This window comes from Sporosarcina sp. G11-34 (assembly GCF_026931025.1).
Map to the genome: position 1 here is coordinate 1 of NZ_JAHNZW010000006.1, position 57,671 is coordinate 57,671.

A 57,671-nucleotide genomic window follows, 5' to 3' on the forward strand; every position below is an offset into this window, starting at 1 on the left:
TTGTGTTGATAATGCCAACCTTGATCTGAATGGATTGTGGTGCGATATTTTGCGTTTCTTACGATGTCGAGTGCTTCTTCTAAAGGCTTCATCACAAAATCAAGAGTAGGATGCATATTCATACCGTGGGAGAGAATCTCTCCATTATACATATCCATCATCGGACTGAGATAAAGTTTACGTTCATCTAAACATTTAAACTCCGTTATGTCCGTTGTTAGTTTTTGGTACGGGATAGGTGTGTTAAAGCGACGGTTCACCAGGTTCTTTGCCACTGTACCTACGGTACCATTGTAGGAACTATAGCGACGTGATTTCCGAGTAAACTTTGTCCCCTTCAATCCGAGCTTGTGCATGATTCGTTGTACTTTTTTGTGGTTCACTAGAATATCGCGATTTCGTAATTCTAATTGAATCCTTCGGTAACCATAATTCCCATCATGTTCAGTGAAAATAGATTGGATGGTTTCTTCGAGCTCTTGATTTGGATTGTCTTTTTTCAATCGTTTTAAATGATAGTGGTAAGACGACTCTGGAATATCTACAATCTCCAAGACATCCTTCAGTCGGAATTTATCCTTGAGTTCGAATGATAGCGCTGTTTGTGCCTTTCGAGATAGCCGTCCGGATCCATCTGAAAAGCTTTTAACTTTTTTAAGTACGCTACCTCCAGACGCAAGAGTTCATTCTCTCGTTCTAATTTCTGTTCACGTGTCATCTCGTCCTTTGAAGTAAGCTGTGTGCTTTTGACGTTCTTCGCTTTATCAAACATGGCTGGCCTTCCTCTCGGTTGGTCCAGGGCTTCCGCGCCACCTTCAAGAAACTTCTTATTCCATGAAGAAATCATAGGTGGATTCGTTAGGCCGAAGTGAAGTGCCGTTTCTGTCAGCGAAGCGCCTGTCCTTTTTATAAAGCTTAGTACATCGAGCTTGAATTGAACAGAATAAACTTCGTTACTTTCCTTTCTAAATAATCCTTCTACACCATACTCCTTGTATACTAGTACCCAATTTTTGATCTGTGTAGTGGATTTTATTTTATATTTTTCAGCTAACCGTTTATATCCAAGTAGTCCCGCCAGATATTCACGCACAATCATTACTTTAAATTCGTCACTATATTTAGCCATAATAAAACACCCCAAAAGTTAGTTTTCAACTCTAACTTTTGGGGTGCACTACAAATCTGATTTTCGGAACAGCTTTTTATTAGTTTAGTAACGCTTTTACTTTAGAGATTACGTTCTCTTCACTGAAACCGTACTTTTCGATAACAGTATTTCCTGGAGCACTTGCACCGAATGTATCGATTGTAATAAGTTCTCCCTCGTCGCCAACATACTTATGCCAGCCAAGTGATGCACCCATTTCAATACCTACGCGTTTTTTCACGTCTTTCGGTAGAACACTTTGTTTATATTCCACGTCTTGCTTCTCAAATAGATCCCATGAAGGCATGGAAACGACAGATACATCGATACCTTCTGCTTTTAACTTCTCTTGTGATGCTACAGCCAAGCTCACTTCAGATCCCGTCGCAATAAGAATTGCATCTGGTTTTTCTTTAGTTGCCGGAGAAACAATATAAGCACCTTTTTTAACGCCTTCCATTGCTTGTTCCGCTGATTTCGGTAGAACTGGCAAGTTTTGACGTGACAGTATAAGAGCTGTCGGTGTGTTTTTAGATGACACAGCAATATTCCATGCAGCAGCTGTTTCGTTTGCATCTGCAGGACGAATGACAGATAAGCCCGGCATTGCACGAAGTGATGCTAACTGTTCAACTGGTTCATGTGTTGCTCCATCTTCTCCAACTGCAACGCTATCATGTGTAAATACATATGTCACAGGAACGCCCATAATTGCAGACAACCTGATGGCAGGACGGACGTAGTCACTGAACACGAAGAATGTTCCACCGAATACATGCAATCCACCGTGAAGTGCCATTCCGTTAAGTGCAGTTCCCATTGCAAATTCCCTAACTCCGAACCATATATTACGGCCAGAGTAATCGGATGGCAAGAAGTCACCAGACTCTTTAATTGTCGTATTATTCGAACCTGCTAAATCGGCACTTCCGCCAAACAACGATGGAACTTGCGTGGCAATTGCATTAATCGCCTGTCCGGATGCAACGCGAGTTGCAAGGGAGTTTCCTACTTCGTACGTTGGAAGAGATTGTTCGAATTGTTCCGGTAACTTGCCGTCAATCGCGTCTTTCAATTGGTTTGCAAGTTCCGCATGTTCTGCTTCATACTTTTCGAATAGGTCATTCCATGCTTGCTCTTTTTGAACACCTAATACTTCTGCCGCGTCTTGGAATGCTTCGTATACGCCATCTGGCACATGGAAATCTTCCTCAAACGTCCACTTGTAATAGTCTTTTGTCAGTTTCATTTCATCTTCACCAAGCGGTGCACCGTGTGCCGCGGATTTACCTGACTTGTTAGGTGAACCGTATCCGATGACTGTTTTTACTTCAATCATCGTTGGACCGCCGACATTCCCTTTTGCTTTTTCAATCGCTTCAGAGACAATAGCAATATCATTGCCATCTTCGACACGGATATAATTCCATCCGTATGATTCGAAGCGTTTTTGAATGTTTTCAGAAAATGACATATCGAGTTCGCCGTCTAGAGAAATATCGTTACTGTCATATAAAACAATTAGTTTGTTTAGTTGTAAATGACCCGCTAGTGAAATGGCTTCAGCAGCAACGCCTTCCATTAAATCACCATCCCCACAAAGTGCGAATGTGTGGTGATCCACAATGTTAAAATCGGCTTTGTTATATGTAGCAGCAAGGTGTTTTTCAGCCATTGCCATACCAACAGCCATACCAATACCTTGTCCAAGTGGACCTGTTGTCGCTTCAACACCAACAGTATGTCCGTATTCCGGATGTCCTGGAGTTAAAGAGCCCCATTGTCTAAAGTTTTTAATTTCCTCCATTGGAAGGCCATAACCTCCAAGGTGAAGTAGGCTATAAAGAAGCATTGAGCCATGCCCCGCTGATAAAACAAAACGGTCGCGGTTAAACCACTGCGGATTTGATGGGTTGTGATGCATATGTTTTGTCCAAAGCGTATAAGCCATCGGTGCAGCGCCCATAGGTAGTCCAGGGTGTCCAGAATTTGCTTTTTCAATTGCATCAATTGAAAGTGTACGTATCGTGTTAATTGCAAGTTGATCGATTTGTTTAGTCATTTAAGTACTTCCCTTCCCAGCTATATCTTTTCTACATCTCTTAGTTTAGTCAAACGGCAGAGTAAATACAATATGCAAGGCCAATCTGACACTTAGTTGAGATACTTTCCATCACGCGCACGTTTCACTTTTTCCGGTGTTACATCGTTTCCTTCAGGATCCACCACTTTTACATGTTCAATCGTTTCACGCATCGAAGAACGGAATGTCTCAAGATATTCTTTGCGAAGATTCGTTTGTTCTTTCGCTTCTTCAATTGAAAGACCTGTCGTTTTCGATTTTTTTGAAAGCTCATTAATTCGATTTATTTTTTCTTTAGAAAGCATTTTTTATTCCTCCATCTTTATAGTACAGAATGATTTAAAGAGTATACAAAAAGAGCAGGAAGTGCAACAAATCAGCCTTCTTGCTCCATTTCATATTCTTTAAACCTGCGATGGACGGTTGCCTTACTTACATCGTGGCCGAGCCCTTTAAGAACCCCCGTAATCTCTTCGTAAGTTAACCCTTTATCACGAAGTGCCACTATTTCACTGACAGGAACCTCCAACCGCTCACGACCTTCAGCGTTCCCTTTATTCTTCAAATTCTTTTCAGGACGATATCCTTCTCGTACTGCTCTTTTCATACCGCGTCTAATTTTCGCATTGTGCAATTTCCGCTGATACTCTTCTACAATAGACAATATTTCTAGAAGCATTGTATCCATTTCATTCAATGCGATTGGGCCGCTTTCACTATATGTATAGATTTCCGTCTCTGTTTTTGCAAGGAGATGCAGCACGGCCATTCGGGCATTGCCTCGTCCAAGTCTTGTCTCATCTTGAATAAGCACCGTCTGAATTTTCTCTTCACGAACAAATTCTAACAGATCAAGTAAACCTTCCCGGTCCATATCGAACCCACTATGTTTGTCTCTAAATGTTTCGACATGTGTAAGCCCTAACTCATCGGCTAGTTGCTCTAGCTCCTCTTCTTGCCTTGACAATGACATTTCCTGTTCTTCTTTCTCTGTACTCACCCTACAATAGATTACACACTTCTTAACTCGTTCGCTCAATCCTTATCACCTGCTAAATTAGTTGCAATGTCATTTCTATCCATGGCATTGACTCTCGGTATTTTCAAATCATGTCCTATTTGTATATTAACAGATGTAAGGTTATTTAATTTCATCACTTGTTCAATCCATTTTTCAGAAGATATATTATCGCCGTATTGTACCGAAAGACCCCATAACGTGTCCCCTTCTGATATCGTTACTTCTTCCACCGCAAAATCAGCACCTATTTTTTTCGTTCCAATAAATGAAAAAGTAATACATAAGACCAAAATAAGAAGTAAGTAACTGTTGTTTTTAATAAAAGTCATCATTTCTCCCCCTAAGAATGTTTGTTCGGAATACATGTTCTTATATTAATTTAAATATTATTGTTTGTCAACACCTTTTCCAGAACTAACGTTTGCCATTTTTATATAGCGCTGATATACTAATGTTAATGAATTGTTTCTTTTCGGTAGTGGAAAACTACTAGACACAAAGAAACGAACAAACTACTATTTGAGGGGTGAATTTCATGAAAAAAATTTCAAAACGCCAAGAAGACATTATGACTTTTATCAAAGATGAAGTGAAAACAAAGGGATATCCACCATCCGTAAGAGAAATTGGAACTGCGGTAGGCCTTGCCTCGAGTTCAACCGTCCACGGGCATCTTGCAAGACTTGAAAGTAAGGGCTACATAAGAAGAGACCCAACAAAACCAAGAGCAATTGAAATTTTAGATCCTGAAGGACTTAACGCGTTTACACCTGGCGTACTAAATGTGCCGCTCGTTGGTAAAGTGACTGCTGGTCTACCAATCACCGCGATTGAAAACATTGAGGAATATTTTCCACTACCAGAATCGTTTGGTACGATGGAAGATAAGTTGTTCATGCTTGAAATTGTAGGAAATAGTATGATTGAGGCTGGAATTCTTAATGGGGACTATGTCGTCGTTAAACAACAGCAATCTGCACAAAATGGAGAAATTGTTGTTGCTATGACAGATGAGGACGAAGCAACTGTCAAACGTTTCTTTAAAGAAAAAGATTACTTCAGACTTCAACCGGAAAACTCTTCAATGGATCCAATCATTGTAGATAACGTATCCATACTTGGTAAAGTTGTCGGCGTCTATCGAATGATTCATTAATATAAAAAGAACTGTTCAGTTCACTCCGCTACAATAGGGTGAAAGAACAGTTCTTTTTTATTTTGTATCAATAAGCTTTTCATCCACAAGCTTGCCAATTGAAGATAACACTGCCGCCTTCACATGCTCATAAGTAAGGCCACCTTGGACATAGGCAGTATATGGCGGCCTGATTGGGCCATCTGCTGTCAACTCGATGCTAGAGCCTTGGATAAATGTTCCCGCGGCCATTATGACATCGTCTGTGTATCCCGGCATATAGGAAGGTTCTGGCGCATAGTGAGCATTGATTGGTGAGTTTTCTTGGATTGTTTGGCAAAACGCAATCATTTGCTCCGCATTACGGAAAGATACAGCTTGAATCAAGTCTGTTCGCTTGTCTGTATAATGCGGTGTCGTATCTAAACCAAAATCCTCGAGAAGGGCTGCCGTAAAGAGGGCGCCTTTAACCGCTTGACTTACCACATGAGGCGCAAGGAAAAATCCTTGATACATTTCAAGTAGTGTATCTAGTGATGCACCTGCTTCTGCACCTAGACCCGGTGATGTCATTCGATATCCGCATTGTTCAACGAGATCTTCACGACCCGCGATGTAACCACCCGTTCTGACAAGTCCGCCACCTGGGTTTTTAATAAGGGAACCTGCCATTAAGTCGACCCCAACTTCCGTCGGTTCTTTCTCTTCGACAAACTCTCCGTAGCAGTTATCGACAAAGACAATTAGTTCAGGATTGACTTCTTTTACTTTACGAACCATTTCACCAATTTCTTCAACCATGAAAGAAGGACGATCTGAATACCCTTTTGAACGTTGGATACCAATCACTTTTGTTTTGCTATGAATATTTTTTATAACTTCTTCAAAGTTAACAGAGCCGTCTTCATTCAAATCAATATGTTTATATGTAATTCCATAATCATTAAGAGAACCCGTGTCTTTACCATTTCCCGAAACGATGGAATCCAATGTGTCGTATGGCTTACCAGTGATATATAATAATTCATCTCCCGGGCGTAAAACCCCAAATAAACTAATCGAAATTGCATGTGTGCCAGATATAATCTGATTTCGTACTAGACAAGATGCAGCGCCAAAAACATCTGCATATACACGCTCTAAAACGTCACGACCTTCGTCGTCATAGCCATAACCAGTCGAACCATTTAAATGGAAATCACTAACTTTGTTCTTTCTAAAAGCAGAAAGTACTTTTCGTTGGTTGTAAAAAGCTATTTTTTCCACGCTAGAGAAAAATGGAACGAGTTTCTGTTCAATTTCTTCTGCTTTTTTAATTAACACATTATTTTCATCATCAAACATATTATTTAATCCTCTTTCTTGTCACATATTCCATACATAATCTTATCAGCTTGTCCGTACAGGTCAATATTTATCATTTTTAAGATTGACAGTTCCCTTAAACTGAGTAAAGTATTTAGTAGTAGTTGGAATTGGGGGAAGTTGCTTGGCTTGGGATGTTTTTAGTTTAATTGGCACAATTGCATTTGCCGTTTCTGGCGCAATTATTGCGATGGAAGAAAAATATGATTTGTTCGGTGTCTATATATTGGGGGTCGTAACTGCATTCGGCGGGGGTGCATTACGCAATCTGCTTATTGGCGCCCCTACGGCCACGCTGTGGGATCAAGGATTTTTGTTTCAAATGGCCCTTATTTCGATCACTGTTGTATTTTTACTCCCTAGTAAATTAATGTCTCACTGGGAGCGCTGGGGTACTTATTTTGACGCGATTGGGCTTGCCGCATTTGCCATACAAGGTGCGCTGTTGGCTGTTCAGTTAGGATTACCCGTCGGTGCTGTTATCGTCGCGGCCGTTTTAACGGGGTCTGGCGGAGGGATTATAAGAGACCTTCTTGCGGGTAGAAAACCTTTAGTCTTTAAGAAAGAAATATACGCCGTTTGGGGTGCCTTAGCTGGGCTTCTAATCGGAGTCGGTCTATTCAAAGAAGGTTTCTCACTTTATGTACTGCTTGTTCTTACAACCGCACTGAGAATATTATCAATCGTTTTCCATTGGAGACTTCCAACTAAAAAAATCGTTAAAAACTAAACAGAGACTCTGACGCAGTCATCACAAAGATGACCTATTCGCAATTGCGCATAGGCCATCTTTTCTTCGTCTTGATATATTGAAATAAAGCAATTTTTTTGTCACTCTTCAGGATTCATTATTACTGTCTTAGATGGTGCAAACGTTGAGATAGCATGTTTATAAATAAGTTGTTGCTTTCCCTCGGACTCCAATAGAATTGTATAATTATCGTAGGATTTAATAAGTCCTTTTAGTTGGAATCCGTTTATTAAAAATATTGTTACAAACGTATTGTCCTTTCGTAACGTGTTTAAGAAAAACTCCTGCATATTGACCTGTTTCATACGCTAACTCCCCCTGTTAGATAACCAAATTTTAAATGCTCTCTTAAGTTGTATTCGCTTTCAACGGTCAAAATCCTTCAATTTATTCAAAATACTCTTTGTTATCACTTCAGCACCCAATTGCGCATCGAACCAAGTAATATCTAGTTTGTTTCGGAAATAAGTCATTTGTCTTTTTGCGTAGTTTCTCGTGTTTTTCTTAATGAGCTCCACTGCCTCATCTACTGATAGGACACCTTCGATGTATTGGTAAAGTTCTTTATAACCAATTGCTTGGACAGACTGAACGCCCCGAATACCTTCTTCCCATAAACCTTTCGCTTCTTCAAGCAAACCTTGCTCCATCATTAAATCAACGCGTTGACCAATTCGTTCATATAATAGTTCACGTTCTACTTGCAGACCGATAATTTGATGGCTATAAAGGGCACTTTTCCCTACATCTTTTTCATGACTCCCTTTTGTTTCGCCTGTTATTTCAATAATTTCAAGCGCACGGATAAGACGTCGATGATTGTTTGGATGTATTTTCTCAGCGGCTACGGGATCTTTTTGAAGTAGTTGTTCATACATTGGGTCGGGGCCTTTTTCTAGTAATTCTTTTTCCAGTCGATCCCTCACTTCTGGATCTGACGCTTCTTCGGTAAAACGAAAATCATACAATACCGCTTGTACATATAGACCCGACCCACCTACGATAATCGGTATTTTCCCTCGCTGTTGAATGTCTTTTATCCACCTGCGGACTTCTGTTTGATATTCAGCAACAGAAAACGAGTCTGTCGGTTCTTTTATGTCGAACATATGATGTGGGATTCCATCCATCTCTTCAGATGTTATTTTCGCCGTCCCAATATCCAATCCCTTATATACTTGCAACGCATCTCCGTTAATAACTTCCCCACCGATTTTTTTTGCGAGTTCAACACTTAAAGCTGTCTTACCTGAAGCTGTAGGACCAACGATTGCGAGGACATCTGGTAAATTCATCATCGATTTGCCATCCAATCCAGAACCTTTTGGGTAGCTTCTTCTTGCTCCGTGTCGTTCAGTATTTCATGTCTTCCCTCGTCATAAAGCAGTACCGTTACATCTTCAATCCCCGCCCGATTGTACGCTTTCGCTACTTTCCAAACTGCTTTTCCAAAATCGCCAACCGGATCTTTTAAGCCCGAAAAAAGCAATATGGGTAATGTCTTACGGATTTTCTTAATTTCTTTTTTCTTATGAATCATTCCAAGACCGTCAAACAAGTCAGAGAAAAACTGCGTCGTTGGTATGAACCCACAATACTTATCTCTTACATATGATTCAACTATGTCCCGATCTTTTGAAATCCAGTCAAACTTTGTTACTGGTTTGTCAATTCCTTTATTGAAGCCTCCAAAAACGAGCGAATCCAAAAACTCATTTGGCTGATTGAATCCTTTCCTTTTCCCCGACAAATAAGAAACGGCTTTTCCAGCATAACGAGCAACTCCCGGATTACCGCCTGTACCAGAAAAAATGGCAAGATCAACAACATCCCCGTGCGTTTGAATAAATCTACGCCCTATAAAAGAGCCCATACTATGCCCGAAAAGAATGAACCGAGGAGCTGAATTCGATTCACGGAAAAACGTCACGGCTTCAAATGCATCCTCTACGACACGGTCAAATCCAGCTTCGTCCGTAAAATGTCCTCTCATCCCATTTAATGCGACGGTTCTTCCGTGTCCTCGATGGTCATGACTGGACACGATATACCCATTAGCCGCAAGATTTTGCGCAAATTCGCGGTATCTTCCACTATGCTCAGCCATGCCATGAAGAATATGGACATGTCCCACTGGTTTCCCTTCAGGTTTTAAGATGAACGCATAAAGTGAAAAACCATCCGTCATTTCAATTGATAATTCGTTCAATAGTTTGCACCATCCTTCACTTTTGCTGCTATATAAGTTGAACTTATGATTCTTTCTACTCTCTAGTTGATTGTAGTGAAGAGCGGCGACTCCAGCGGGAAAAGCGCGTCCAGGTGAGACCCCGCAGGTGCTTGCACCGAGGAGGCTCACGGACCGCCCGCGGAAAGCGTCCGCTCGGAACGGAAATCAACGGTTAGTAGGATTCTTTAGTTCAACATATATATTTACATTATTCTTTTGAACATCTTTTCAATTTCATATGTTGTAAAATGCACGAGCACAGGTCTCCCATGCGGACATGTAAATGGATTTTCTGCCGCGGAAAGGTCTCCTATTAACTTTTCCATATCCGTAATTGTTAAATAGTGATTCGCTTTTATCGATTTTTTGCAACTCATCATAATTGCAGCTTCTTCCCGTAGTTTACCGATATCGATTTTACGCGAAGTTAGCACTTGCTCAATAATCTCTTCAATAATTTCTTGCTCTTCTCCAGCAGGAAACCATGCTGGAAATTCTTTCACTACATAGGCAGTTGGTCCAAACTCTTCTAAATAAATACCAACGTCTTTAAACAAAGACATACTTTCTTCTATTTTCGCTTTTTCATCTGCTGAATAATGAAACAAAAGTGGAATGAGTAGTTGTTGTCTTTCTTCGTCGTTCGTTTCTTTTAACTTGTCTCTAAAAAATTCGTATTTAATACGTTCTTGTGCAGCATGCTGATCAATCATGAAAAATCCGTCCTCATTTTGCGCGACAATATATGTACCATGTACTTGTCCTACAGGAAAAATCATAGGGAATCTTTTTTCAGGTTTCACTGGTAATTCTTCCGGAGCAATAGGCGGTTCATTGACTACCCATGGGCGCTCCTCTTCAGTTTCCACGCCTTGGGTATATACTTCCTCGATCGACTCCTGTACAGGCTTCTGGCGCACTACAGACTTACTATCCCAGATACTTACTTGCTCAGAGGGAATGCGGACTAGATTCTCCTTTTTTGTAACTGTAGGAACGATGATGTTTTTCTGTATTGCACGGCTAATTGCCTCTTTTATAAGTGTCAGCAGTTCGCCTTCTTTACTCATTCGGATTTGTTGCTTCGAAGGATGCACGTTGACATCGGTTAAGATTGGGTCGCCTTCGATATTCACAACTGCGATTGGAAAACGTCCGATTGGCAAAAATGTATGAAACGCATCGATTACCGTTTTGTCGATGGCATAACTTTTTACCCATCTGCCGTTTACCATCAACGTTATATAGTTTCTTGAAGCACGCGTCATTTCTGGAAGCGAAACGTAACCGCTCACTTTGTAATCCGCATTTTCTCCTTCGAACGCAATCATTTTCTTCGCCATAGCCATTCCGTATATATCCGAAAATACGCGAAGCTGATCGCCACTTCCATATGTTTGCAAAAGAATTTGACTATAGTGAGAAAGCTTGAAAGCAATCTTAGGGTGACTTAGTGCAAGACGATTGACTAGACCAATTGTATGCCCAAGTTCTGTTTGAATGGTCTTCATATATTTGAGTCGTGCAGGTGTATTGTAAAATAGCTGGGAAACTGTAATATCCGTTCCTTTACGCAAAGCCGCGCTATTATGCTTAATAAGCTGGCCTCCTTCGATACGGACTTCTGTTCCAGCTGTTTGTCCATCGGACGACCATAAATCAATTTTTGAAACGGATGCAATACTCGCCAGTGCCTCGCCCCGAAAACCGAGAGTCCGGATTCGAAACAAGTCGTGTTCATTCATAATTTTACTCGTTGCATGACGTTCAAACGCACGAATCGCATCGTCCGGACTCATTCCTTTCCCATTGTCCGTGACACGGATTTTCATCAAACCTGCTTCCTCAAGTGAGATTTCGATCAATGTACTGTCCGCATCAATGGCGTTTTCCACAAGTTCTTTGACGATGGAAGACGGGCGTTCAACAACTTCCCCAGCTGCAATTTTATTTGATAATGTATCATCCATTACTTTGATGATATTCACTGTAGTCACCCTTTCCTTGAACTCAGCTTTTCTTTCAATTCAAAAACGTACTGCAAAGCTGATAGAGGTGTCATGTTTAGAACGTCCTTGTCTTGAAGGTTCGTCAAAACTTCTGTTTCTTCTTTGGAAACCGTAACTTGTTGTTCACTGTTTAAATCAAAGAATGCAAGTTGCTCCGGTTCGTTCGATTCGATGGGTGCTGTCTTAGCACTTTCAAATTGTTCGAGCAATTCTTTCGCACGATTGAGTAAAGGCGTAGGTAGTCCAGCGAGATCAGCAACGTAGATTCCATAGCTTTTATCTGCCGCCCCTTTCATCACTTTATGGAGAAAGACGACTTTCCCATCTTGTTCCATTGCAGCTACGTGAACATTTTCGAGTCGGACAAGTTCTTGGTCCAAGTTTGTTAGTTCATGATAATGCGTAGAAAACAATGTATTCGCGCCGATTTCGTTGTGGATATGCTCCATCATCGCTTGTGCTAGTGACATACCATCATATGTCGATGTGCCCCGTCCAATTTCATCGAACAAAAGCAAGCTTTTCTCGGTTGCATTGGCAATTGCATGTTGTGATTCCATCATTTCCATCATGAATGTACTTTGACCAGATGCTAAATCATCCGCCGCTCCAATTCTCGTAAAGATTTGATCTGTAACCGGTAGCGACGCACTTTCACAAGGAACGTAACAACCTATTTGTGCCATCACTACGATAAGAGCAACTTGGCGCATGTATGTACTTTTCCCGGACATATTCGGTCCCGTGATTAACAACATATTGGCTTCGTCTGTCAATTTACAGCTATTCGCAACGTAAAGTGCATGATCCATCATTTTTTCAACGACAGGATGTCGACCATTTTTAATTTCAAGTGCCTTCCCCTTATGGAATGATGGTTTTACATAGTTTTGATTTTCAGAGACAGTTGCAAAAGATAAGAGAACATCAAGCTCACTTAAAACAGACGCGAGCTGCTGAATTTTTCGTATATGTGCTTTCATTTCCTCCCGGATCTGTGTAAATAGGACGTATTCGAGCTCCAATCCTTCCGCTTCCGCATTAAGTATTAAATCTTCTTTCTCTTTCAATTCAGGTGTTATATACCTTTCAGCATTTGCAAGAGTTTGCTTTCGTTCATAGCGCTCGAGATCAGCCAAATGAATATTCGATTTCGTAATTTCAATATAGTATCCGAATACTCGGTTATACCCTATTTTAAGGTTTTTAATGCCCGTTTTCACACGTTCTTGTTGTTCCAGTTCCGCGAGCCACACTTTTCCGTTCTTTGCTGCATCTCGATATGTATCTAGTTTCGCATCAAATCCATCTTTTATAACGCCGCCTTCTTTAATCGTTATCGAAGGATTTTCCGTGATTCCAGTTTCCAAAACCGACCTTGTTTCACTGCATGTGTCAATTCTTTCCGCAAATTCCTGAAGTAAAGGCCTGTTGGAATTTGACAGCAAGTTTTTAATTTCCGGGACCCTTCGAAGCGAGTTTCGTAATTGGGCGAGATCTCTTCCTCCTGCGCTTCCCATTGAAATCCGTCCTGCAAGACGTTCTAAATCATACACTTCTTTCAAGCTCGTTTTTAACTCGTCTTTCAAGAAAAATTCTTCAATTAGTTCAGTTACAGCTTCTTGTCTTTTTTTAATTTCAATCATGTCTGCTAATGGTTGGTGTATCCACATCTTCAATTTCCTTGCACCCATCGCAGTTACTGTTTCATCTAGCAACCAGTATAAAGATCCTTCTTTTGTGCTGTTTCGAATGGATTGCACAAGCTCTAAATTCCGCATTGAATTCGCGTCGATTGATAATTTCGCTTGCTTATGAATAAATTTGAATGGCTGTATATGTTCTAGCGCTGTTTTCTGTGTTCTTTTTACGTAAGAAACAAGTTTACTACATGCTTCCATAACATCTTGTGGAACATTTTCAGTTGTTTCCAGATTTTCGGCACCCGATTCAATCGATAGCACAATATTGCGCTTTGCCATATTGTCACTAAGTGCAATATGAAGACTTTCGCCGACAACAACTTCTTTCATCCCAAGTGTTTCAATTTCAGCTATAAGCGTTCGCTCGTCACCTTCAACGTATTGTACTTTTCCTTCCCCCGTAGACAAATCAAGGTAGGCAAGCGCGTAATTTGCTTCATCGATAATATCAGCAGCACCGATGAAATGATTCATGTTCGTATCAATGCTTTTTCCTTCTGTAATGGTACCGGGCGTTATTACCCTTACCACTTCTCTTTTTACAATGCCTTTAGCTGTTCTTGGATCTTCTGTTTGTTCGCAAATTGCCACTTTATGGCCTTTGTGAACTAACGTTTCGATATAGCCCGCGGCTGCATGATAGGGTACGCCACACATCGGAATCCGATTTCCACTTGCGGCATCCCGACTTGTTAGAGTGATTTCAAGAATCTGAGACGCTTCTGTTGCATCTTTGAAAAAAAGTTCGTAAAAGTCCCCGAGTCTAAAAAATAAAAATGCATCTTCGTATTCCGATTTTACTTTTAAATATTGTTGCATCATTGGTGTGTGATTCGTCATTTGTCAACCTCGCTACAATTTATGTTTTCTTTATTATAACAAAAAAAAGTTAAAAAAGCGCAAGCGGTCCGCTAACCCCAAGAAGCGCTAGAAGTTCACACAATTGAAAAAAGCCGGATAAATTTTCCGGCCTTTTAAAACGGTGGTGTATCTTTTCCTCTATTATGATCATGCCCATGGTCTTGGTCATGACCTTTACTTGGTCCCTTGCCATGATCGTGGTGGCTTGATGATTCTTCACTAAACGACCATTCCTCTTCAAAGCTATGAGGATGCACAGTAATACAGATTTTTGTTTCCCCTACAACTTCAGCAAGCAATTCGCGCTCGATACAGATTACGAATTTCTCTCCGCAATCAGCAATAATTGCTTCCGTACAATTTGGGTGCTGAATGACGTTGACGATAATTTCCTCGTGGCCTGATGTAGGTTCATCGCGGTAGTGCAGGCGTATTCGGTCTTTGTAAGGGATTGTTTCCGTGAAAACAGACGTCTTTGAATGATCGTGATGGGAATACCAAACGTTCACATCGAATTTGCCGGTAACCTCAATAAACTTACCGGTTTTCTTTGCTGAATGAGTATGGTTAATGACCCAGCAGCCAAGTATACTCGTCGGACAGTTTGGCGGTTTTAACGTTTCTTTTGACTCAGTCCGTTTTCTTCCTTTGGCAATAACTGCCTTCGTCACAATCTGACGCAAATTTTTCAGCTCAATTCCTCCTTCAGTCGGTTCAATTCATCTTATGCAGTAGGAGCCCAGAGAGTGAAAAAATCGGCAGGATTTATTTCCCGCCGATTCGTCATATATTTTTATAGTTTTTCATATGTCGTATTTTTTACGTAAGAACCTGTTTCGCCACGCAACAAGTCACCATCTGTTGCTTTAATGATTTCGTCGGTAACACCATTCGAAATTGTAGTCGACACAAGTTGTAACAGATCATTGACTTCCATTTGAGATTGTTTGAATTCCTGAACAATTGGAACCGCGTCAATGTCGCCTTGAACTTTATCAATTTTACCTTCGATAATAGAAAGCGCTTTTTCTTTTCCATACTGTTGGAAGTTAACTGCTTGTTTTTGCAATGATTTCAAGCTCGCAATGCTTTCACGAACTTTTTGATTTTCGTTAATTTGTTCTTCTGCACGTTTGAAAAATTCAACTTGCTCCGTATTCGCAATCATTAGCGCAATTTCTTCTGCTTTTGCAATAATTTCATCTTTTGTATACTTTTTTTCCATTACGACATCACCTCTTCTTTTTCTACAACACCTAAAAATTCACCATCAAGCGACCATGTTTTCGCCGCTGTAATTTTCACATTCACAAGCTTTCCAATAACTGACTGTGGAGCTTTGAAGTTCACAAGCTTACTTTTTCGTGTATAGCCCGCAAGTACTTCGTCATTTCTTTTGCTTGCCCCTTCAACGAGCACTTCAACAATTTCACCTTCGTAAGGCTTCATCGCCTTGGCGGAATAGTCATTGACAAGCTGATTGAGTCTTTGAAGACGCGCTTTTTTTACTTCCATCGGGATATTATCTTTCATTTTCGCGGCTGGAGTACCATCCCTTGGAGAATAAATATATGTGAAAGCCGTTTCAAAACCAACTTCCTCATATAAAGTCATCGTTTCTTCGAACTGTTCATCTGTTTCATTCGGGAACCCGACAATAATATCAGTTGTTAAAGCGACACCGGGAATGGCTTCCTTTATTTTACGAACGAGAAGCAGAAACTCTTCTCTCGTATAAATTCTACCCATAATTTTCAATATAGCGCTTGAACCCGATTGAACCGGTAGGTGAATATGCTCAACAAGATTGCCGCCTTTCGCAAGTACTTCAATGAGATCATCATCGAAATCGCGCGGATGACTTGTCGTAAAACGGACCCTAGCAATGTCTATTTTTCGTAAATCGTCCATTAAATCACCCAAACCGTAAACAACGTCGTCGAAATCTTTCCCGTATGCATTCACGTTTTGACCGAGCAACGTTATTTCTTGATAACCTTGCGCAGCTAATTGCCTTATTTCTTGAATGATATCTGCTGGTCTTCTGCTTCGTTCCTTGCCCCGTGTATAAGGAACGATACAATATGTACAAAACTTATCGCAACCATACATAATATTGACCCATGCTTTAATATTACCATGACGTACTTTGGGAAGGTTTTCAATAATATCGCCTTCATTGGACCAAACTTCTATAACCATTTCTTTCGACATATATGCCTCGTGTAAAATATGAGGAAGTCTGTGGATATTATGGGTTCCGAAAATCATATCCACTTGGTCATATGTCTTCAAGATTTTATTGACTACGGATTCCTCTTGCGACATGCAACCACAAACCCCGATTAACACATCTGGGTTTCTTTGTTTAAGCGGTTTTAAATGACCTAGTTCACCGAACACTTTGTTTTCCGCGTTTTCACGAATTGCACATGTGTTCAACAGAATAATGTTTGCATCTTCAACTGTGTCCGTCGGCTCATAGCCAAGACCCATGAAAATACCAGCCATCACTTCTGTGTCATGTTCGTTCATTTGACAACCGTATGTCCGAATAAGAAACTTTCGGCCTTTTCCCATGCCAATAAACCGCTCATCAATTTTAAAATCATCATGATACTTGATTTCTTCTTGACCGCGTTTTCTCGCATCTTTCAATGAAGGCGGCGTATAGACACTTTCAAAATAATGACTGTAATCCTTTTCTTCTGCTGATTTAGATAGACCTGGTTTTAAAAGCCCGGAATTCAGGCGTTGTTCTTCATTCATTACAACGTTCCCCTTTCCTACACTCTTTCGGGAATACTAACATACATGAACATATTATACTTAACTATAGGTCAACTGTACAAGAAGAGGCTTGTTTTGTCGGTTGTTTGTCACAAATTTCGCCTAACAAATAAAGGCCATTGGAGTTTCCCCCATGACCTTTATTTGTTAGTATGCAATTGATCGTTTTACTTTCGTTCTTTTTTCTCAACTAATAACTTTAATGCAGTCCGTCCCTCACCGTTAATTGTTATATCTGTGAATGCGGGTGCACATGTAAGATCCGCTCCGCTCGGTGCAACAAACCCCCGTGCAATAGCAATCGCTTTTACTGCCTGGTTCAGCGCTCCAGCCCCTACCGCTTGCATTTCAGCATATCCTTGCTCTCTAATAACTGCGACGAGTGCCCCTGCAACTGAGTTAGGATTCGAGCGTGATGATACTTTCAATGGATTCACCATTTTTCCCCCTTATTTTCCGATGTCTATGGAACGGAACTGTCCATAAACTATCCTATGAGAGAGAAGAATGGTTTAGACGCAAGTCACCCTTGAAACGGACGATCGTCATTGATAGAAACACGTTCTACGAAAAGTGCTTTTCCTGTTTGATCGTCAATTTCAGTAAATAAGCCATTCAATTGTGTGCGACCTTGTTTTGGTACTTCAAAACGAACGGGCATATTTGTTTTAAAACGATAAAGAACGTCTTCTTTTTTCATACCTAAAATTTCATCGTAAGGGCCCGTCATACCCGCATCTGTTAAATAAGCAGTTCCCCCTGGCAAAATACGGTCATCGGCCGTCTGAACATGTGTGTGCGTTCCTACGACCACTGAAGCTCGTCCGTCCAAATGCCACCCCATAGCTATCTTCTCACTTGTCGCTTCTGCATGAAAATCAACAAAAATAAGCGGCGATATTTCTTTTGCTTCCGCGATTAGTTCTTCTGCTTTGGCAAATGGATCCCCGTGTGGTGGAAGGAACGTCCTTCCGTGGAGATTAATAACGGATAATGTTACACCATTACGCGAAATTGTTGTCATTCCTTTACCTGGCGCTTCATCTGAAAAGTTCGCAGGGCGAATAAGATAATCTGTTTCATCGATGAAGTCGTAAATTTCTTTTTGATCCCACGTATGGTTTCCCATTGTAATGACATCCACTCCGGCCCGTAACAAGTCATCGAAGATTGCTTTTGTAATGCCTCGTCCAGAAGCAGCATTTTCACCATTTGCAATGACAACGTCTGGATTGTATTTTCTTTTTAACCGTGGTAAATAACGATAAATCATATCTCGTCCCGGGGAACCAACAATATCACCAATAAATAATACTTTCATAAAAAAACCCTCTCCATAATAGAAAAAGGGCTTCCGAGTACTTCAGTCCGGAAGCCCTTTTTCTTATTTTGCGTATTCAACCGCCCTTGTTTCACGGATGACTGTAACTTTTATGTGACCTGGGTAATCCAGTTCTTCTTCAATTCTTTTTCGAATGTCCCGTGCAAGACGATGGGCCGTTATATCATCAATTTGGTCAGGTCGAACGATAATGCGCACTTCGCGCCCCGCCTGAATTGCAAATGATTTCTCGACGCCTTCGTATGATTCCGAAATTTCTTCAAGCTTTTGAAGTCTTCTAATATAGTTTTCAAGTGTTTCGCTTCGAGCACCTGGTCTAGCTGCCGATAATGCATCCGCCGCTGCGACAAGCACCGCAATAACCGATGTCGGTTCTGTATCTCCGTGGTGAGATGCAATACTATTAATGACGACCGGATGTTCTTTGTACTTCGTTGCTAATTCCACACCAATTTCGACATGACTACCTTCAACTTCATGATCGATTGCTTTTCCGATGTCATGAAGAAGTCCTGCGCGTCTTGCAAGCGTAACGTCTTCTCCAAGCTCTGCCGCCAAAAGCCCTGTAAGGTATGCAACTTCCGTTGAATGCTTCAGAACGTTTTGTCCGTAGCTCGTACGGAAACGCAATCTTCCAAGAATTTTTATTAAATCCGGATGTAGATTGTGAATACCAATATCGAATGTTGTCTGCTCACCCGTTTCACGGATAAGCTCGTCCACTTCGCGTCTTGACTTATCGACCATTTCTTCAATTCGCGCTGGGTGAATACGACCATCTTGTACAAGTTTTTCAAGTGCAAGACGTGCAGTTTCACGGCGAATTGGATCAAATCCTGACAAAATAACTGCTTCCGGTGTATCATCAATAATTAAATCGATTCCCGTTAACGTTTCAAGTGTACGAATATTACGACCTTCACGACCGATAATTCGACCTTTCATTTCATCATTCGGTAAGTTGACTACCGACACCGTTGTTTCAGCAACATGATCTGCTGCAAAACGTTGCAGTGCGATAGAAAGTATTTCACGCGCTTTTTTGTCTGACTCTTCTTTTGCTTGCAGTTCTGATTCTTTCGTCATGACGGCGATATCTGTTGCAAGTTCTTTTTCCACTTCGCTTAGGATGAGTTGCTTTCCCTCTTCCCTAGTGAGTGAAGATATCCTTTCAAGTTCCGTCTGTTGGACGGTAACGAGCTCTTCCGCCTTGCGTTCCATCTGTTCAATCTGCTGTTGTCTTCCGGTAAGCGCCTCATCTTTGCGCTCCAGACCCGCTTCTCTTTTGTTGAGAGCATTTTCTTTGCGGTCAAGATTTTCTTCCCGTTGTAAATGGCGATTTTCCTGTTTTTGCAGTTCTGATCGCCTATCACGGATCTCTGATTCCGCTTCAATTCTCAGTTTGTGAGTTTCATCCTTCGCTTCCAGGAGTGCCTCTCTTTTCACAGACTCCGCTTCTCGCTTCGCCTCTTCGACGATTGTTTCAGCCGAGTGTTTAGCACCTGTCACTTTTGAATCGTTCACTTTCTTATTAACAAAATAGATAACAAAAGCACCGACGATGAAGCCGAGCAAAACGGAGATGATTATTTCCAACATCCAAGTCACCTCCTACTTTTATTCTTTTCATTTTCAGTCGGCCCGTATATCAACATTCAACATACTGCCAAAATCATATTATAATGGATGTACAATTATACAACCTAATTGTATATGTGTAAAAATGACCTGTCAAGGATTCACGGGTCTCTATTCAAGAAAATAAACATCCGGACTCCGGGTTTTAAAGAGTGGAAACCCGCGAGAAGAGCGAGCATTACGGCGATTTAGGCGGACATCTGCGAAAAGAGAGTACATCCCATCCGATTGAGTGGACATTATCATGGATAAAGTGGGCATTACAACGATTTGAGCGGACATCTGCGAAAGCTTAGTGCTAAGCGATGCCTTCGCTAGATTGGTATTCACATTCAAAAGGTCAGCATATACAGCAAAAAAACCATTCCAACCGCTTTAGGAGTTGGAATGGTTTTGGACATTCATATGTTCAGCATATATGGGTGACTTATTTTTTTTCTTCCTCAAGAAGGAGTGCAAGTTCTTCTTCATCATCCACATCGTGGCCGTCAACTACGACGGGTTCCCCATCAAGACCGAAAGATGCTCTAATTTTTTTGTCGATTTCCTCGCGAATGGCGGGGTTCTCCATAAGAAATTGTTTTGCATTTTCGCGTCCTTGTCCAAGGCGTTCGCCCTCATAAGAATACCATGATCCACTGCGCTGGACGACTTCGGCATCCGTACCAAGATCGACGATTTCCCCTTCTTTCGAAATCCCAAGTCCATACATAATATCGACCTCGGCCAAACGGAATGGAGGTGCAACTTTGTTTTTCACAACTCGAATTCGAGTTTTGTTTCCAACGATATCGTTTCCGTCTTTTATAGCTTCGCCTCGACGGACATCGATACGGACAGATGCGTAGAATTTAAGCGCGCGTCCACCAGGAGTTACTTCTGGACTTCCGAACATAACCCCAACTTTTTCACGAATTTGGTTGATGAATATTGCATTTGTTTGGGACTTGTTAATGGCACCAGACAATTTACGTAGTGCTTGTGACATCAGTCGAGCTTGTAGACCGACGTGGGAAGCACCCATCTCTCCTTCAATTTCCGCTTTTGGTACGAGCGCAGCTACGGAGTCAATAACAACGATGTCAACTGCTCCACTTCGAACAAGCGCTTCACAAATTTCAAGTGCCTGCTCTCCTGTATCAGGTTGTGACAATAGAAGTTCATCAATGTTTACACCAAGTCTTTTTGCATACTCTGGGTCGAGCGCATGTTCAGCATCGATAAACGCCGCTTGGCCACCTGCCGCCTGCGCCGCCGCGATTGCGTGAAGTGAAACTGTCGTTTTCCCCGAACTTTCAGGTCCATAGATTTCAACTACACGGCCACGTGGATATCCACCTACGCCAAGTGCTATATCAAGTGCAAGTGAGCCACTTGAAGTTGTAGAAATACCACGATTAGTCTTTTCTCCAAGCTTCATAATTGACCCTTTGCCGAATTGTTTTTCAATTTGTTTCAACGCCATATCGAGTGCGGCTTTACGATCCTTCAAATTTATTTCCTCCTTCAAAATAATGTTCTGTTTTTCTTACTATCCCTACTATACTCTTTTAATGAGAAATACTCAACTAAAAAACGAACACTTATTCGATTAAGTTCTTACAATTGCATTTTCATTTGAATATATAGGTCGAAGTTAAGCTTTTATCTCATATTCATGTGGAAAGTTAATTTTTCGACTCATTTTCTGTCAAATACTTAATTAAGTAATAAAGTGCAAATCGAGCCGAACGCAACCGATTTGTATTTCTCGATCCTGAAAGGGCCAATTTATGCGTTTTCGGTTTAGCGTTTGGCATGGCAATACTAATCCACACAGTTCCGACTGGCTCTCCGTCGTGCGGGTCGGGACCTGCTGCGCCCGTTATTCCTACCCCTATACTTGTACCAAATTTATGCTTCACGTTCACTGCTAATACTTCCGCACACTCTGCACTGACAGCACCATGCTCTGCAAGCAAGCCCGGATCAACACTAAGTTGGCTAACTTTCATGTCATTATTGTAGACGACGATTCCGCCTGACAAAGACGAACTAATCCCAGGCTCATCTGCTAACTCCGCCATAAAAAGTCCAGCTGTTAAACTTTCGGCGGCGGCAAGTGTAAAATTATTTTGTTGAAGTAAGTCAGCCGCCTTGGATGATAGTGTATCCTCATCCATTCCATAAATAAATTCACCAACGAGTGATTTTATTTCTTTTTCCACAGGATCAATCAGTTGATTTGCTACTTCCACTGAACTTGCTTTAGCAGTAATTCTCAACGTAACTGCTCCAGCAGTTGCAAGAGGTGCAATCGATGGATTCGTCTGTTTTTCCAATAAATCTTGTATGCGGAACTCAAGCTCTGCCTCACCGATTCCGTAAAACTTCAGAACGCGGGACGTAATTACTTCCTGTGTGCCAAGAGCTTCGAATAAATACGGAGTTGCCTCATTCGTAAACATCGGTTCCATCTCATGCGGCGGCCCTGGTAAAAGTATGTAATGTATACCTTCTTTTTCGACGGCCATACCCGGAGCCATACCCGTTCGGTTTGGCAGTACTTTTGCACCTTCAAAAACAAGTGCTTGTTTTTTGTTGTTCTCCGTCATATCTCTCCCAGTACGTTTGAAATACTGAGTAATATAAAGCAGCGCTTCGTCGTCACTAACAAGTGTTGAACCAATTTGGCGAGCAATCGTTTCTTTTGTCAAATCGTCTTTCGTCGGTCCTAACCCGCCAGTGAAAATAAGGATGTTAGCACGTTTTTTTGCAATCGAAATAACTTCTTCCAACCGAGCCGGATTGTCACCAACAACTGTATGATAATAAACATCAATTCCAACTTCTGCAAGACGCGAAGAAATAAACTTTGCGTTCGTATTCATAATTTGACCAAGCAACAATTCTGAACCTACTGCAATAATTTCCGCCCTCATCTAACGAATCCCCCCTTTTACATCGATTCGACTAATATACGTCTGTTTTTATAAAAGTAATCTGCACCCGACCAAACCGTAAATATAAGCGCAATGTAAAGCATAATCATGCCAAAAGGCACACCCATCGATTCGAAAAATATATTATTCAAAAGCAATGATGAAATGGCAACAATCTGTGCGGCAGTTTTAATTTTACCGAGTTGGTTAGCAGCTACAACTTCTCCGCCTCCAGCAAGAATAAGTCGTAGACCTGTCACTGCGAACTCACGACTAATAATTACAATAACTATCCAAGAAGGTGCCGTCCCGAGTTCAACCAAAATAATTAGTGCAGCGGAAACGAGTAATTTGTCCGCAAGCGGATCAAGAAATTTCCCCATATTCGTTACTAGATCATACTTTCTTGCAATATAACCATCTAGCCAATCAGTTAATGAAGCGAATATGAATATAAGCCCCCCAATTAGATGACCTAACTCCATTTCTGTTCCTGCAACAACTACATGTCCAAAACCGAAATCGACAAGCATAAATAACATAAAAATTGGAATGAGCAGTATACGTGATACTGTTATTTTATTTGGTAAATTCACTTGGAAGCACTTTCCTTTCAAAGAAAATAGTCATCTACGTAGATGACTATTATTCTTTCTTATATTCAATAAGTATATTTTGTGTAACACGATCTGATGTATATTCAAGAAGCTCGCCATTTACATATATTTCAGCCGATGGCGTCTGACCAACACGAATTCGAACAGATTCTGAATCTGCTACTTCTAACACTACTTTTTCTCCAGCCGCCATTTCGCGAGCGGGAGTCATCCGTTCTTTTTTGGAACTATCTAATACACTGATCCATGAAGCACCCTTCGTACGTATTTCAAGTGAAAACGTATCTGTTCCCGTTAAAGAATACGTTGACGTTTCACCAGCCACTTGTACATGCTCAAGCGTTTGCTTGGCAACTACGGTGTCCTTTTCTGCATTTTCGTCGTCTTTTTTATCTTCGCCATCCGTTTTTACAGCTGGTTTTCCAGGATCCGTTTTGTTACTATCTTGCATTGTTATTGGATCTTGTGTTCCTACGTCTTCTATCGGCTTCGTAGTTTCAGTATGTTTATACAAGAAATAAACAACTACAATTATGACAATAATAAAAAGTGCAACCGTAATTTTAGGCATTATTTCGCTGAATCGATTATTCCTACTTCTTGACATACTACTTCTGTTTAGTGTTGGTGTCGCATGCTGATTTCGATTTTGTTCCTCTTCAGATTTTACGGACGGTGCGCTGTCCTTGTATAACAAAAGCATTTCGTCCGCATTAAGCCCTACCGCATCTGCATATTGCTTAATAAAAGCACGTACATAGAAAGACCCCGGCATTATGCTGTAATCTTCATTTTCGATACCTAAAAGATATCTTTTTTGTATTTTAGTTATTAACTGTAAATCGTCTAACGTAAAACCTTTTGCTGTTCTCGCCTCTCTAAGACGATCACCTAATCCAGACACCAAAAACACCTACCTATCAAAAATTAAATATGTTGAATCCTCCCGCTGATCCCCGGTCAGACATCATATGATTTTGTTCCAAAACTTCATATGTAATTTCTTCGTCCGGAGTCGTTCGCAATTCAATAATGTAATCAAAATCCTCAATATTATACTCGGAATGTTGGACAAATATGTCCGGATGTTCAACTACTTTTATAGAAGGAATGCGCATCATTTCTCGAACGAGCTGTAAATGTCGCTCATCCGATGCTTTTCGTGACACAATACCATCCAGTATAAATATATTATTTTTAGAAAACTCATCCCCTGCTAGAGTGTTCCTCACAGTTTGCTTAATCATTGTCGATGAAAGAAATATCCATTTCTTATTTGCACAAACACTAGCCGCGACAATCGATTCCGTTTTCCCAACACGAGGCATGCCCCTAATTCCAATCAATTTATGGCCGTCTTGTTTGAACAGTTCCGCCATAAAGTCCACTAGAACTCCAAGTTCATTTCGAAGAAACCGGAATGTTTTTTTGTCGTCTATATCCCGTTGAATATAACGCCCGTGACGCACGGCAAGAATATCCCTTAATTTCGGCTCGCGAATTTTCTTCACTTTAATTGTTTCCATTGTAGATGCAATCAGTTCGAAACGTTCAATCTGGTCATCGTCTTCGGTCTTAAGCAACATTCCCCGACGTCCGCTATCAACCCCATTAATCGTTACAATGTTCACTCGCAACATCCCAAGTAGTGATGCAATATCACCTAGAAGACCGGGACGGTTTACTTGGATTTCATATTCGCAATACCATTCACCCATTTGAGACACATCCCTTCCAGTATAAACAATTAAAATTAACTTACTCTTAATAATAGCCGATTAAAGGCATTAAGAAAAGGAAAAAAGAAAAAGGGTAACCCTTCACCCTTTTCCCACTACATATACCAACCGCCATTTACCTTCAGTATTTCACCTGTTATATAATCTGCTTTGCCACTAAGAAGAAAACTTACCGCATGTGCTACATCCTCCGGTTTTCCTTGTGACATCAATGGTATTTCGTCGATAATCATTTGCTTTTCGTCCAGTGGAATGTCTTCATTCATACGCGTTTCAATCCAGCCAGGTGCAACCGCATTTACTCGTATGCAAGAATAGGCAGCTTCTTTCGCATACGCTTTTACAAATGCATGTTGCGCTCCTTTTACGGCAGAATACATCACTTCCCCAGCTGCACCCGTATTCCCCCATATTGAACCAATAAAGACGACATATGACTTTTCAAACGTGCGAAGCTGTGGCGAAACAAGTCCTATAAACCGCGCTGGATTTTGCACGTGATTTTTCCAAAGGGCATCCATGTCGTCCGCTGTTGTCTCAGACAATAATTTATACATCTCTTGCCCATTCGCAACGACAACGGCACCTATATTAGTCACACTTTTCGCCAGAATGTCGGCACCGTCCACTTTTGACAAATCACTGTGAATCATTTTAAAATCCGATTTAGGATAATTCAAATGCAATTCCGTTTGAAGCTTTAGTGCTTGTTCCAAGTTGGTATTGAAATGAATATAAAGCGACCACCCATCAGCGGCGAGATCCCGGCAGATTTCCTGCCCAATCCCACCCGAAGCACCGAGGACAACACAGTAACCGCGACGCGTCATGCTTCTTGTTTAGCTGGAACTACTTTGAATACTGTATGTCCACTGTCGTCGCTAAATGTCTCAAACGCATCCTTTAAGTTCACAAGCGTCATTTTTTCAAGGACCGAAACAACGTCGAATAAATTCATGCGATTAAAAGTGTAACGAGTAAATTGATTGGCTATAAATTCAGGGGAATTTAATGACCGCATGAATTGCCCAATCTTCTTCTTCCTCATTCGGTCTACATCTGTATCTGTAATTGGCCAAGTTGCCGTTGCTTCTTGAATCGTCTTTCTTATTGACTTTTCGAGGCCTTCTGGATTGTCTGTATCCGATACAATCATTGCAAATCCATAACCCTTTTCCATTGAGAAGTCATACGAATAAGATTCGTCTATGAGTCCATCTCTGTATGCAGCCGTGTAAAAATTGGATGATCGTCCAAACAAAATATCGAGGACGAGACCCGCTGACAACTCTTGCATCAGCATCTCTTCTCCTTCAATATCCGTATTCGTACACTTCATTGCAAAACTCATTTTTGGCTTCGTGACATCCATCGTAATGGAACGATCACTTATTGCAGCCGTATTTGGTTCTTCAGGATATTCACGTACAATTTCAGCTGGTTCATTGAACGTTTTACTGTTTTGATCTTTTTTAATAAAGGCCATCATTTCTTCTGGATTTACCGCGCCAACGACGAATAACACCATGTTTGACGGATGATAGAACGTTTCGTAACATTCATATAAATAATCTGCTGTTATATCTTGAATCGATTCAACCGTTCCGGCGATATCAATCTTCACTGGATGCTCATGGAACATATTTTCAATTGCTCCAAAATATAACCGCCAATCAGGCAGATCATCATACATCGTTATTTCTTGGGCAATAATGCCTTTTTCTTTTTCTACAGTTTGTTCAGTAAAGTAAGGTTCTTGAACAAAATCAAGAAGTGTTTGTGTGTTCTCATATAGTTGATCGGTTGCCGAGAAAAGATAAGCTGTTCTTGTAGATGAAGTAAATGCGTTCGCAGATGCTCCTTGAACACTAAATTTCTGGAACACATCGCCATCTTCTTTTTCAAACATTTTATGTTCAAGAAAATGCGCAATTCCGTCTGGAACAGTAACAGCTTCTTCTTTACCATTTGGTATAAACGTTCGGTCAATCGATCCGTATTTCGTCGTAAAAGTAACGAACGTTTTGGAGTAACCACGTTTCGGTAATATATAGACGTCTAGCCCGTTAGGAAGTTTCTCGTTATACAATGTTTCCTGCAAGCTTTCAAATTCAATTTTCTTCAACGTCGGCAGCCTCCTTCCCTGATAGCAAATAGACAATCTCTAAGTCGATTTCCGATGCCATCTTTTGAACATCTTCTTTTGTGACCGATTCCCATGTAGAAATGAGTTGATCGGCGGTGAAGTTTTCATCAAGCTCTTTAAACTGATCAAATACTTCAATCTGCCCTTTTGCAGAATCGAATGTACTTTTAATTCCATTTTTCAATAATGCCGTCGTCTGTTCGAGCTCAAGATCTGTAATTTCTCCATTTTGCAACGCCGTTAGCTGTTCAGTAATCAATTTCACAGCCTTGTCTTCTAGTTCTGCATCAATACCTGCCATTACATAAACAAGACCATAATGGGATGAATACGAACTAGATGAATAATACGCCATGCTTTCTTTTTCACGCACATTCATAAATAATTTACTATGCGCAAATCCACCGAAAATGCCATTTGTCACTTGCATTTTAGGATAATCTGGATGATGGAATGTGACTGGGGTACTGAATCCCATATGAAGCTTTCCTTGCTTCATATCTTGTTGTTCACGAACATGTTGAATTTCAGTCGATTCACTTACCGACTGTTCAACAGTTACATTTTGTTGACGTACGGGACGTCCCTCAAAACGCAACACACTTTGCAACTTTGCAATAATATTCTCTTCATCGATATCCCCGACAACGTAAATGTCGATTTCATCTTCGTTCAACATTTGATGATAAGCCGACAAAATCCCTTCGAGCGTCAGCTTATTTACGTCTTCCTCCGTACCGTAAGAAGAAGCAGAAGTTGAACTATTAGGTCTTAAAATTTCAAGCATTCTTTTTTGCGCATATCTTGCCTTATCATCATATTGCGAACGAATCCGTTCAACGACAGACCTTTTTTCTCGGTTGACGATCGTGGAATCGAAATTTCCGTCAACCATGTTCGGTTCAAAAATCACCGTTTGAATTAACGAAATGACGTCTTCAAGCACACCGTCACTTTGTAAATACTCATCATTTACACATTCCACACTTAGCGACATGATATGTGTATTTCCACGTTTTCCAACGTCCGTGTAAAGCACTGTTCCATACAGCTCATCTAACGCGTTACCAAGTTCGCTTTGTGTGCGGTACAAGCTATTGGAATCTTGTAGTACGTTGGCAAGTACTGAACGGGCAGAAGCAGACTTTTCGTCAAGATTGCCTTTCCATTTAATCGAAAAGTTAACTGTTTTAAATTGGTCAGACTTTCGAGTGTATAATGTAACGCCTTCTTGAACTTTTGTTTTTCTGAACATTTTAACACCCCTGTTTTTGTTAATATGCGGAATCCTCACTTCACTATACATTCCGATTGTAGAAGTAGGCAAATAATCCGACGAAAATAATCAATTGTATCATAAGTAGAAGATAATAAAAGCCGATTCGATACACTAAAAAAACTGCCCGAAGTCAGAAGTAACCGACTTACATGGCAGCTTTTTATTATTAGCGATTGCCTTTAATATATGGTTGTCCATTTGCTTTTGGAGCATTCGCCCTACCGATGAATCCAGCAAGTGCAAGAATCGTCAGTACATAAGGTAAAATGTGAAGATATACCGTCGGAACATTTTTCAAAAATTCAATGCTCGGAGCACTAATTGCAAGGGCTTGCGCAAACCCAAAGAACAAGGCCGCGCCCATCGCACCTATTGGATGCCACTTACCGAAAATCATCGCGGCAAGTGCCATAAAACCTTGACCATTAATTGTTGCGTGACCAAAATCATTTGTCATTGTTTGAGAATAAATTGCACCACCAATACCCGCAAGACCACCCGAAATGATAACGGCAATGTACCGAATACGTGTGACGTTAATCCCCATCGTATCAGCAGCCATTGGATGTTCACCAACCGAGCGAAGACGAAGGCCAAATGGCATTTTATAAATAATGAACCAAGCAAGAATCGCAACACCTATCGCTAAAATAGAAGAGCCGTATATTCCTTTGAAAAACATCGGTCCAATAAAAGGAATGTCTTGTAAAAACGGAACATTAAAGCGCGGGATACTACGTTGGATAAAATCCGTTTGTCCTTTACCGAAAACCATTTTCACCGTAAATAATGCGATAGCAATCCCAAGCATGTTAATAGCTACGCCTGAAACAACTTGATCGGCACGAAATGTAATCGATGCGACCGCATGCAATATAGAAAATATTGCCGAAACAATCATTGCTACAAATAACGCAAGCCATGGTGTCCACGCGCCAAATGTATCTGCATAAAACAAGTTGAACATAATACCTGTAAAAGCACCCATTACCATAAGCCCTTCAAGGCCTATATTGACAACACCAGAGCGTTCGGAAAATACCCCACCGATAGCGGTAAAAATTAGAGGCGCGGCATATGAAATTGTTATTGGTATGATAAAATAAAGTAAATCTAGAAAGCCCAATTTACTTCGCCTCCTTTTTCTTATTCATCCGGTTAAGAACGACACGTATGATATATCCGGATGCTACGAAGAAAATGATGAGCGCAATAATAATAGAAACAATTTCTAGCGGAATGTCTGCTTCATTCGGCATATTACCCGCACCGTATTTTAAAGAACCAAATAATGATGCACCGAAAATAACTCCGAGTGGTGTATTAGCACCTAACAGCGCAACTGCAATGCCATCGAATCCAATGCCCGTAAAGCCGCCTGAGATTGCCATGAAACCAAATGTTCCAAGAGCTTCCATTGCACCTCCAAGACCTGCAAACGCACCGGAAATAACCATTGAAAGAACGATATTTTTATTAACATTCATCCCTGCATATTGCGATGCATGATCGTTAAAACCTACCGATTTAAGCTCATAACCTGTTTTCGTTTTTTCAAGAATAAACCACATGAAACCAACCATTGCAAGTGCAACAAGGATCCCATAATGAAGTGTTGAAAAATCGGTGAGATTAGATAAAAATTCAGAACGTAAGGACGCTGTTTCTTTAACTTTACCTGTTTTAAAATCCCCACCCGACACCGTTTTTATAAGTGCATTTACTGTATGAAGTGCAATATAGTTCATCATTATTGTTACAATAACTTCGTGAACCCGAAATTTTGCTTTCAAAATTCCTGGTACAAACCCCCAAAGAGCTCCTGCCAAAGCCGCAGCTAAAAGGGCGAACGGCAAGTGAATTATTTTCGGAAGATCAAATGCAGTTCCTACGTAGGCAGCAGCAAACCAGCCCACAATAAGTTGACCCTCAACACCTATATTAAATAATCCGGTACGGAATGCGAATGCAACTGCAAGCCCTGCTAAAATGTATGGGCTAATTTGCCGAATCGTTTCACCCATTGCATATACATCTCCGAAAATACCATTATACAATGCGATATATCCTTTAACCGGATCATATCCGCTCACTGACATGACAACTGCTCCGACGAGTAAGCCAAGTATAATAGATATGACAGGCACCAATAAATTGACGACTCTATTTGACATTGTCACTGTCACCTTCTTCCAAAACAACTTCGTCTCCAACAATTATCATTTCTGCTTTTGAATGTCCCGCCATAAGGAGTCCAAGCTCCTGTTCTGTTGTTTCCGTAGGTTTCACTGTGTCAATAATTATGCCGTCATATATAACTGCAATTCGGTCGGATACATTCATTACTTCATCGAGCTCAAATGAGATTAGTAAAACCGCTTTACCTCGGTCCCGTTGCTCGATTAGTCTTTTATGAACAAATTCAATCGCTCCGACGTCCAAACCACGTGTCGGTAATGCTGCAATGAGCAAATCTGGATCACGGTCCACTTCGCGCCCAATAATAAGTTTCTGCTGATTCCCACCCGACAACGAGCGCGCTAACGCATGCTCACCTTGTGATCGAACATCGTATGCTTCAATAAGTTCTTTTGCTTTTTCAGAAACAAGCTTGTAATTCATAATCCCTTTATTCGAAATGGGTTTCTGATAATAGGTTTGAAGCACTGCATTATAACCAACCGTAAAATCAAGAACAAGACCATGTTTATGTCTATCCTGGGGAATATGACCGATTCCTGCTTGGGTGATCTGACGCGGTTTCTTGCCCGTAACATCTATCGAATTGATTGTGATTTTACCACTTTTCACTTTCTGGAGTCCGGTAATCGCCTCGATAAGTTCAGATTGCCCGTTTCCATCAATACCTGCAATCCCAACAATTTCCCCTCTTCGAACCGAAAGATTTAACCCTTTTACTTTTTGAACGCCGCGGGAATCTTCTACGATAAGATTCTCAACTTTCAATACTTCTTCGGTTGGATTCGAAGGGCCTTTCTCGGTCTTAAATGACACTTGACGACCAACCATAAGTGTTGCCAGTTCTTCTGGATTTGTTTCTGACGTAATAACCGTTCCAATGCCTTCACCTTTTCTGATGACAGTAACACGATCTGAAACATCCATTATCTCCTGAAGTTTATGTGTGATTATAATGATTGATTTTCCCTCTTCAATCAACTTCTTCATGATTGCAATCAATTCGTTGATTTCCTGTGGTGTTAACGAGGCTGTAGGTTCATCAAAAATAAGAATATCCGCACCCCGATAAAGCGTTTTCAATATCTCAACACGTTGTTGCATACCAACTGAAATATCTTGTATTTTTGCATACGGATCGACATTTAAACCGTATAGCTTTGAGATCGCTGCAACCTTGTTCGCCGCTTCGCGAATATTAATTATCCCCATTTTCTTCGGTTCATTACCTAAAATAATATTTTCAGTTACTGTTAAATTCTCAACAAGCATAAAATGCTGGTGAACCATTCCAATACCAAGATTGTTTGCAACGTTCGGATTGGTTATGTCAACCTTTTGACCACGAACCCGGATTTCTCCGCCTTCAGGTTGATATAGCCCGAAAAGAACATTCATCAAAGTCGATTTCCCTGCACCGTTTTCTCCTAACAGTGCGTGAATTTCACCTTGTTCTAATTGCAAAGTAATATTATCATTTGCAACAAAATTACCGAATTCTTTTCTTATATTTAACATCTCAATGACGTATTCCACTGGGCCCACTTCCTCGCAATTGGGATTTATAGTTTAAATTAGTACAAGAAAAAGCTCCATTCTTGGAAATCTTTCTTGTATTAATTTTTAAATGTACTTCGTAAAATAAAACTATGAAAGCCGGGTCACCCCAGCCTTCACAATTCTATATATGATTATTATTTTGTTGGTTTTTCTGGCACTTCAATTTTGCCTTCAGCAATCTCTTTTGCAAACTCATCAACTTTATCTAGAACTTCTTGTGGAATTGCACCGCGTGAATCAGCAAGTGCAATCGCACCATCGGCCAAACCATATCTCGTTATTTCGCCGCCTGGAAATTCGCCCTTAGCAGCAAGTTCCGCAGTTTTCATAACAGCTAAGTCAACACGCTTAAGCATTGAAGTTAATGTAATGTTGGCATCACCAACTTTACCTTCTTCATATTGGTCGGAGTCAACACCGATTACCCAAACATATGCGTCAGGATCTACTGCTTTACGTTCTTTTGCTTCTGCAAAAACACCGTTACCCGCGCCACCCGCGGCGTGGAAAATAATATCTACGCCAGAAGTATACATACGATTTGCCGCTGCTTTACCAAGTTCAGCTTTATCGAAGTCACCCGTATACTGTACATCTACTACAATGTCAGGGTTAACAGTTTTTGCCCCTGCCACGAAGCCTGCATGGAAGCGTTCAATAACCGGAAATTCCATGCCACCTACAAAACCAACCTTATCTGATTTCGTCATTAGTGCGGCTACAGCACCTGCAAGAAAAGCACCTTCTTGCTCTTTAAACATAATGCTTGCTATGTTTGCAACATCGGATTCTTCATCTACAAGCCCAAACATATTATCTTTATGTTGTGATGCAATTGTTTCAAGTGCATCTTTCAGTAGGAATCCAACACCATAAACTAGGTCAAAATCGCGACGTACAAGTCTGTTCAAATTCGCCTCATATTCAGATGCATCAGTCGACTGTAAGTAATCGTACCCGCCATCGCCTTTTTTAAGATTATTTTTTTCCCCGTAGTCTACAATCCCTTTCCAAGCCGATTGGTTGAACGATTTATCGTCAACACCGCCCGTATCTGTTATCATCGCAACCGAAAATGCTTTTTCAGTTGATTCAGATGGAGCGGTTGTACCGTCTTTCTTTGCGTCTTTTTCTTTATCCGTTCCGCATGCACCAAGAATTGTACCGGCAGCTAGAAGCATTGATAATGCAAGACCAAATTTGCGTTTACTCAATAGTAACTCCTCCTATTTTTTTTTTATAGTAGGACGCATATGCGTCTTATACCCGTTTTCTTACAACATGGAAACTAAATTTGTCTGCCCGAAAATAGTTTTTCGAATACAGAACCATTTCGCCCTCTTCACTATAATGCTTTTGAAAAAGGACTAGTAGCGGGACGTCAATTCCGCACCTTAAAATGGAAGACGCTTCATCGTCATAGCCAACAGGCTCAATATGGGCCACCGCTTGATCGATTCGAATCTCTCCAGACTTTTCAATTGCGTCGAATATAGATACGTTTAACAGTTCTTCAGTTCCTAGAGGTAAATTTTTCGACAAAACATTGTCTATGCAATAAACGACTGGATCTCCATCCGCTGTGCGTACCCTTTTTATTGTAACAAGCTTGTCTTCATTATTGCAATCAAACTTAGCAATATCTTCTTCACTCGGATCCGATTCAGAAACGTCCATAAATATTGTACCGGGTTCCATACCTGCTTTACGAATCATTGTAGATACGCTCGATAATTGTTCGATACCGGATGTAAATAACGGCTTAGGATTAACAAACGTTCCCACGCCATGTTTTCGAACAATAACTTTTTCCTCTTCAAGCAAACGAAGTGCCTCTCTTAGTGTCGCACGACTTACACCCAATTCCCTTGCGAGTTCAAATTCAGAAGGAAACCGTTCGTTCACTTTAAATACACCCGTTTCAATGTCTTTCTTCAATCGTTCAATTACTTGTAAATAAAGGTGTCTTTGATCCGACTTTATCATCATTGCATCCATCACCGCCTTCACCGAGGTCAGACCTCTGATGTTTTACAACGTTACTAATTAACCATACTATATCACTTTCGGCTTATAAAATAAACAAAGTCTTTATATATTTTTATTTCACGTTTTAGGAAAGCATATCTACTTCATCCTTCGCTATTAATACTTGCCGCGGTTTGCTCCCTTCTGGCGGTCCAACCACACCCCGCAACTCCATTTGATCGACAATTCGTGCAGCCCTGGAATAGCCCACTCTAAAACGACGTTGCAGCATCGATACGGAAGCCGTTTGTAGTTCGGTGACAAGTTGCACGGCATCGTCATATAATTCGTCCGTCTCCTCATGAGGAGCTACTTCCACAATATCAGTCGGAATCATTTCTTCTTGATATTGAGCTTTTTGCTGCTCAATAACAAAATCGACAATTGCTTCAACTTCGCTGTCGGATACAAACGCACCTTGTATACGAACAGGTTTAGAAACACCAGCTGGTAGGAATAGCATATCGCCCCTTCCTAAAAGTTTTTCTGCGCCGCCACTGTCAAGAATTGTCCGCGAATCAATCGCAGATGAAACAGCAAATGCAATACGCGATGGAATATTGGCCTTAATAACGCCCGTGATTACATCGACACTAGGGCGCTGGGTTGCTATTATAAGATGGATTCCCGCGGCACGTGCCATCTGTGCAAGACGAGTTATGGAATCTTCCACATCACTTGAGGCAACCATCATTAAATCCGCCAATTCATCGACAATAACGACGATATACGGCATCCGTGGATGTTTCTCTTCATTTTCTTCGTTCCAAATATCAATATGATCGTTATACCCTTCTATATTGCGCGTACCTGTGTGTGAAAATAATTCGTAGCGTCGTTCCATTTCAGATACAACTTTTTTTAACGCTTGTGATGCTTTTCGCGGATCCGTCACAACCGGCGCAAGAAGATGTGGGACCCCGTTGTACACATTCAGTTCCACCATTTTCGGGTCAATCATCATCATTTTTACTTCATGAGGTTTTGTACGCATTAAAATACTAATAATAATTCCATTTATGCATACACTTTTCCCGCTACCCGTTGAACCGGCAATGAGAACATGTGGCATTTTATTGAGTTCCGCCAACATAGCCTGTCCAGTTACATCGCGGCCAAGGGAAATCATTAATTTTGAATCTGGACGGTTGTTTTCCTTTGCTTCAATTACTTCACGCAAACTAACAACCGCAATATCGCTATTTGGAACTTCGATTCCAACTGCTGATTTCCCGGGAATTGGTGCTTCGATTCGAATATCGCTTGCTGCGAGTGCGAGTGCGATATCATCCGCCAAACTGACAATTCGACTTACTTTGACACCTGTGTCAGGTAATACTTCATATTTCGTCACAGCGGGTCCTAAATGGACTTGTGTAACACGTGCTTTTACACCAAAACTTAAAAAGGTCCGTTCAAGCTTTTGAGCGTTTGCCTGAATGGAGTCATACTCTGCCGATTGATCGTTGTAAGGTGTTTCTTTTAGCAAAGTTGCCGGTGGTAAAATATAGGATTCATTCTCTTCTTCGCCTGTTACGCCAGTGTAATTCACAACTTCCACAACACTCTCTTGTTGTACTTCAGCGGCGCGTTGTTCATCAGGACTTATTTTTTCGATTCGTTCACTAAAGGCTGAAATAATTGGTTGCGCCGGTATTTCTTCTATTTCAATTGTTTGATGTGTCGGTTCCGGGGCAACAGTTTCATTTTCTGCTTTAACTTTGTTCTTTGAACCGTTAGCCTTTGTTTTTTCAACTTTCTTTTTAACCGGTTTCTTTTCTTGACGTACACTATTGGAAATGTTCCCCTTTATCGTTGCAAGTAGTGGGGGTAATTTTTCTGCCGCGTAAGGAACAATTGCTTTTCCCGTCAAAAGGATAAGCCCTACCGAAAATAACAAGATCCCCGCAACCGTTGCGCCCGCAGACTCAAATAAAGAAAAGAACAGTGCAAAAAGGAATGCACCAGCCATTCCACCACCAAGCGCTCCGCTCCTTGTAGTAATCCCGTCATTTGTTACGAGAACTTTCCATGTTTCTTTAAGTACGGAGTCAGATAGTAAAGTTCGACTCGCATAGAGCTCCTTAAATAGTTGAACGTGACTCAAAAGAATAATACTTGCTAGGACAAATAAACTTCCAATGACAATCCTATTATTCAATCCACCAACTGTTCTATTAATCATAAAAATAAGAGCTTGAACGATTAGTAATAATGGCATTGCACCATACCAGTTACCGAAAACGAACATAGATAACGACGTAAGTCCTCTTCCCACCGGGCCAAATTCAAATATCATAATAACGGCCAAGCTAATCATTACTAGGCCAATGACTTCATACAATAAAGGATGCAGTCCCGAATCTTTCTTTTTTCTAGCGTTTGGTTTCCTATTCCCTGTTTTTCTTTTCTTAGCCATGTGCGTCCTCCTTTCGATGTATTTTTATGAAAAAAGGATTTCCCGCCGTTCAATTGGCAAGGAAATCCTTCGAAGCGGTACTATTATCAATATTCCATAATAATTGGGATAATCATCGGTCTTCTTTTCGTTTGTTGGTACAAGTATGAGCTTAGCGTGTCGCGAATCTCTTGCTTTATGTTTGTCCAATCAAATGATTTTTTATTCACATGCTTTTCAACAATTTTTCGAACGAGCTTCGTAGACTCTTCTAAAAGTTCTTCCGATTCACGAACATAAACAAATCCCCTTGAAACAATTTCAGGTCCCGAAGCGATGCGTTTCTGTTTGCGATTCAATGTAACAACAACAGTGAATATACCATCTTGGGATAGAAGCTTTCGGTCACGTAGCACAATGTTGCCAACGTCGCCAACACCAATTCCATCGATAAGAATATTACCCGCTTGAACCCGCCCGCTCATGCGCATTTTGTTTTTATTATATTCAACAATATCGCCTTTATCTGCGATGAAGACACTTGTTTTCGGAACGCCAGTTTGCTGCGCGAGTTTCGAATGGGCAATCAGCATACGGTATTCACCTTGAATAGGTATAAAATATTTAGGTTGCATTAAGTTCAGCATAAGCTTCAAGTCTTCCTGGCTACCATGACCCGAAACGTGAACTTTTCTGCTTGAAGTAAGGACAGATGCCCCAGCTTGTGCAAGATCGTTCATCGTTTGGTTCATTTCAACTTCCATACCAGGTGATGGTGTAAATGTTATTAGTACCGTGTCCGTTTCTTTAATACGAATATCATTATGGTGCTTGCGAACAATTTTAGCGAGCGCATCTAGTGGCTCCCCTTTGTTACCTGTCACAATAATAACAACTTTTTCGTCGTCATATTTATCAATATCTTGGACTGGAATAACAATGTCATCTTCAATTGTTAAATACCCCAGTCTCATACCTACTTCAAAATAACTTTCTAAACTTTTTCCAACGACCGCTACTTTTTTACCTGATTCAACAGCGGTATCAAAAACTTGCTGAATTCGTATGAAGTTTGACGCATAAAGAGCAACAAGAATTCTACCTTCTGCACTGTGGAACGTTTTCGACAAATGCGTTTCGATGACTGATTCCGACGTCGTGTAGCCAGGTCGTTCTGCTTCAGATGAATCTGACATTAAGATAAAGACACCTTGCTCACCAAGTGCAGCCATTTTCGCAATATCTGGACGATACTTACCTTTAGCTGCTTGGTCAAACTTAAATTCTCCTGTGTGAACAATGGCACCCTCACTCGTATTAAAAACAATTCCAAGCGAATCGGGGATACTATGCGTCGTGTTGAAAAAAGTTACATGTGTCCGTTCAAAATTCATCCGACTTTTGTTTGTCACTTCAAAAAACTTGATCCCTGGTGGTGCTGGCATTTCTTTTAAATGTTCTTTTGCTAGCGCAATTGTTAGCTTGGATCCGTATACGGGTGCTTGTACTTTTTGTAACAAGTAAGCAATCGAACCAATCGCATCTTCATGACCATGCGTTAAGAAAATCCCTTTTACACGCTCTTTATTTTCTTCGATGTAAGAAATGTCTGGAATAACAATATCAATTCCAAGCATTTCCCCTTCCGGGAACATCAGTCCACTATCTACAATAAATAATTCTTCATCAATTTCAACTACGTACATCGCTTTACCTATTTCCCCTACTCCACCGAGAGGGATAATTCGAATTAATTCATTTTTAGTTTTTGACACATTGTTTCCTCCTATTTCCAATTCCCGTTCCTAACGACTATGTTTCATTATACGGGACAAAACCTTCCTGTACAAACAAAAAAAGCCGGAAATCGATTCCGGCTTTTTTTAACCAAAAATATGACGGTTTTCTTCGTATGTTTTCCATACTTTATCGAAATCAGTATTCTGATTTTCATATGCAACTAATGGCAGTCTTACACCGCCTACATCAACACCGATTTTATTCAAAGCATACTTTACAGGAACTGGATTCGGCGCGGCAAACATAGCTTGGAACAACGGAACAAGCGCACGATGCATAGCTGCCGCCTCGGCGTTTCTACCTTCTTTAAAAGAGGCGATCATTTTCTGTATGTCGTTTCCTACGGCATGTGCCGCAACTGATATGATTCCGTTACCCCCAATTGAAAGTAGCGGAAGCGTCAACGAATCATCCCCACTATAGACAGCAAAACCTTCATCTGTTCCTGATATGATAGCTGCCATCTGCTCAAGATCTCCGCTCGCTTCTTTCACAGCACGAATATTCTTGATTTTTGATAGCTCAATAGTTGTTTCTGGAAGCATATTGACGATTGAACGACCTGGAATATTATACAGAAGTACAGGTAAAGAAGTTTCTCCTGCTATATGGGAAAAATGCGCGTACATCCCTTTCTGATCAGGTTTATTGTAATAAGGCGTCACGAGCATTATTCCATCGACACCCATTTTTACAGCCGATTGTGTAAGTAATACGGATTCTGCGGTTGAATTCGTACCTGTTCCAGCAATAACTGGAATACGCTTGTTCACTGTTTCAACCGTAAATGAAAGAAGCGGCGCTGTCTCTTCTGCTGTTAACGTAGGAGATTCTCCAGTCGTTCCGCTAACTATTAACGAATCCGTCCCATTTGCAATTAAATGTTCGATTAGTTTTTCTGTTTTATCATAGTCGATAGCACCCGTAGATGAAAAAGGAGTCACCATCGCTGTAGAAACACGTCCAAGTTCCATTCTTATCGCTCCTCATTAATAAAATCAATCGCGCCGAAGGCATTAATTTAATTCAGCGGGAGGTTGAACCTCCGCTGAATTAAATTAGGTGTTCTGCAATTTGCACTGAATTCAGCGCCGCGCCTTTTAGTAAATTATCTGTTACGACCCACATATGGAAACCAGTAGGATGATCAGGATCTTTTCGAATCCGACCGACAAATACATCATCTACTCCCTCTGCAAACAACGGCATTGGATAAGATTGCTGTGCCGGATCATCTTGAAGGACAATCCCTGGTGCATTTTCCAATAATTTTTTCAAATCTTCAACTGTCGTTCCTTCTGTGTCAATTTCAAAATAAATTGACTCGGAATGACCTGAAACAACAGGGATGCGAACGCAAGTTGCAGAAACATGTAAATCTTTATTTTCAAATATTTTCTTTGTTTCATTTATCATTTTTAGCTCTTCGAGTGTGTACCCAGAAGAATCGAATGCGTCAATTTGTGGGATTGCATTGAATGCGATTGGATAGAAACGTTCTCCCGCGCCCGTTGGCAACAGCGCAGCTTCATTCGTTGCACGAGTTTCGAACTGATTGCTTTGATTTTCAAGCTCCTCAATTGCTTCTACTCCCGCTCCCGAAACCGCTTGGTATGTTGAAACGATAACCCTTTTCAACCCCAATTTTTCTCGGATTGGTTCAAGCGCTGTAACCATTTGAATTGTCGAACAGTTTGGATTTGCAATAATCCCTTTATGATTGGCTAGTGATTTGGGATTGACTTCTGGCACAACGAGAGGAATGTCTTCTACCATACGGAAAGCACTTGTATTATCAATAACAACTGCACCTCTAGCTACGGCTTCACTTGCAAACATTTTTGAAATGTTTCCTCCTGCGCTAAAAAATGCAATATCAATACCATCAAATGATTCTGGAACGGTTTCTTCGACTATAAACTTCTGACCATGCGCTGAAATTTCAATTCCTTCAGATCTTTTTGAAGCAAGTAGTTTAATAGACTTCGCCGGGAATTTACGTTCAAGTAGCTTTTCTAAAATTTTTGTTCCAACAGCCCCCGTCGCACCAACAATTGCAACATTAACAGTATTCATATAAATCTCCCTTTCAGCACTTAAGCAGTAGTATTGGGAAAATTATATCATATGGACACGTACATTGTATCTAAATGTTCACTTTTTGTCGTGAATAATCAAAAGTGGTTGAAGTTGTTTTTTCTCAAGTGCAGCCGCCGCAGCGGGTACCATTAACGAAAAGTCCGATATAAGCGAGTTTGGTTTCTTGAATGGGTCATCCTGTCCAAATGGTATAAAGAAAACATTTTTCATGTTCAATAACTTTATGATATTCGCTCCATTTAAACCTAGTGCGTCGTTTGTCGAGATTCCAAGCAGGACCGGGCTCCCGTTACGCAAAGTTGCTTTTGCCCCCATTAAGACGGGTGAGTCCGTCGCCGCATTTGCAAACCGGCTAAGTGAGTTCCCCGTCATCGGCGCAATAATCATAATATCAACAGGTGTTTTGGGACCGAATGGCTCTGCACCGACAATCGTTGAAATCACTTTTTCGCCTGTTGCTTCTTCAATTCTACTAATCCACTCTTCTCCCGTTCCAAATCTCGTAGCAGCGGTTAAAACAGAATGGGTGATAACAGGTACAACGGTAGCACCAGCTTTTTTCAGTGAGTTTATAACTGGGATAATCTCCTCATATGTGCAATGGGAGGCCGTAATGCCAAGACCTATTCGCTTTCCTTGTAGCATGAACTTCCCCTTTCATCTTCGATAGATTCGATCGAGCGCGTCTGCCAATGCAGCAGCCGCGTCAACCGGAAAATGTTTCCCCGGAAGTCCAGGGAGTATTGTATAGTATTCAGTCGCTGGGTTATCCCTTAGGCAACCAGGAGCTGATGCTAAATCGAAGATGCGGAGTCGTGAATCACTTGGCTGTGAAAGCCACTTTGCCGGGATTGTATTGACCAAACACCCCTCTTTTAGTGTAAAGGTATCTGTAATTCTTAACGCGTCGTATCGATACGCTGATGCCTCACCAAGTTGACTATTCGAACGTGCGACAATCGTTATTTCTGCACCGAGCGACGACAATACTTCGGCAACCATTTTACCGACTTTTCCAAAGCCCGCAACGTAGAAATGTCTCCCCGCTATCAAACCCTTTGTACTTAAATGATATTCGGTTATAAACGCTTCCGCCGTTAACCTTGCATTACGCCAAATGAATTGTTCGTCTTGTAAATAATGATGAACATGAACACCGGATTCTTCAAAGGGAGTTAGCCATTCTTTAGACGTGACACCGACGTAGACATGCATTCCCTCTTCCAATAGTTCGAGTGGGAGCGTATTTTTCAACTGAAGGATAGGAAATACAAGATGTTTAGGAGAGAACCTTTTAATCATTTCCTTCAACTCTTCTGTATAAGAATCTCCATAGAAATAGTTACATTCATAACCACGCGCAGCCATATTTTCGCTACACGCAGATATTCTTTTATCCGCCCCGATAAAAACCCATCGATTATCGTTCATCTGCATCTACCTCATCCATTGTTCCAGTCTTTCCAAACAAAATTCGATGTTCGCCGATTAGCACAATTTCTTCCCAAGGTATAAATTCATCTGACTGCTCCTGACGGTTCTTAAATGAAAATCGGCCAAACTTCTTCTTAATTTCAAAACCAATGATGTCCCCAGTTTTTCCATTGAAAATAAGATCCGTATCTGCGAGCAAGCCGTATCGAATTCCATCCTCCACTTGAATGAGCTCCTTTTGAGCAAGTTCTGAAAGTAGCATTGCCATTCCCCTTTCATCTCTTTTCCTCATTATATGAATAGAAATAGAAAAACTGACTACAAACACAGTTAGAACTTAATGTGTTTGCAGACAGCTTCTGGTGCGATAACGGAAATCGCTGGTTTATTATTAAAAACTTCAACCGCCAATTGATGGGTTTCCACCAAATTCACTTGGTCAATAAGGGAAACTACTTCGTCGATTGTTTGATGTTTATTTAACGTTAATTCATTACTTCCATTGCGATGCATTCTCGATTCTGAACTTTCAAGTCCAAGTAGAAAACCACCTTTTAACTGCTCTTTGGCATTATAAATTTCGTTTTTGGTTAGTCCCTTTTTCTGTACCGAATCAATTATAGCGTTAATTGTACCGTATAATTCCTCCGTTTTCTCGGGAGCCGTTCCACCGTAAATCACAAATGCCCCCGAACTTTTATAGGATGAATAAGATGAATAAACCGAGTATGCAAGACCCCGTTCTTCCCGAATCTCTTGAAATAATCGAGAGGACATCGCCCCACCTAATACGCTGTCCAACACAGCCATATCATACAACCGTTTATCTTGAAGAGCTAGTCCTGGAAAACCTATACATACATGAGCCTGCTCAATATCCTTTTCTTTTATGGATACACCTGGATGAAATTCAGGTATTTCTAAAATGGGTTCTTTCTCTTTTTCCCCAGATTTGAATGAACCGAATACCTCTTCAATAAGACGAATTAGGTCGTCGTCATAATTTCCAGCAATTGATATGACGATATTTTCAGGTCGGTACATACGATTCATAAATGTACGTATTGTCTCTTTAGTGAATGTCTCAATTGTTTCTTCTTTTCCTAACACGGGCCTACCTATCGGATGCCTGGGATACATTAACGCCCAAAGTCTTTCTTCCACATCATCGTCCGGTGTGTCTTCTACTGAAGCAATTTCGTCAAGAACAACAGATCTTTCTTTACTAATTTCTTCTTCATCAAATACGGAGTTGAAAAACATATCTCCTAGTATTGTAAATGCTTTTTGTGCATGGTTGTTTAACACAGTCGCATAAAAGCACGTCGTCTCTTTCGATGTAAATGCGTTCATATCCCCACCGATACGATCGAACTCCTCCGCAATTGTACGGGCACTTCTCGTTTTGGTCCCTTTAAAAAGCATATGTTCAATAAAATGAGCGATTCCACTTTCCGATTCCTGCTCATTAGACGAGCCTGCTTCAATCCATATTCCAATCGCTACTGAACGAACATAAGGCATCTTTTCATGAACAATTCTGACGCCATTTCCACATATCTGTCTCTGTATCATCTCACTATTCCCCTTCAAAGAACAAAAAGCCCCTTTTTTCACATAAAGTGAAGAAGAGGCTTTTGGTTTTGTTCATACATTTTTATTTTCCTTCTTGTTCCGCCGCTTTTTTCTCTTCAATTAGAACTACTTTTCTTGAAAGGTTCACACGGCCTTGATTGTCGATTTCAATTACTTTGACGAATAGTTCGTCGTCCATTTTCATAACGTCCTCAACTGCTTTTGTACGTTCTTCTGCAATTTCAGAAATATGAAGCAATCCATCTTTTCCTGGGAAAATTTCAAGGAATGCACCGAATTTCTCAATTCGTTTTACTTTCGCCATGTAATATTCGCCGACTTTTGCTTCGCGAACAATGTTTTCAATCATGCTTTTCGCTTTTTCATTCATCGCATTATTAGGTGAAGAAATGTAAATCGTACCATCTTGCTCTGTGTCGATTTTAACATTTGTTTCTTCAATGATTTTGTTAATTACTTTTCCACCAGGTCCGATAACATCGCGGATTTTGTCTGGATTAATCGTAATCATAATAATTTTCGGTGCGTATTCAGATAGTTTTTCGCGTGGTCCTTCGATTACCGAATTCATATGCTCAAGAATATGCATACGTCCGATTTTCGCTTGCGCAAGTGATTCTTCAAGGATTTGACGTGATAGGCCATCAACTTTAATATCCATTTGAAGTGCTGTAATCCCTTTTGCAGTACCTGCTACTTTAAAGTCCATGTCGCCAAGCGCGTCTTCCATTCCTTGGATATCTGACAAGATTGAGTAGTTTTCGCCTTTTTTCACAAGTCCCATTGCAATACCTGCTACTGGTGCTTTTAATGGAACACCAGCATCCAACATTGCCATCGTCGATGAACAAATAGATGCTTGTGAAGACGAACCATTCGATTCAAGTACTTCTGCTACTAGACGAATCGTGTATGGGAATTCTGTTTCATCTGGAAGAACTGCTACAAGTGCGCGCTCTCCTAGTGCACCGTGACCAATTTCGCGTCGACCTGGTCCACGAATAGGACCTGTTTCTCCTACGCTGAAATTCGGGAAGTTATAATGGTGCATAAATCGGCGTGATTCCTCCAATCCAAGACCGTCGATTATTTGCGCTTCGCCAAGCGCACCTAAAGTACAAACGCTAAGTGTTTGTGTTTGGCCGCGTGTAAATAGACCTGAACCATGCGCTCTCGGTAAGAGGCTTACATGTGATTCAAGTGGACGAATTTCTTCTGGGCTACGGCCATCTGGACGAACTTTTTCGTCTGAAATAAGGCGACGTACTTCCTCTTTCACCATATTACCCAAAATCGTTTTAACTTGCTTCATAGTAACTTCATCTGCTTCGTTTTCTGTGTAATGCTCAATCACTTCATTTTTCACAGCATTGATTGCTTCTTCGCGTGCTAGTTTTTCTTTCGTTTGGATTGCATCGATAAGCTTCGTTTCTGAGCTTTCTTTAATCTCAGCTACTAATGCTTCATCTGGTACGAAAAGTGCGATATCCATCTTTTCTTTACCGATTTCTGCAACAATTTTTTCTTGGAACTCGACAAGACGAATAATTTCGTTATGACCAAACATAATTGCTTCTAAAATAACATCTTCAGTTACTTCAGATGCTCCCGCTTCAACCATATTAATTGCGTCTTTTGTTCCCGCAACAATAAGATCTAAATCACTTTTCGCCATTTGTGCTTGTGTCGGGTTAATAACAAATTCACCGTCAACTTGACCAATTTGAACACCTGCAATCGGCCCTTCAAACGGAATATCTGAAACCGATAGCGCTAAAGAAGATCCAATCATAGCAGCCATTTCAGATGAGCTGTCTTGGTCCATTGATAATACGAGTGAAATGACTTGTACATCATTACGGAATCCATCCGCAAATAAAGGACGAATCGGACGGTCAATTAGACGACTTGTCAACACTGCTTTTTCAGATGGACGTCCCTCACGTTTAATGAAACCTCCGGGAATTTTACCTACTGCGTAAAGACGCTCTTCATAATTCACTGTTAAAGGGAAAAAGTCGAGACCTCTTGAATTTTTTGAAGCTGTTGCAGTTGAAAGTACAGTTGAATCACCGTATCGTACGAGCACAGCACCGTTTGCTTGCTTCGCAAATTGACCAGTTTCGACAATTAACTGCCTACCTGCCCAATCGAGTGTGTAAGTCTTTTTTTGCTCTGTCATTATTGAACCCCTCTCCATATTCCAGCCTGGACTGTATACGTTATATGTATTAATAATAGTGTATCAAAAATAGCTTATTGATGCGAAGTATTTCATTTCAAAAAGAAAAAGCGGGCAAGGCCCGCTTTCAAATGTCATCTTATTAACGGCGTAAGCCTAGTTTAGTAATAAGATCACGGTAACGTTGAACTTCATTTTCACGCAAGTATCTAAGAAGTCTACGGCGTGTTCCGATCATTTTCAAAAGTCCACGACGTGAGTGGTGGTCTTTCTTATGAGTCGATAGATGAGTGTTCAGGTTATTGATCTCTTCAGTAAGGATAGCGATCTGAATATCTGCTGATCCAGTATCGGTTTCGTGAACTTTGAATTCGTTGATCAATTCGTGTTTGCGTTCTTGTGTAATAGCCATCCTTTTCACCTCCTATTTCAAAATATCCCCTATTCCCGAGCAAACGTTGGTGACTCGTCTTGCCAAGGAATGGTTCGTGCACATCGGCACTTTTTTATAATACCATGCCCATTTTTGAATTGCAACAATCAGTGATGTACTGCCAGCATCTCTTTTGCGCTATTTTTGTCTTTTACCATTTGTTCAATGAGTGCTTCCACAGAATCGAACTTTTCTTCCGTCCGTATATGCCCAATCCATTCAACAGCCGCCTCTTTATCGTATAAGTCACCATCAAAATCAATGACATTGACTTCGACAACTGCCTGAATTGCCCCTTCACTATGGAATGTAGGTTTTACACCGACACTGCACACACCGTCATATATCTTGTCTTCCACGATAAAACGGACCGCGTATACGCCGTTGGCAGGTAAGATTGTATTCGTATCCGGTAAAATATTGGCCGTTGGAAACCCAAGAAGTCGCCCTCTTTTCTCTCCGTGCACGACCGTTCCAATTGTTCGGAATGGCCTGTTTAGTAGCAATGCAGTTTCCTCTACATTGCCTTCCGAAAGCAATTTTCGAATGCGAGTCGATGAAACCTTCTCATCCTCATCGATTACTTTTTCAACAATTGTTGTTCCATAAAGGCCTTCTGCCAAGGAAGCCATATCTTTCATTGTACCTGATCCTTTTGAACCAAACGAAAAATCAAATCCAGCAGTAACATGTTTGACGTTAAGTCCTTTCATGAACACATCAACAAATTGCTCAGGTGTAAGTGACGCAAGCGACCAGTCAAATGTAACGACGAACAGCGTATCAATGCCCATTGAACGAAGTAACCTAACTTTTTCGGGGTACTGCGTAATATAACCTACTTTGTTTTTTCCGTCGCCAAAAAGATGGGATGGATGCGGGTCAAACGTCATGACTGCGGAACGTATTCCCAGTTCTTCCGCTTTTCTTTTTGCTTCAGAAATGACGGCATAATGACCTTTATGTAATCCGTCAAAAAAACCGATTGCAAGTGAATACTGTTCATCCGTATCCACTTCAACATTTTCTGGATAATGCAATTTGTAAATTTCCAACTCAGTTCCCCCTTACCATGTTCAAAGGAAACATCTTCTCGGGCTTCATGAGGTTAGGCTTTGAAGGATGTCTCCTGTAAATTGCAATTGCTTTGCTTTCCCTTGTAAATACAACTGATTCTTCATCATGAAGAATTGGATGTTCGGGTAACACTTGTCCATTTTCTATTTTAGCATACATCTCTTCCTCAATTTCAACGGTTGGGAACTCAGTAAGCGCATCTTCTAGCGGATGTAAAATTGTTGAAATCATTCCATTCTCTTTTAAGTCCTTAACTTCTGCAAGCGTACGGCAGTCGGGTTGTCTGTATGTTCCTGAAGCTGTACGAACAAGTGAAGCCATATGTGCAGGAAATCCAAGTAACTCCCCAATTTGCACGGCAAGCGTACGGATATACGTTCCTTTGCCACAAGCAATACGGAGTTGAAATGTAATTTCAGTTCCTTCATACACTTCTTCAGGATTAAGCAATTCAAGTTCATGGATACTGACCGTTCGTTCAGGTCTTTCCACTGTTTGACCTTTCCTAGCATACTCGTACAATTTACGACCATTCACTTTTACCGCTGAATACATCGGTGGTATTTGTGTGATTTCACCTGTTAATTGTTTTAGTACTTTTTCGATTTGTGAACAATCGAACCGTTTTTCGGACAAATCCGATTCAACGATTGCACCGTCAGCATCTTCGGTTTCTGTCGCCGTGCCAATTGAAATAACGGCTACATATTCTTTCCCTTGATTTGTAATATACTCTGCCACTTTTGTTGCCTGTCCGATACATATTGGCAAAACACCTTCTACGCTCGGATCAAGTGTGCCTGTATGACCTACTTTTTTCGTTCCTAGAATTTTGCGCAACTTGAATACGCAGTCATGTGATGTCATTCCTTTTTCTTTCCATAGGGGAAGTATTCCATCCATTTGAAAACTCCTTTTATATGTAAACAAAGGAAGTCGGAAAGTCCTTTCGGACACCGACTTCCCATATTGTTTTATTCTTTATGCTCATTTTTTACTTGAGTAAGTAAAGATTCAATTCGACTTCCGTATGCTACGGATTCGTCAAATTTGAATTCAATCTCGGGCGTTTTACGAAGTCTTATTCGTTGCCCAATTTCTGTTCGGATAAATCCTTTAGCTTTCGACAGCCCTTTAAGTGTATCTTCTTTCTCTCTATCACTTCCAAGAACAGAAATATAGATTGTAGCCTCTTGAAGGTCGCCAGTCACTTCGACGTCTGTCACAGTGACAAAGCCGATTCTAGGGTCTTTCACCTTTTGAAGGATGATATCTCCTAGTTCTTTTTTCATTTGTTCTGCAACACGATTTACGCGTTTTGACATGGATGGTCACCCCGATTCCGTATCAGTAATAATCAAGCGTAAGATCGGACATTTCCCATTCTGGATTGGATTCTAGAAATCGGATTGCACGTCTTACTTCTCGTTCAGCCGCATCTTTTGATGAGGCTGTTGCTACGAGTGCAATTGTCGTACGCTGCCAAAGATCCTGATGATCGATTTCAGCAATCGAGACATTATAAGAGTTTTTTGTTCGATCTGTCATTCGTTTCAAAACCGAACGTTTCTCTTTTAATGAAGCGACCATCGGAATGAAAAATGTACATTCCGCGTAAACAATCATACTCTTTTAACTTCTTCCATGATATATGCTTCTATAACATCGCCTTCTTGGATGTCATTGAAGTTTTTGATTGTGATTCCACACTCATAACCTCTTGCAACTTCTTTTGCGTCGTCTTTGAATCGTTTCAACGTATCAAGTTCGCCTTCGAAAATAACGATATGATCGCGAATTACACGAACGCCTGAATCACGAGTAATTTTACCTTCAGTTACATAACTTCCGGCAATAGTACCGATTTTCGAAACTTTAAACGTCTCGCGCACTTCGACTTGCCCAATCACTTTTTCTTCGAATTCAGGATCAAGCATGCCTTTCATCGCTGATTCAATTTCTTCGATCACTTTATAAATAACGCGGTGTTGTCTAATATCGACGCCTTCTTCTTCTGCTGCGCGTCTTGCATTGACATCTGGACGAACGTTAAATCCGATGACAATCGCGTTCGATGCAGCCGCAAGCGAGATATCCGATTCGTTAATCGCACCAGCACCCGTATGAATAATCTTAACGTTGACACCTTCAACTTCAATCTTCATAAGAGATGCCGCCATTGCTTCAACCGTACCTTGTACGTCCGCTTTAACAATGAGTTTCAATTCTTTCATTTCGCCTTGGCTCATTTGTTCAAACAAGTTATCTAGTGTAACTCTTGTTTTCTCCCCACGTTGTTCTTGAATGGCTTCTCCAGCTCTAGATTCACCGATTTGACGCGCTGTTTTCTCATCTTTAAAGACAACAAAACGATCCCCAGCTTGTGGTACATCACTTAGTCCAGTAATTTCTACAGGAGTAGATGGACCGGCTTCTTTCACACGACGTCCGATATCGCTAATCATTGCACGAACACGGCCAAATGTATTACCAACAACAATTGGATCGCCTACTTTAAGCGTACCGTCTTGTACAAGAAGTGTTGCAGCAGAACCGCGACCTTTGTCAAGCTGTGCTTCAATAACTGAACCACGTGCAAGGATGTCTGGGTTAGCTTTCAACTCTGCTACTTCAGCTACAAGTAGAACCATTTCAAGCAACTCTTTAATACCTTCACCTTTCAATGCAGAAATCGGAACGAAAATTGCGTCGCCGCCCCATGCTTCTGCTACCAGCCCATGTTCCGTAAGTTCTTGCATGACACGGTCTGGATTTGCTGAAGGCTTATCCATTTTGTTGACAGCTACAATAATTGGAACTTCCGCTGCTTTCGCATGGCTAATCGCTTCAATTGTTTGTGGCATAACACCATCATCCGCTGCAACAACAAGGATTGTAATGTCTGTAATACTTGCACCTCGTGCACGCATCGTTGTGAATGCCGCGTGACCTGGTGTATCTAGGAACGTAATCTTTTTGCCGTTCTCTTCGATTTGGTACGCACCAATATGTTGTGTAATACCGCCTGCTTCACCTTGTGTTACTTTCGTATTTCGAATTGAGTCAAGAAGAGTCGTTTTACCGTGGTCAACGTGCCCCATAATTGTAACGACAGGTGGACGTTCAATTTTTCCAGCTTCTGACTCTTCTTCATTTTCTCCGAAATACGTTTCAAGATCTGTTCTGTCGATGCGAATTTCTTCTTCGACTTCAACACCGTATTCCGCACAGATTAGTTCGATTGCATCTTTATCGAGTTCTTGGTTTATTGTTGCCATAACACCAAGCATAAATAACTTTTTAATAATTCCTGAAGGCTCGCGACCTAGTTTTTTCCCTAGTTCCGCTACAGAAAGCGATTCATAGAATGTAATTTTTTCCGGTAGTGGTCCTTCTACTTTTGGAACTGCAGCCGGACGGTATCTTCTTCTACCTTGGTTAATGCCTCGTGCGGGTGGACGACCACCGCGACGATTCGGGCCTCCGCCTTGTGGACGTGCTGCTGGGCGACCTTGAGTAGTTGGTGCCCCTCCCGTTGCTTGAGCTGGACGTTGCGTAGTGCCTTGCGTTGACTGTGCAGGACGCTGTCCAGTTGTAGCTGGTTTAGATTGTGCAGGACGGTTTTGGCTGCTTTGCGCTGGTCTAGTGCTTTTTGGAGCGCTTTTTCCTGTATTCGCTTTCGGCGCTACTTGCGCACCTTTATTACTAGCAAATGATTTATCAAGCTTTGAAATTGCTTCTGTATCTATCGTTGACATATGATTCGCCACTTCAACATTAAACTTCCCAAGCTCTTCGATTACTTCTTTAGTTGATCGATTCACTTTTTTCGCGTATTCATGTACACGTATTTTCGTCATTAGCTCACCCCCGGTTATATTCGTTGAGGAGCTCGGACAATTTACCGGAAAACCCGGCGTCCGTGACCGCAAGTACCACTCGCGATTCTTTTCCAATGGCATGCCCTAAATCATCTCGGCTTCCAAAAACATGCTTCTCAACGTTAAAAAAAGTACATTTATCATTAATTTTTTTCAATGTATTGGCAGATGCATCCTCTGCTACTACAACTAGATGCGCGTTGCCATTACGAACTTCACGTATCGTTAGTTCTTCACCAGTTACAATCATTCGTGCACGTGTCGCCATCCCAAGCAACTGCAATATTTGCTTAGAATTTTTCATTTTAGGGCTTCCCGTCGAACCGCGTGAAGAAGATCTTCATATACCTGATCAGGTACAGCCGTTCCAAGCTGACTTTCAATTGAACGATTTCGACGTGCAGTTTCGACCGCCTCCTCGGATTTGGACACATACGTCCCACGGCCAGATTTCTTTCCAGTGAGATCGACTGAAATTTCTCCGTCTTTCGGCCGAACGATACGAATCATTTCTTTTTTCGGAAACATTTCACCCGTAGCAGCGCATTTACGTAACGGAACTTTCTTCATCTTTGTCATGTATGCTCATCCTTTCACACCTTAGACTTCGTCGTCAGAATACAAGTCAATCGGTTCGTTTTCAGAACCAGTTAAAGTTTCGACTTCTTCATAGTGTAAATCCTCTTCGACTAGCGAATCGTTTGCCGACTCTTGATAGGCTGGAGGATAAATGCCAAGTTCGCGCGCATCTGTTTCACTTTTAATGTCGATTTTCCAACCCGTTAATTTGGCAGCAAGTCTTGCGTTTTGTCCACGCTTTCCGATTGCAAGTGATAGTTGATAATCGGGTACAACAACTGTTGTCGACCGTTCATCTTCACTCACCTGAACATCAAGAACTTTCGATGGGCTAAGTGCATTTGCAACAAATTCCATTGGGTCTTCAGACCATTCAACGATGTCCACTTTTTCACCATTTAGTTCGTCAGAAATCGATTGGACGCGTGCACCTCTTGCTCCAACACATGAACCAATCGGGTCGACATCTTCGTTATTCGTGTAAACTGAAATTTTCGAACGGTCTCCAGCTTCACGAGCAATCGTTTTAATTTCAACGATGCCTTCAAAGATTTCAGGAACTTCCATTTCAAACAATCTGCGAAGAAGACCGGGATGTGTTCTCGAAACAAACACTTGTGGTCCTCGCGATGTGCGTTCAACTTTCGTAATATATACTTTGATGCGATCATGTGGTTTGAAAGTTTCAGTCTGAATTTGTTCGCCAACTGGTAGAACCGCTTCGACTTTTCCAAGACCTACATATAAGTTACGTGCATCCAAGCGCTCGACGATACCATTGACAATATCATCTTCTCTATCGACGTATTCTTCGTAAATCATGCCACGTTCAGCTTCGCGTACTCGTTGTGTAACAACTTGTTTTGCAGTTTGTGCTGCGATTCGACCGAAATCTCTAGGTGTTACTTCTTCTTCAACGATATCAGCCAACTCATATGCCGGATTAATAACGTGTGCATTTTCAAGTGATATTTGTAGACGATCGTCTTCTACTTCTTCAACGACATCTTTACGTGAATAGACTTTCATGGATCCTTTATCCAAATTCAAGTCAACTCGAACGTTTTGTGCTTGGTTAAAATTCCGTTTATACGCTGTCACTAACGCCGCTTCAATTGCATCGGTTAACACTTCTCTAGAAATGCCTTTTTGCTTTTCAAGGGCTATTAGTGCATCGAGTAGATCACTACTCATGTTTAATCACTCCTATATTCAATTATGCAGAAAAATCAATTGCCAAACGTGCAAGTGCAATCTTCTCTTTGTCTATTAAGACAGTAATTTTTCTTGTTTTAATACGCACTTCAACTTCTGCCCCGTCCGGACCATAGGTAATCAAATACCCTTCGAATTCTTTCATACCGTCAATTGGCGCATACGTTTTAATAAAGACGTATTGACCAATCGCATTTTGAAAGTCAACTTCATTTTTAAGCGGTCTTTCTGCGCCAGGTGAAGATACTTCAAGAAAATAGTTTTGTGTGATTGGATCCACACGGTCCAGTTCTTCACTTAGTTTTTCACTTACAAGAGCACATTGGTCGATATCGATATCCCCTTTTGGTGTATCGATATAAACACGAAGAAACCAATCACTGCCTTCTTTTACAAACTCAACATCGACTAGCAGCAGTTCCAAATCGTTAACAATCGGACTGACGAGCTCTTCAACGACTTCCGTAACATTACTCATCTTATCCCTCCCAAAATCACATTCAAATGCGCCTTGGCGTAATTGCGCCTCGATTTTTTCTAGCTTGCACGATTAATTCTTCAAAAAATCTGGGCATCGGCCTTGGCTTTAACTCCAATTAGCAAAAGGTTAAACGAAGTTAAAAACACTACAGAACAACAGAAAAGAGCGGGAAATCCCACTCTCTCTGCGCAAGACTATTACAAAAGTTGTTCCCATCATAACATACGCTAAACTTCGTTGCAAACAATGCGCTAGAAGTACTATTGAACACATCCTTAAAAAAGTGAAAGTTGGTTTGCGTCGGGCATACCTTCGAGACATCCAAGCGTATCCATATACTCAACAACAGTCTTCGAAACACGTCCACGTTGTTGGAAATCCTCTTTAGACAAAAACTCTCCGTCTTTCCGTGCTTCAACAATAGAATTCGCAACGTTTGTGCCAAGTGATGGAATTGAATTGAATGGTGGAATAAGTGAGTTCCCTTCAATAATAAATGTCGTTGCATCGGATTTGTAAAGGTCTGGCTTGGCAAATGTAAATCCACGCTCACACATTTCCAACGAGATTTCAAGAACTGTAAGCAAGTTCTTTTCCTTCGGTGAAGCTTCCAATCCTTTTGCATTGATTTCGTTAATCTGCGCGCGAATCGTTGCAGAACCTTGAGTCATCGCAAGAAGATCGAAGTCCGAAGCACGAATCGAAAAGTAAGCCGAATAATAAAGAATTGGATGATGCACTTTAAAATATGCGATACGTAATGCCATTAATACATAAGCAGCAGCATGCGCCTTCGGGAACATGTACTTAATCTTCTTACAAGATTCGATATACCAATTCGGCACACCTTCAGCTTTCATTTCTGCTTCAAACTCGGGTGACAGTCCACGACCACGTCGGACAGATTCCATGATGCTAAATGCCATGGAAGGTTTTAACCCTTGATAGATTAGATAAACCATTATGTCATCACGACAACCGATTACATCGGATAGTTCACATGTTTTATTCTTAATTAATTCCTGTGCATTACCAAGCCAAACGTCCGTCCCATGGGACAGTCCTGAAATCTGAATGAGCTCCGAAAACGTGGATGGTTTCGTCTCTTCCAACATTTGACGTACGAACCGTGTACCGAACTCTGGAACACCTAACGTACCTGTTTTACAGCCTATTTGTTCGGGAGTCACGCCAAGCGAAGTTGTACCACTAAACAATTCCATAACTCCTTTGTCATCCGGTGGAATCGTCAGCGCATCAATACCTGATAAGTCCTCAAGCATTTTAATCATCGTCGGGTCATCGTGACCGAGAATATCTAGCTTCAATAAGTTATTTTCAATGGAATGGAAGTCAAAATGAGTCGTCATCCAAACCGAGTTCAAATCGTTCGCAGGAAACTGAATGGGCGTAAAGTCGAATATATCCATTGTATCCGGAACAACAATAATTCCGCCGGGGTGTTGCCCGGTATTTCGTTTCACGCCGGAACATCCTAGAACAAGTCGGTCGATTTCCGCACCACGCAAAGTCAATCCGTTATCATTCATATATCCCCGCACATATCCATAGGCCGTTCTTTCAGCAACCGTACCAATCGTTCCCGCTCTGTAAACAAACTCCTCACCAAAAAGATCTTTCGTATAATTATGCGCTTTCGCCTGATAATCTCCGCTGAAATTGAGATCGATATCAGGAACCTTATCTCCTTCGAAGCCTAGGAACGTTTCGAAGGGAATATCTTGGCCTTCTTTTTTGAATGTTTCTCCGCAAGCAGGGCACTGTTTGTCTGGAAGGTCGTAGCCTGAACTAACAGATCCATCCGTGAAAAACTCTACAGCCTTACAAGACGGACAAATATAATGCGGTGGTAATGGATTTACTTCCGTAATTTCCATCATCGTTGCAACGAATGAGGAGCCAACAGATCCCCTGGAACCAACTAGATAACCGTCATCGAGAGAACGTTTGACGAGCTTATGGGAAATAAGGTAAACAACCGAAAAACCGTTCCCAATAATGGACGTCAGTTCTTTTTCAATACGTGCGGTAACGATTTCTGGTAGTTCCTCACCGTACAATTGGTGTGCCATCGAATACGTTAATTCTTTTACTTCCTCTTCCGCACCTTCAATTTTAGGTGTATATAAATCATCTTTTATCGGTTTCACGTCACCAATTCGTTCTAATATTGCACGTGGATTATCGATGACAATCTCTTCCGCGACATCTTCCCCAAGGAATGAGAACTCTTCAAGCATTTCGTCTGTTGTGCGGAAATGCACCTCAGGTAAAGCATGTCTGTTCAGCGGATTCGCTCCACCTTGCGAACGAACAAGCACTTTACGGAATTTCGCATCGTTTTTATCTATATAATGGACGTTCCCTGTTGCACAAACCGGGATACCTACTTTTTTCCCCAGTTTCAAGACCTTTCTCATGATGTCTTCCATACTCCATTCATCACGAATCAATTCCATTTCGATAAGATGTCCATAAACTGATTTCGGATGAATTTCAATATAATCGTAAAACTTCGCGATTGCTTCAACTTCCTCGGGCGATTTTTGCATCAGTCCATTAAATACTTCCCCATTGTCACATCCAGAACCGACAAGTAATCCTTTTCGATATTTAGTAAGCAAGGACCTCGGGATACGTGGAACTCTGTAAAAATAATTCATATGAGAATAAGAAACAAGCTTAAATAAATTTTTCAATCCTTCATTATCCGTTGCAAGAAGTGTACAATGTGTAGGTCTTGCCCTTTTGTACGTGTCCCCTCCGCCAATATGTTTATTGAAATCATCTAAATAAATGATTCCTTTTTCTTCTGCTTCACTTAGCAAACGTAAAAATAGATGACCCGTTGCTTCCGCATCATAAATGGCGCGGTGATGTTGGGTAAGATCAATATTATATTTCTTGGCTAATGTATTCAGTCGATGATTTCCCATTTCCGGATGTAGTAAACGGGCAAGTTCCAACGTATCGATAACCGGATAAGCTGCAACTGGTAAATTTGCTTGCTTAAGTGCTTCGTATAAGAAACCCATGTCAAAAGATGCGTTATGGGCAACAAGGATTGAATCACCAATCCAGTCGCTAAAATCTTTTACAACTTCCGCCACTGGTGGTGCATCCTTTACCGTCCCATCTGTAATGCCAGTCAACTTAGTAATAAGTGCGGATATTGGATACCCCGGATTTGAAAATCGTTCGAACGTATCAATTACTTCACCATCTTTTATCTTCACTGCGGCGAGTTCAATAATCGTATTGTAAACAGCTGAGAGCCCCGTCGTTTCTACGTCAAATACGACATATGTATCGTCTTCGAGTTTTCGGTGCTGTTCATTGTAAGCAATCGGCACACCGTCATCGACAAGGTTTGCCTCCATGCCAAAAATAACTTTTACACCAAGCTTTTTCCCTGTCGAGTACGCATCGGGAAATGCTTGAACGTTTGCATGGTCTGTTATTGCAATCGCGGGGTGACCCCATTTAGCGGCTTGTTCAACAAGTGCAGATGCAGAAACAACAGCATCCATTTGACTCATCGTCGTATGTGCATGAAGTTCAATCCGTTTTCTATCTTCAGGCGCTTTGTCTTGCCTGATAATAGGCGCAACTTCCATAATATCCTGTGCCATCATCGTTAAATCACGTACAAACGTATCGTTTTGAATGCCTCCGCGCGCTCGGACCCAAGCCCCTTTTTTCAACGTCTTCATAAGTTCCGCATCTTCGTTATCACGTGAGAACATTTTCACAAGAATTGAATCCGTGTAATCCGTTACTTTAATCGTCAGAATGGATCGACCGCTACGCAATTCTCTCACTTCCGCTGCAAATACAAAGCCTTCAATCGTTACCCGGCGCTCTTCATCTTGAATATCGCGGATTTCCATGATTGGTTCATCGTTTT

At 41.1% G+C, this 57,671-nt stretch carries 53 protein-coding genes and 1 pseudogene (1 of these 54 running past the window's edge); 3 read left to right on the plus strand and 51 right to left on the minus strand.

Translation table 11 applies throughout. The features are described 5' to 3' along the window. The 6 genes and pseudogenes from KSU66_RS09595 to yneA all read right to left on the minus strand — a co-directional run. Positions 1–602 (minus strand): annotated as a pseudogene (locus KSU66_RS09595) (IS3 family transposase); the annotation flags it as partial. Further along, positions 563–1,129 (minus strand): helix-turn-helix domain-containing protein, encoded by a 567-nt coding sequence (locus KSU66_RS09600; protein WP_269051233.1) that lies wholly within the window; start codon positions 1,127–1,129, stop codon positions 563–565. The gene KSU66_RS09600 and the pseudogene KSU66_RS09595, both read right to left, overlap by 40 nt. 79 nt (positions 1,130–1,208) lie before the next feature. After that, positions 1,209–3,212 (minus strand): transketolase, encoded by a 2,004-nt coding sequence (gene tkt / locus KSU66_RS09605; RefSeq protein ID WP_269051234.1) that lies wholly within the window; start codon positions 3,210–3,212, stop codon positions 1,209–1,211. A 92-nt stretch (positions 3,213–3,304) separates the two neighbouring features. Further along, positions 3,305–3,538, minus strand: coding sequence for a DUF896 domain-containing protein (locus KSU66_RS09610; RefSeq protein ID WP_269051235.1), 234 nt, complete (start codon positions 3,536–3,538; stop codon positions 3,305–3,307). A 71-nt stretch (positions 3,539–3,609) separates the two neighbouring features. Next, positions 3,610–4,272 (minus strand): YneB family resolvase-like protein, encoded by a 663-nt coding sequence (locus tag KSU66_RS09615; RefSeq protein WP_269051236.1) that lies wholly within the window; start codon positions 4,270–4,272, stop codon positions 3,610–3,612. After that, on the minus strand, positions 4,269–4,583 hold the full coding sequence (yneA, locus tag KSU66_RS09620; RefSeq protein WP_269051237.1) for a cell division suppressor protein YneA: 315 nt from the start codon (positions 4,581–4,583) through the stop codon (positions 4,269–4,271). Before yneA ends, KSU66_RS09615 begins: the two co-directional genes overlap by 4 nt. A 206-nt stretch (positions 4,584–4,789) precedes the next feature. On the opposite strand from yneA, the gene lexA reads away from it, so the two are divergent. Beyond that, the gene (gene lexA / locus KSU66_RS09625; protein WP_269051238.1) at positions 4,790–5,410 is read left to right on the plus strand and encodes a transcriptional repressor LexA; all 621 of its coding nucleotides are present in this window, start codon (positions 4,790–4,792) and stop codon (positions 5,408–5,410) included. Between the two features lie 57 nt (positions 5,411–5,467). On the opposite strand, the gene KSU66_RS09630 is transcribed toward lexA, so the two are convergent. After that, positions 5,468–6,733 carry a methionine gamma-lyase family protein gene (locus KSU66_RS09630; protein ID WP_269051239.1) on the minus strand — a complete coding sequence of 422 codons (1,266 nt, stop codon included), beginning with the start codon at positions 6,731–6,733 and terminating at the stop codon, positions 5,468–5,470. A 145-nt stretch (positions 6,734–6,878) separates the two neighbouring features. On the opposite strand from KSU66_RS09630, the gene KSU66_RS09635 reads away from it, so the two are divergent. Beyond that, complete coding sequence (locus KSU66_RS09635; RefSeq protein WP_269051240.1) at positions 6,879–7,484, plus strand: trimeric intracellular cation channel family protein; 606 nt, start codon at positions 6,879–6,881, stop codon at positions 7,482–7,484. 101 nt (positions 7,485–7,585) lie between these two features. Here KSU66_RS09635 and hfq read toward each other — a convergent pair whose 3' ends face one another. The 11 genes from hfq to rny all read right to left on the minus strand — a co-directional run bounded on the left by hfq (position 7,586) and on the right by rny (position 20,039). Continuing rightward, positions 7,586–7,810, minus strand: a complete 225-nt coding sequence (hfq, locus tag KSU66_RS09640; protein WP_269051241.1) for an RNA chaperone Hfq — start codon at positions 7,808–7,810, stop codon at positions 7,586–7,588. Positions 7,811–7,870: 60 nt separating this feature from the next. Continuing rightward, the gene (gene miaA, locus KSU66_RS09645; RefSeq protein ID WP_443028962.1) at positions 7,871–8,803 is read right to left on the minus strand and encodes a tRNA (adenosine(37)-N6)-dimethylallyltransferase MiaA; all 933 of its coding nucleotides are present in this window, start codon (positions 8,801–8,803) and stop codon (positions 7,871–7,873) included. Beyond that, entirely contained in the window at positions 8,800–9,714 is a 915-nt protein-coding gene (locus KSU66_RS09650; protein ID WP_269051242.1) for an alpha/beta hydrolase, read from the minus strand. The genes miaA and KSU66_RS09650 overlap by 4 nt, the downstream gene beginning before the upstream one ends. Before the next feature lie 224 nt (positions 9,715–9,938). Continuing rightward, entirely contained in the window at positions 9,939–11,723 is a 1,785-nt protein-coding gene (gene mutL / locus KSU66_RS09655; protein WP_269051243.1) for a DNA mismatch repair endonuclease MutL, read from the minus strand. Between the two features lie 5 nt (positions 11,724–11,728). After that, entirely contained in the window at positions 11,729–14,287 is a 2,559-nt protein-coding gene (mutS, locus tag KSU66_RS09660) for a DNA mismatch repair protein MutS (protein ID WP_269051244.1), read from the minus strand. A 134-nt stretch (positions 14,288–14,421) separates the two neighbouring features. Next, positions 14,422–15,000, minus strand: coding sequence for an outer spore coat protein CotE (gene cotE, locus KSU66_RS09665; RefSeq protein WP_269051498.1), 579 nt, complete (start codon positions 14,998–15,000; stop codon positions 14,422–14,424). Between the two features lie 101 nt (positions 15,001–15,101). Further along, on the minus strand, positions 15,102–15,533 hold the full coding sequence (locus KSU66_RS09670; RefSeq protein WP_269051245.1) for a RicAFT regulatory complex protein RicA family protein: 432 nt from the start codon (positions 15,531–15,533) through the stop codon (positions 15,102–15,104). After that, positions 15,533–17,077 (minus strand): tRNA (N6-isopentenyl adenosine(37)-C2)-methylthiotransferase MiaB, encoded by a 1,545-nt coding sequence (gene miaB / locus KSU66_RS09675; RefSeq protein WP_269051246.1) that lies wholly within the window; start codon positions 17,075–17,077, stop codon positions 15,533–15,535. Before miaB ends, KSU66_RS09670 begins: the two co-directional genes overlap by 1 nt. 188 nt (positions 17,078–17,265) lie before the next feature. Beyond that, on the minus strand, positions 17,266–17,535 hold the full coding sequence (locus tag KSU66_RS09680) for a stage V sporulation protein S (RefSeq protein ID WP_269051247.1): 270 nt from the start codon (positions 17,533–17,535) through the stop codon (positions 17,266–17,268). A gap of 86 nt (positions 17,536–17,621) precedes the next feature. Then, positions 17,622–18,419 (minus strand): TIGR00282 family metallophosphoesterase, encoded by a 798-nt coding sequence (locus tag KSU66_RS09685; RefSeq protein ID WP_269051248.1) that lies wholly within the window; start codon positions 18,417–18,419, stop codon positions 17,622–17,624. A gap of 63 nt (positions 18,420–18,482) precedes the next feature. Next, positions 18,483–20,039 (minus strand): ribonuclease Y, encoded by a 1,557-nt coding sequence (gene rny / locus KSU66_RS09690; RefSeq protein ID WP_269051249.1) that lies wholly within the window; start codon positions 20,037–20,039, stop codon positions 18,483–18,485. 191 nt (positions 20,040–20,230) lie between these two features. Between rny and KSU66_RS09695 the strand changes: the two genes are divergently transcribed. Then, positions 20,231–20,374, plus strand: a complete 144-nt coding sequence (locus KSU66_RS09695) for a hypothetical protein (RefSeq protein ID WP_269051250.1) — start codon at positions 20,231–20,233, stop codon at positions 20,372–20,374. 131 nt (positions 20,375–20,505) lie between these two features. On the opposite strand, the gene recA is transcribed toward KSU66_RS09695, so the two are convergent. The 33 genes from recA to KSU66_RS09860 form a co-directional block, all read right to left on the minus strand. Then, positions 20,506–21,570: a recombinase RecA gene (gene recA, locus KSU66_RS09700; RefSeq protein ID WP_329958800.1), complete on the minus strand. Its 1,065-nt coding sequence runs from the start codon at positions 21,568–21,570 to the stop codon at positions 20,506–20,508. Between the two features lie 175 nt (positions 21,571–21,745). Beyond that, the gene (locus KSU66_RS09705) at positions 21,746–22,999 is read right to left on the minus strand and encodes a competence/damage-inducible protein A (protein WP_269051251.1); all 1,254 of its coding nucleotides are present in this window, start codon (positions 22,997–22,999) and stop codon (positions 21,746–21,748) included. A 17-nt stretch (positions 23,000–23,016) separates the two neighbouring features. Then, positions 23,017–23,595, minus strand: a complete 579-nt coding sequence (gene pgsA, locus KSU66_RS09710; protein ID WP_269051252.1) for a CDP-diacylglycerol--glycerol-3-phosphate 3-phosphatidyltransferase — start codon at positions 23,593–23,595, stop codon at positions 23,017–23,019. A 49-nt stretch (positions 23,596–23,644) separates the two neighbouring features. Continuing rightward, complete coding sequence (locus tag KSU66_RS09715) at positions 23,645–24,520, minus strand: helix-turn-helix domain-containing protein (protein WP_269051253.1); 876 nt, start codon at positions 24,518–24,520, stop codon at positions 23,645–23,647. 16 nt (positions 24,521–24,536) lie between these two features. Next, positions 24,537–25,334, minus strand: a complete 798-nt coding sequence (locus KSU66_RS09720) for a DUF3388 domain-containing protein (protein ID WP_269051254.1) — start codon at positions 25,332–25,334, stop codon at positions 24,537–24,539. A gap of 116 nt (positions 25,335–25,450) precedes the next feature. Next, entirely contained in the window at positions 25,451–26,185 is a 735-nt protein-coding gene (gene ymfI, locus KSU66_RS09725) for an elongation factor P 5-aminopentanone reductase (protein WP_269051255.1), read from the minus strand. Then, positions 26,182–27,480 carry an EF-P 5-aminopentanol modification-associated protein YfmH gene (gene yfmH, locus KSU66_RS09730; RefSeq protein ID WP_269051256.1) on the minus strand — a complete coding sequence of 433 codons (1,299 nt, stop codon included), beginning with the start codon at positions 27,478–27,480 and terminating at the stop codon, positions 26,182–26,184. Before yfmH ends, ymfI begins: the two co-directional genes overlap by 4 nt. After that, entirely contained in the window at positions 27,467–28,756 is a 1,290-nt protein-coding gene (gene yfmF / locus KSU66_RS09735; protein ID WP_269051257.1) for an EF-P 5-aminopentanol modification-associated protein YfmF, read from the minus strand. Before yfmF ends, yfmH begins: the two co-directional genes overlap by 14 nt. Before the next feature lie 190 nt (positions 28,757–28,946). Beyond that, positions 28,947–29,906 (minus strand): ABC transporter permease, encoded by a 960-nt coding sequence (locus KSU66_RS09740; protein ID WP_269051258.1) that lies wholly within the window; start codon positions 29,904–29,906, stop codon positions 28,947–28,949. A 1-nt stretch (position 29,907) separates the two neighbouring features. Next, positions 29,908–30,954, minus strand: coding sequence for an ABC transporter permease (locus KSU66_RS09745; RefSeq protein WP_269051259.1), 1,047 nt, complete (start codon positions 30,952–30,954; stop codon positions 29,908–29,910). Next, positions 30,944–32,515 carry an ABC transporter ATP-binding protein gene (locus KSU66_RS09750; protein ID WP_269051260.1) on the minus strand — a complete coding sequence of 524 codons (1,572 nt, stop codon included), beginning with the start codon at positions 32,513–32,515 and terminating at the stop codon, positions 30,944–30,946. Before KSU66_RS09750 ends, KSU66_RS09745 begins: the two co-directional genes overlap by 11 nt. 158 nt (positions 32,516–32,673) lie before the next feature. Continuing rightward, positions 32,674–33,753: a BMP family lipoprotein gene (locus tag KSU66_RS09755; RefSeq protein WP_269051261.1), complete on the minus strand. Its 1,080-nt coding sequence runs from the start codon at positions 33,751–33,753 to the stop codon at positions 32,674–32,676. A gap of 46 nt (positions 33,754–33,799) precedes the next feature. Further along, positions 33,800–34,528 carry a GntR family transcriptional regulator gene (locus KSU66_RS09760; protein ID WP_269051500.1) on the minus strand — a complete coding sequence of 243 codons (729 nt, stop codon included), beginning with the start codon at positions 34,526–34,528 and terminating at the stop codon, positions 33,800–33,802. Between the two features lie 124 nt (positions 34,529–34,652). After that, positions 34,653–36,986: a DNA translocase FtsK gene (locus KSU66_RS09765; RefSeq protein ID WP_269051262.1), complete on the minus strand. Its 2,334-nt coding sequence runs from the start codon at positions 36,984–36,986 to the stop codon at positions 34,653–34,655. Positions 36,987–37,072: 86 nt separating this feature from the next. Beyond that, complete coding sequence (locus tag KSU66_RS09770; protein WP_269051263.1) at positions 37,073–38,740, minus strand: ribonuclease J; 1,668 nt, start codon at positions 38,738–38,740, stop codon at positions 37,073–37,075. Positions 38,741–38,848: 108 nt separating this feature from the next. Further along, positions 38,849–39,739, minus strand: coding sequence for a 4-hydroxy-tetrahydrodipicolinate synthase (dapA, locus tag KSU66_RS09775; RefSeq protein WP_269051264.1), 891 nt, complete (start codon positions 39,737–39,739; stop codon positions 38,849–38,851). A gap of 79 nt (positions 39,740–39,818) precedes the next feature. Beyond that, positions 39,819–40,841, minus strand: a complete 1,023-nt coding sequence (locus KSU66_RS09780; RefSeq protein WP_269051265.1) for an aspartate-semialdehyde dehydrogenase — start codon at positions 40,839–40,841, stop codon at positions 39,819–39,821. A gap of 78 nt (positions 40,842–40,919) precedes the next feature. Beyond that, complete coding sequence (locus tag KSU66_RS09785) at positions 40,920–41,510, minus strand: dipicolinate synthase subunit B (RefSeq protein WP_269051266.1); 591 nt, start codon at positions 41,508–41,510, stop codon at positions 40,920–40,922. 12 nt (positions 41,511–41,522) lie between these two features. Next, positions 41,523–42,296: a hypothetical protein gene (locus KSU66_RS09790; protein WP_269051267.1), complete on the minus strand. Its 774-nt coding sequence runs from the start codon at positions 42,294–42,296 to the stop codon at positions 41,523–41,525. Then, a complete protein-coding gene (locus KSU66_RS09795; RefSeq protein WP_269051268.1) occupies positions 42,286–42,561 on the minus strand; it encodes a YlmC/YmxH family sporulation protein in 276 nt (91 codons plus the stop codon). The genes KSU66_RS09790 and KSU66_RS09795 overlap by 11 nt, the downstream gene beginning before the upstream one ends. 68 nt (positions 42,562–42,629) lie before the next feature. Then, complete coding sequence (locus tag KSU66_RS09800) at positions 42,630–43,874, minus strand: M16 family metallopeptidase (RefSeq protein ID WP_269051269.1); 1,245 nt, start codon at positions 43,872–43,874, stop codon at positions 42,630–42,632. Positions 43,875–43,956: 82 nt separating this feature from the next. Then, a complete protein-coding gene (pnp, locus tag KSU66_RS09805) occupies positions 43,957–46,077 on the minus strand; it encodes a polyribonucleotide nucleotidyltransferase (protein ID WP_269051270.1) in 2,121 nt (706 codons plus the stop codon). Between the two features lie 142 nt (positions 46,078–46,219). Next, positions 46,220–46,489 (minus strand): 30S ribosomal protein S15, encoded by a 270-nt coding sequence (rpsO, locus tag KSU66_RS09810; protein ID WP_269051271.1) that lies wholly within the window; start codon positions 46,487–46,489, stop codon positions 46,220–46,222. Positions 46,490–46,617: 128 nt separating this feature from the next. Then, a complete protein-coding gene (locus KSU66_RS09815; RefSeq protein WP_269051272.1) occupies positions 46,618–47,565 on the minus strand; it encodes a bifunctional riboflavin kinase/FAD synthetase in 948 nt (315 codons plus the stop codon). Between the two features lies 1 nt (position 47,566). Further along, complete coding sequence (gene truB / locus KSU66_RS09820; protein WP_269051273.1) at positions 47,567–48,490, minus strand: tRNA pseudouridine(55) synthase TruB; 924 nt, start codon at positions 48,488–48,490, stop codon at positions 47,567–47,569. Between the two features lie 71 nt (positions 48,491–48,561). Continuing rightward, a complete protein-coding gene (gene rbfA, locus KSU66_RS09825) occupies positions 48,562–48,912 on the minus strand; it encodes a 30S ribosome-binding factor RbfA (RefSeq protein ID WP_269051274.1) in 351 nt (116 codons plus the stop codon). A gap of 22 nt (positions 48,913–48,934) precedes the next feature. Then, positions 48,935–49,213: a DUF503 domain-containing protein gene (locus KSU66_RS09830; RefSeq protein WP_269051275.1), complete on the minus strand. Its 279-nt coding sequence runs from the start codon at positions 49,211–49,213 to the stop codon at positions 48,935–48,937. Further along, positions 49,210–51,447, minus strand: coding sequence for a translation initiation factor IF-2 (infB, locus tag KSU66_RS09835; protein WP_269051276.1), 2,238 nt, complete (start codon positions 51,445–51,447; stop codon positions 49,210–49,212). Before infB ends, KSU66_RS09830 begins: the two co-directional genes overlap by 4 nt. A 4-nt stretch (positions 51,448–51,451) precedes the next feature. Next, positions 51,452–51,772: a YlxQ family RNA-binding protein gene (locus KSU66_RS09840; protein ID WP_269051277.1), complete on the minus strand. Its 321-nt coding sequence runs from the start codon at positions 51,770–51,772 to the stop codon at positions 51,452–51,454. Then, positions 51,769–52,047 carry an RNase P modulator RnpM gene (rnpM, locus tag KSU66_RS09845; protein ID WP_269051278.1) on the minus strand — a complete coding sequence of 93 codons (279 nt, stop codon included), beginning with the start codon at positions 52,045–52,047 and terminating at the stop codon, positions 51,769–51,771. Before rnpM ends, KSU66_RS09840 begins: the two co-directional genes overlap by 4 nt. A 21-nt stretch (positions 52,048–52,068) precedes the next feature. Further along, positions 52,069–53,241, minus strand: a complete 1,173-nt coding sequence (gene nusA / locus KSU66_RS09850; protein WP_269051279.1) for a transcription termination factor NusA — start codon at positions 53,239–53,241, stop codon at positions 52,069–52,071. 22 nt (positions 53,242–53,263) lie between these two features. Continuing rightward, the gene (rimP, locus tag KSU66_RS09855; RefSeq protein WP_269051280.1) at positions 53,264–53,740 is read right to left on the minus strand and encodes a ribosome maturation factor RimP; all 477 of its coding nucleotides are present in this window, start codon (positions 53,738–53,740) and stop codon (positions 53,264–53,266) included. A gap of 278 nt (positions 53,741–54,018) precedes the next feature. Continuing rightward, positions 54,019–57,671 carry the 3' portion of a PolC-type DNA polymerase III gene (locus tag KSU66_RS09860; RefSeq protein WP_443028963.1) on the minus strand. 670 nt of this gene lie beyond the right edge of the window, so the window shows 3,653 of its 4,323 coding nt (coding positions 671–4,323); its start codon lies off the right edge, out of view; the stop codon is at positions 54,019–54,021.

Bases quoted from the DNA above. Each gene is read 5' to 3' on its own strand.
- KSU66_RS09840 (WP_269051277.1), bottom strand. From the start codon at position 51,772: ATGAAAAATTCTAAGCAAATATTGCAGTTGCTTGGGATGGCGACACGT.
- rpsO (WP_269051271.1), bottom strand. From the start codon at position 46,489: ATGGCTATTACACAAGAACGCAAACACGAATTGATCAACGAATTCAAA.
- lexA (WP_269051238.1), top strand. From the start codon at position 4,790: ATGAAAAAAATTTCAAAACGCCAAGAAGACATTATGACTTTTATCAAA.
- yneA (WP_269051237.1), bottom strand. From the start codon at position 4,583: ATGACTTTTATTAAAAACAACAGTTACTTACTTCTTATTTTGGTCTTA.
- rimP (WP_269051280.1), bottom strand. From the start codon at position 53,740: ATGAGTAATGTTACGGAAGTCGTTGAAGAGCTCGTCAGTCCGATTGTT.
- hfq (WP_269051241.1), bottom strand. From the start codon at position 7,810: ATGAAACAGGTCAATATGCAGGAGTTTTTCTTAAACACGTTACGAAAG.
- KSU66_RS09630 (WP_269051239.1), bottom strand. From the start codon at position 6,733: ATGTTTGATGATGAAAATAATGTGTTAATTAAAAAAGCAGAAGAAATT.
- tkt (WP_269051234.1), bottom strand. From the start codon at position 3,212: ATGACTAAACAAATCGATCAACTTGCAATTAACACGATACGTACACTT.
- KSU66_RS09610 (WP_269051235.1), bottom strand. From the start codon at position 3,538: ATGCTTTCTAAAGAAAAAATAAATCGAATTAATGAGCTTTCAAAAAAA.
- KSU66_RS09795 (WP_269051268.1), bottom strand. From the start codon at position 42,561: ATGCTACTTTCAGAACTTGCTCAAAAGGAGCTCATTCAAGTGGAGGAT.
- KSU66_RS09800 (WP_269051269.1), bottom strand. From the start codon at position 43,874: ATGATACAGAGACAGATATGTGGAAATGGCGTCAGAATTGTTCATGAA.
- rbfA (WP_269051274.1), bottom strand. From the start codon at position 48,912: ATGTCAAAACGCGTAAATCGTGTTGCAGAACAAATGAAAAAAGAACTA.
- KSU66_RS09705 (WP_269051251.1), bottom strand. From the start codon at position 22,999: ATGAGGGCGGAAATTATTGCAGTAGGTTCAGAATTGTTGCTTGGTCAA.
- KSU66_RS09600 (WP_269051233.1), bottom strand. From the start codon at position 1,129: ATGGCTAAATATAGTGACGAATTTAAAGTAATGATTGTGCGTGAATAT.
- KSU66_RS09785 (WP_269051266.1), bottom strand. From the start codon at position 41,510: ATGCTACAAGGAAAGCGAATAGGTCTTGGCATTACGGCCTCCCATTGC.
- yfmF (WP_269051257.1), bottom strand. From the start codon at position 28,756: ATGTTCAGAAAAACAAAAGTTCAAGAAGGCGTTACATTATACACTCGA.
- rny (WP_269051249.1), bottom strand. From the start codon at position 20,039: ATGTTGGAAATAATCATCTCCGTTTTGCTCGGCTTCATCGTCGGTGCT.
- rnpM (WP_269051278.1), bottom strand. From the start codon at position 52,047: ATGACAAAGATGAAGAAAGTTCCGTTACGTAAATGCGCTGCTACGGGT.
- truB (WP_269051273.1), bottom strand. From the start codon at position 48,490: ATGGATGGAATACTTCCCCTATGGAAAGAAAAAGGAATGACATCACAT.
- KSU66_RS09830 (WP_269051275.1), bottom strand. From the start codon at position 49,213: ATGATTGTTTACGCGGAATGTACATTTTTCATTCCGATGGTCGCTTCA.
- miaA (WP_443028962.1), bottom strand. From the start codon at position 8,803: ATGATGAATTTACCAGATGTCCTCGCAATCGTTGGTCCTACAGCTTCA.
- mutS (WP_269051244.1), bottom strand. From the start codon at position 14,287: ATGACGAATCACACACCAATGATGCAACAATATTTAAAAGTAAAATCG.
- miaB (WP_269051246.1), bottom strand. From the start codon at position 17,077: ATGAATGAAGAACAACGCCTGAATTCCGGGCTTTTAAAACCAGGTCTA.
- KSU66_RS09685 (WP_269051248.1), bottom strand. From the start codon at position 18,419: ATGAAAGTATTATTTATTGGTGATATTGTTGGTTCCCCGGGACGAGAT.
- KSU66_RS09790 (WP_269051267.1), bottom strand. From the start codon at position 42,296: ATGAACGATAATCGATGGGTTTTTATCGGGGCGGATAAAAGAATATCT.
- ymfI (WP_269051255.1), bottom strand. From the start codon at position 26,185: ATGACGCGTCGCGGTTACTGTGTTGTCCTCGGTGCTTCGGGTGGGATT.
- KSU66_RS09760 (WP_269051500.1), bottom strand. From the start codon at position 34,528: ATGATGATAAAGTCGGATCAAAGACACCTTTATTTACAAGTAATTGAA.
- KSU66_RS09780 (WP_269051265.1), bottom strand. From the start codon at position 40,841: ATGAATACTGTTAATGTTGCAATTGTTGGTGCGACGGGGGCTGTTGGA.
- KSU66_RS09670 (WP_269051245.1), bottom strand. From the start codon at position 15,533: ATGGAAAAAAAGTATACAAAAGATGAAATTATTGCAAAAGCAGAAGAA.
- dapA (WP_269051264.1), bottom strand. From the start codon at position 39,739: ATGGAACTTGGACGTGTTTCTACAGCGATGGTGACTCCTTTTTCATCT.
- infB (WP_269051276.1), bottom strand. From the start codon at position 51,447: ATGACGAAAATACGTGTACATGAATACGCGAAAAAAGTGAATCGATCA.
- KSU66_RS09720 (WP_269051254.1), bottom strand. From the start codon at position 25,334: ATGGGTGAATGGTATTGCGAATATGAAATCCAAGTAAACCGTCCCGGT.
- nusA (WP_269051279.1), bottom strand. From the start codon at position 53,241: ATGAGTAGTGATCTACTCGATGCACTAATAGCCCTTGAAAAGCAAAAA.
- pnp (WP_269051270.1), bottom strand. From the start codon at position 46,077: ATGACAGAGCAAAAAAAGACTTACACACTCGATTGGGCAGGTAGGCAG.
- KSU66_RS09745 (WP_269051259.1), bottom strand. From the start codon at position 30,954: ATGTCAAATAGAGTCGTCAATTTATTGGTGCCTGTCATATCTATTATA.
- KSU66_RS09765 (WP_269051262.1), bottom strand. From the start codon at position 36,986: ATGGCTAAGAAAAGAAAAACAGGGAATAGGAAACCAAACGCTAGAAAA.